This window comes from Acidovorax sp. ACV02 (genome assembly GCF_014851475.1).
Lineage (GTDB): Bacteria > Pseudomonadota > Gammaproteobacteria > Burkholderiales > Burkholderiaceae_C > Acidovorax > Acidovorax delafieldii.
In genome coordinates, this window is sequence record NZ_JACUZU010000008.1 from 57167 (window position 1) to 112753 (window position 55587).

Genomic DNA, 55587 nt, shown 5'->3' on the forward strand with positions numbered 1-55587 from the left:
TACCAGCTCGCATCACACCATGTGCACAGCACCACCAGTGTGGGCGCCGTGCTGTTCAGCGGCCAGGCGCAGACGGTGGAAGATGTGGTCAAACACGCCGACCTGGCCATGTATGCCGCCAAGACAGCCGGGCGCAATGGCATCCGCTTTTTTGACCCGCGCATGCAGGCCGCCGTCACTGCCCGCGCGGCGCTGGAGAATGACCTGCGCACGGCCCTGGAACAGGGCCAGTTCACACTGCACTACCAGGTGCAGGTGGGCTGCGGCAAGCATGTGGTGGGGGCCGAGGTGCTGATCCGCTGGAACCACCCGGCGCGCGGCATGGTGCCGCCGTTCGAGTTCATCCCGCTGGCCGAAGAGACCGGGCTGATCCTGCCCATCGGCCTGTGGGTGCTGCAGACCGCCTGCAGCCAGCTGCGCCGCTGGCAGGACGACCCTGCCACGGCCGACCTGCAACTGGCGGTGAACGTGAGCGCGCGCCAGTTCCGCCAGGCCGACTTCATGGAGCAGGTGGTGGCCGTGCTGCGGCAGACTGGCGCGCGACCCGACCGCCTGAAGCTGGAGCTGACCGAGAGTCTGGCGCTGGACAACGTGGACGACACCATCGCCAAGATGAATGCACTGCGCGCGCTGGGCCTGCGCTTTTCGATGGATGACTTTGGCACCGGCCAGTCGTCGCTGTCGTACCTCACGCGGCTGCCGCTGGACCAACTCAAGATCGACCAGAGCTTTGTGCGCAACATTGGCATCCAGCACACCGACGCGCTCATCGTGCAGACCATCATCGGCATGGCGCAGAGCCTGGGCATCGACGTGATTGCCGAGGGGGTGGAGACCGAGGCGCAGCGCGCGTTTCTGGAGCGCCACGGCTGCACGCTGTGGCAGGGCTACCTGTTCAGCCGCCCGGTGCCCATCGAGGTGCTGGAGCACCGGCTGCACAGTGGGCTGGGCTGGCAGGTGTCCACGTAGAAGGTGTGTCTCTGCAGGGCGCTCAACCGCCCTTGGCCGGGGCCTACACCGCCATGTAGCGGCCCGGCCGGTGGTTCATGGCCAGCACAAGGTTGAGCGCCACGGCGCCCGCAATCGACCAGGCCACGCGCACGGGCTCCACCGTCCACAGGGCCAGCAGCACGATGCAGCAGTCCACCGCCATCTGCACCTTGCCTGCGCGCCAGCCGTAGCGGTCCTGCAGGTACAGCGCCGCAATGCCCACGCCGCCCAGGCTGCAGCGGTGGCGGAACAGCACCAGAAACCCCGTGCCCGTGATCAGCCCGCCCGCAATGGCGGCATACAGCGGCTGCAACTGCGCGAACTGCAGCAGTTGCGACTGCAGCTCGGTCAGCAGCGACAACAGCAGCACCGCGATGAAAGTCTTGACGGTGAAGGCCCGGCCCAGCTTGCGCAGCGCCAGCCAGTAAAACGGCAGGTTGAGCACAAAGAAGATCTTGCCAAAGCCGATGCCCGTGGCGTAGTGCAACAAGAACGCCAGCCCCGCCGTGCCACCCGTGAGCAACCCCGCGCTGGTGAAAAACGCCACCCCCACCGAGATGAGCAGCACCCCGGTGAAGATGGCCACGGCGTCTTCCGTCAGGCTGTGGGGCACGACCAGCGGGGCGGGGGCTGTGGGGGCGGCAGGGGAGCGGGATGGCATGGGCAAAGGGCAAAAGGATGAAGGCTGTGCTTGCGGCCCCCGGGGCAGAGGGCGGCGCACAGGCATGGGATTGGACCATGCAAGCCCCATGCCGGGCTTGTCGTGCGTCAACTTCCGGGTGCCGGCTTGCCATCGCACCAGTCAGTCGGATACTCCTGATTTGATAGCTGCCAGCGCATATGATTCAATCGCTAGCATCGGTTTTTGGCTGAAATTGGGTGGCCGATAGGCTGGCAGCCGCCAAAGCACCGTCGATCAGCCGCGTGATGTGCGGCTGCGGCGCCATAGGCGCCAGCGCACTGACCTGCGCCCGGCCCGTGTTGCCGATGGGCAGCCGCGCCAGCGCGTGGCCCAGGGGCACCAGTGCCAGCCGCAGTACCTGTCCGCCGGCCTCGCGCAGGTCGCGCAACTGCAGGGCGTAGCGCAGCATGGCGCTGTGTGACCGCCAATGCAGGGACAGCGTGGTCTGCCCCAGCACGTGCGCGGCCTCCAGCCAATGCCAGCGGGCGGCAGGCGGTGCGTCGGCATCGCGCGCAAACGCTGCCAGCAGGTGGTCGAATGCGCGCTCCCTCTGCAAGGGGTCAGCCATGGGTGCTGCAGCGTGGCGCGCCGCCAGCTGGCGCCAGCGTCGTTGTCGGTGCCGGTAGAACACCTGGGCAAACGTCGCGCTCAGGGGCGTCATCAGCCAGGGCAGGTGGCGCGCGACCACGTCGATGTCGTCGGTATAGAGCGTGCGGCCGTCTGGCAGCGGCTGCAGCGTGATGCGGTGGTCCCAGCGCCGCATCAGCGTGCCCTCGCCGTTGTCGCGCAGCGTGGGCCAGGCACCGGCCTGGGCAGATGGCTCGATGGAGATGCGCACGGTTTGGGAGCCCATGGGCAGCAGCCCCAGCAGCCACATCTGCAACGGCAGATCACCGGGAGACCAGTGGGTGGGCCAGGGCGCGCCGCCAGGGCGCTTGAACCGCACCAGAGGCGCCGTGACGTGGCGGAACACTGATGTGCTTTGCAGTTGCGCAGCCACCCATTCGGGCGGTGCGTTGAGCGGAGTGGACAGGCGTACGCGCATGGATCAGTGCCCGTGTGCTGCGGGGGCGCCGGCGGTGCTGGCCAGCTCCTGCCGCGCGTGGCGGATCACGCTCCAGCCGCCGCTGATGGCCAGGCCCGCCATGACGGCCGCGACCACCAGGTCGGGCCAGGCCGTGCCCGTGCCCAGCACCCCCAGCGCGGCCGCCATCACGGCCAGGTTGCCCAGCGCGTCGTTGCGGGTGCACAGCCACACGCCGCGCATGTTGGCGTCACCCTCGCGCCAGGCGTAGAGCAGGGCGGCCACACCCAGGTTGGCTGCCAGCGCCAGCAGGCCCACGCCGCCCATGGTGAAGGGCTCGGGCGGAACCCCTTGCCACACCCCCCAGGCCACTCGGCCGATCACGAACACGCCAAACGCCAGCATGCTGGCGCCTTTGAGCAGCGCGGCGCGTGCGCGCCAGGTCAGCGCCATGGCCAGCACCCACAGCGACAGGCCATAGTTGGCCGCATCGCCCAGAAAGTCGATGGCGTCGGCCAGCAGCGACGCCGAGCCCGAGTGGGTGCCCGCGCCCAGTTCCACCACAAACATGGCGGTGTTGACGACGAGCGCAATCCACAGGATGCGGCGGTAGCGCGGGTCTGCGCTGGCGGGGACATCGTGGCTGTGGCCGGGGGCGCTGTGGTCGTGATGGCAATGGGCGGACATGGTGTTTTCTCCTGGCGGTTCTGGAAAGCGATGGCATCATTGGAAACCTTAAAGTCACTTGAAGGTCAAGCCCATGGATCCCCACGCTGCACAGTTCCGGATTGGCGAGGCCGCCCAGCAGTCCGGCGTGTCGGCCGCCAACATCCGGTACTACGAAAAAGAGGGGCTGCTGCCGCCCGGTGCGCGCGGCGACAACAGCTACCGCCTGTACAGCAGCGCCGACGTACACCAGCTGCGGTTTATCCGCCTGTGCCGCGCCATGGACATGTCGCTGGACGAGGTCAGGACCTTGCTGGCGCTGGACTGGGACAGCAAGACCGACTGCCATGCCGCCTGCGACACGCTGGATGCACACCTGGTGCATGTGCGCACCCGCCTGGCCGAGCTGCAGGCGCTGGAGGCCGACCTGCAGGCGCTGCGCAGCCGCTGTGATGGCGCGGACGCCACCTGCCACATCATCGAAGCGCTGCATGCGCGGGCTGACGCGCAGCCCGTGGGCGTCAACGCCCCTCCCAGCCAAGGCAAGCGCCATGTGTGAGCAGTTGTTGTACGGCGTGGCTGCGTGTGTGCTATTTGCTATCTAATTGATAGCTACTTGGGCATATGTTTGTGGCGCTACCGCCCGAAAATGGCCCAAATATCTCCAGAAGCCTGCCATGGGCTGCCCTGGCGCATGCCCCCGCTATGATCCGCCCATGATCTCGCGCCTTCCCGGCCTCTCCCTGCCCGAACGTGTGTGGAACACGGCGCGGCGCTGGGCGGTGGCCTGGTGGCGCATCCTGTATCTGGGCGCGGTGGTGCTGGTGCTGGTGTTGTCGCCGTCCAGCTACGGCAAGGGCACCCGCCGCGCGCTGGCCCGGCACCTGTACCTGGACACCGCGCCGGTGCTGCTGGGCTTCACGGTGCTGGCGGCGCTCATCAGCCTGGTGCTCACGCGCATTGTGGTGGTCACGGCGCTGAGCTACGGGCTGTCGCGCTATGCGCTGGAGATGGTGATCCGCGTGCTGGTGCTGGAGCTCATCCCGCTCACAGCCGCCTTGTTTGTGGCCATGCGCTGCACCATTCCCAACGGCTCGCAACTGGCGCACCTGCGGCTCACGGGCCGGTTCGAGGCGCTGCGCCGCCAGGGCTCCGACCCGGTGCGCATCGAACTGCTGCCCCGCGTGATTGCCGGGGTGTTTGCCTGCGTCACGCTGGCTGCGCTCAGTTGCGTGGTGGCGCTGGTGCTGGCGTACCTGGGGGTGTACGGCTTCAACATGGCGGGGCTGCCGAGCTACACGCGCATGTTCGGCCAGGTGTTTTCGCCCAGCGTGACCATGGTGTTTGTGCTCAAGACCCTGTTCTTCAGCCTGGCCGTGGCGCTGATCCCCATGGCTGCCGGGCTGTATGACAGCGGCGAACGCACCCAGCCCGACTCGGAACTGGGCGGCCTGGCCCGCATGTTTGCGGTGCTGCTGCTGATCGAGGTGGCCTCGCTCATGGGCAACTACTACTGACGGCCCGCGCCGGTCGCACCCACCCGCGTAAACCCACGACATGAACGACCATCCTCCTCCCCCATCGCATAGCCCCGCCGGGGCCGACGCGCCTCCGGTCGAGACCCTGCGCCCGGTGGCCTATCTGGAACTCAAGGCTGCGGCGCTGCTGTTGTTCACCCTGGCCCTCATCGTGGGTTCGGGCCTGTACCTGCTGTATGCGCGGGGCGCTTTTGAGCCCACGCAGACGCTGGTGCTGACGGCCGATGACTCCGAAGGCGTGGTGGTGGGCATGGACATGACCTTCTCGGGCTTTCCCATTGGCCGCGTGCGGCGCATCGAGCTGGCCGAATCGGGCAATGCCCGCATCCTGGTGGACGTGCCCCGCAAGGACGCGCACTGGCTGCGCGAGTCCAGCGTGTTCACGCTGGTACGCGGTCTGGTGGGGGGCACCAACATCCGGGCGTACTCCGGCATCCTGACCGACCCCGCACTGCCCGATGGCGCCGTGCGGCCGGTGTTGCGCGGGGATGCCACGGCGGAGATCCCGCAGCTCATGGCCACCGCGCGCGAGCTGCTGACCAACCTGAACGCCCTGACGTCGCCCGACGCCGCGCTGGGCAACACCCTGACCAACGTCAAGGCCCTCACGGAGCGCCTGAACGGGCCGGGCGGCGCCCTGGGCGTGCTGATGGGCAACGAAGCCGATGCGAAGAAGATTGTCGCCACGCTGGAGCACACCAACGCGCTGCTGGCGCGCCTGGACGGCATGGCCGCCCGCGCCGACAGACAGGTGTTTGGCAGCGAGGGCAACAAGGACGCGCTGGTGCCTGAGGTGCGCGCCACCGTGGCCCAGCTCAATGGCTTGTTGTCCGACACCCGCACCAGCCTCAAGAAGGTGGATGCCGTGCTGGTGGAGGCCCAGGCCATTGGCGCCAATGCCCGCGAAGCCACGACGGACCTGGGCGCGTTGCGCGCCGAGGTGGAAAGCAATCTGCGCAAGGTGGAAAGCCTGGTCAACGAGATCAACCGCAAATGGCCCTTTGCACGCGACACGGAGTTGAAGCTGCCATGAACCTCTCTGCTGCACCTCGTTTGCGGGCTGCATTGCGGCTCCTGTCCATCGGCTGTGCCTTCGCATTGGCTGCGTGTTCCAGCCAACCCCCGGTGCCTGACTGGCAGATGAATGCCCAGGGCGCGTCCCAGAAGGCCATCGAGGCCTACCTGTCCGGCAACGCGCGCGTGGAGAAGCTCGAATGGGACCGGGCCCGCGCCGAAGTGGCGCGCACGGGTCGCCCCGATCTGCTGGCGCGCCTGGAGCTGATGCGCTGCGCGGCCCAGGTGGCGAGTCTGGTCACCGAGCCCTGCGAACGCTTCGAGGCCTTGCGCGCCGACGCCGCTGCGCCCGAGCAGGCCTACGCCGACTATCTGGCGGGCCGCGTGCAGGCCGGCCAGGTGGCGCTGTTGCCACCGGCGCAGCGTGCGGTCGCCACGGCAGGCAACGCTGCCAGCTTGGCAGGCATTGCCGACCCCCTTTCGCGCTTGGTGGCGGCGGGCGTGTTGTTGCAGACGGGGCACGCCAGCCCCGCAGTCATCACCACAGCCACCGACACTGCGTCCGCACAGGGCTGGCGCAGGCCGCTGATGGCATGGTTGCTGCTGCAGGTGCAAAGGGCAGAGGCTACCGGGGACACTGCGGCAGCCGATGCGTTGCGCCGTCGCGTGGGGGTGGTGGAGCAGTCGGGGTCTACGTCTCGATAGCGTTGGCCGCCACGCTAGGGAGGAGGCAGGTAACGAGCCGTGGCGCGGGCAAAAAAGCTGCTCCAGTTGCTTCAGCAACCGCCACTCAAGCCATTGACCAGGCCGCCAGAAGCTGCATTGGCGCTGCGGGTGGCTTCGTCAGCGCAGGCGAGCCTGCAACTGGGTCTCGATGTCGTCTCGCTCCATGGCGAACTGCTGGGGGCTGATCTCGTTGGACTCCAGCTTGCGGGCCACAGACAGCAGCAGCACCGTGTTTTCGAGACGTGTGTCTTGTTGCAGTGAGGGGGGCAGGGCGGTCAGGCGGTCAAAGCTTTGCTTGTACAGCTCGCTCCAGCTCATGGCCCCTGCCTGGGCCTGGGCCCTGGCACCGTCGTACCAGCGCGAGAACTCGTCCAAGGCGTTGTCGCGGGGGCTGGAACAGCCCGCCACAGCGGCCAGCAACACCATCGAACCCCAGAATTTCGGGGAGTGAATCAAGGAAAAACGGTTTGCAGAGATGCGAAAACGTGTGGTCACGATCGTCCTCCATTCCAGAATGCCACCGAAAAGTCCCGGTGTGCAGCGCCGAATGGTACCCCGATGCTATGCTTTTTGCTACTGTGTTGCTGTTTGGACCCACACGCGCTGCAGCGCAGCGCCAGCCACTCCTGCACGCATCACAACTCAGTGGTCCAGAAAGCTGGTGGACAAAATCTGGTCGAGCCCGGTAAGCCCGTGCGACATCGAATCCACAGACTGCACGGCCACGTCCGGCATCAGCAATGACACCGCCGCCAGCACTGCCAGCACCACGGTTCCGATGAACGCTATCAACGCGCGCGCTCCCGGCGGTAAGGAATGGCGTTTCATGGTGAAGTCCTTTTGAAAAAGGGGTGGGGGCCGCAATGACCTCCCGGTGCAACCTCAATGGCTGCTGGCTAGGATTTCAGCAAAGTGCCGCAGTTCCGCGTGTAAGACAAGTGCCATAACAGGGCTCCATGGGCAACTGTTACGGCCTGTTGCCTTTACAAACCTGCCAGAAACGTTCCGCGCCCTGCCAGCGTCCGGAGGTCCGGTTCAGGGCCTTGAGTGGGAGGCGGATGGAGTGCCAAGCGGACGGACTGCAGAGGGCTCCTGTAGAGCCGTCCAGCGGTCATCGCGGCATGCATAGATCAGGGCGCGGGCGTCTGAATCCACGCGGTGATCTGGGCAATGGCTTCCTGCTCGATGCCAATGAAGCCGGGCCAATGTTGGCCTGCACACTCATCACCGATGGGGGTTGGCGCCGCCATGGACCACCATGAGCTTTTTGACCGGCGCCCGCGCCAGCCCTCTCAGAATGGCGGGCGTATCGCTGGCCTGGCAGTGTTCGCAGCCATCCCTGGCATGGTGGTAGACCAGCCTGGGACCTGTATGGCCTGCAGGTCCAGTGTGGGCACTGCACCCGGCGTGCTCCTGCGCACCACGCTGGAGGTCAGCCCCAGCCCCGCAATCGCTGGGTCGTTGACATGAATGGCCATGGCTGTCGCGGACACTGTCATGCGCCGAGCGGGGCGCACAGTCGTTGATGTTCAGCCCAAAGCGCCGGGGTCCTGTGCGCAAAAAGCCAGCCCCCACAACAAAAAACCCAGGTGACCGGAATCACCTGGGTTGATATGTGGCGGAGAGGGCGGGATTCGAACCCGCGGTGGGGATTAGCCCACACACGCTTTCCAGGCGTGCGACTTAAACCGCTCATCCACCTCTCCGAAGCCCTCTATTATAGCCACAGGATTGGGTGCATTCCGGTCACTGATCGGTATCGCCTGAAAATTTCAGTGGGCCGCCACTTTGTCAGCCTGCCTTGTTGGATGTCTGCACCATCTTCATCGCCGAGCCGATCAGCGCCGACACCTCGGTCATGTTGCTGGGCACGATGAGGGTGGTGGTGGCGTCTGACGCGACTTGGCTGTAGGCATCCACGGCTTTTTCAGCCACCTTGAGCTGCACGGCCTGCTCGCCGCCGGGCTGGCGGATTGCTGCGGCCACGCGTTCGATGGCCTGGGCGTTGGCTTCGGCCACGGCCTTGATGGATTCGGCTTCGCCCTGGGCCTTGTTGATGACGGCCTGTTTTTCGCCCTCGGAGCGGGCGATGAAGGCCTCGCGTTCGCCCGTGGCGATGTTGATCTGCTCCTGGCGGCGCCCCTCAGACGCAGCGATCAGTGCGCGCTTCTCCCGCTCCGCAGTGATCTGGGCCTGCATGGCGTGCAGGATTTCCTTGGGCGGGGTCAGGTCCTTGATTTCATAACGCAGCACCTTCACACCCCAGTTCAGAGCGGCTTCGTCGATGGCCTGCACCACCTGCGCGTTGATGATGTCGCGCTCTTCGAAGGTCTTGTCGAGTTCGAGCTTGCCGATGACCGAGCGCAGCGAGGTCTGCGCCAGCTGGGTCACGGCCATGATGTAGTTGCTCGACCCATAGCTGGCGCGCATCGGGTCGGTGACCTGAAAGTACAGGATGCCGTCCACCTGCAGCTGCGTGTTGTCGCGCGTGATGCAGACCTGGCTGGGCACATCGAGCGGAATTTCCTTCAGGCTGTGTTTGTAGGCGACCTTGTCCACAAAGGGGATCAGAAAGTTCAGCCCGGGGGTCAGCGTGCCCGCATATTTGCCCAGGCGTTCCTTGACCCAGGCGTTTTGCTGGGGCACGACCTTGACCGAGCGGGCGATGAAGATCACAGCAATGATCAGGATGACGATGGCAATTTCCATGGGAAGCCTTTTTTGGGTGATCGACAGGGAGTCTGCGGTGTTTACAGCGGGTCCACCAGCAAGCGGTTGCCCACCAGCTCGGCGACGCGATGCATGCCAGTAGACGGGGTGACGCCGGGGCGGTGCATAGCCGTCCATTGGGCGCCCCGGTACTTCACGGTGGTGGTGCCGTCGGGGCTCCAGCTTTCGATGAGGATGGTTTCGCCTACATCCATGTTCACGCTGCGGTCCGCACGTGCAGACGGATCGCCGGGGCGCTTTCTCCGCAGCAGGTAGCAGGCCACGACAGCCCCGCCGCCCACAATGGCGGCAGACACCATCTGCATTGCGGACGCCAGCCCCAGGTGGGCGGCCACGGCGGCGGCTACCAGCCCCAAGGCCACCATTAGCAAATAGAACGTGCCGGTGAGCAGTTCTGCGACGACCACGGCCCCTGCTGCCAGCCACCAGATGGTGGATGCCTCCATGTAGAACCTCCTTGTGTGGTTGTGTTTAGTGCACCACATTCTGGGTCAAAAGGATGGCAGTTCAAAGGCGCGTCAACGTTATTCCTTACACTTCGCGCCTATTTCGTTTTTTGGCCGGGCAGGCCACGGCTCCTTGGAGGCTGCGCATGAAGTTTCGCTTTCCCATCATCATCATCGATGAAGACTATCGTTCCGAGAACACCTCGGGGCTTGGCATTCGTGCGCTTGCACAGGCCATTGAGGCCGAGGGCTTTGAAGTGGTCGGGGTCACCAGCTATGGCGATCTCTCGCAGTTTGCGCAGCAGCAAAGCCGCGCCAGTGCCTTCATCTTGTCCATCGACGATGAAGAATTCTCCGAGGGCGAAGGGCTGGACCCCATCGTGCTGAGCCTGCGCAACTTCATTGGCGAGGTGCGCCGCAAGAACGCCGAAGTGCCCATTTATGTGCACGGTGAGACCAAGACCAGCCGCCACCTGCCCAACGACATCCTGCGCGAGCTGCACGGCTTTATCCACATGTTCGAGGACACCCCCGAATTCGTGGCGCGCCACATCATCCGCGAGGCCAAGAGCTACCTGGAGAGCGTGCAGCCACCGTTCTTCAAGGCGCTGCTGGACTACGCCGAAGACGGCTCGTACAGCTGGCACTGCCCCGGTCACTCCGGCGGCGTTGCGTTCCTGAAGAGCCCCGTGGGCCAGATGTACCACCAGTTCTACGGCGAAAACATGCTGCGCGCCGACGTTTGCAACGCGGTGGAAGAGCTGGGCCAGCTGCTGGACCACAACGGCGCCATTGGCGAGAGCGAGCGCAACGCCGCGCGCATCTTCAATGCCGACCACTGCTTCTTTGTGACCAACGGCACGTCCACATCCAACAAGATGGTGTGGCACCACACTGTGGCGCCCGGGGATGTGGTGGTGGTGGACCGCAACTGCCACAAGTCCATCCTGCACAGCATCATCATGACCGGGGCCGTCCCGGTGTTCATGAAGCCCACGCGCAACCACTTCGGCATCATCGGCCCCATCCCGCAAAGCGAGTTCGAGCCCAAGGCCATCGAGGCCAAAATCAAGGCAAACCCGCTGCTCAAAGGCGTGGATGCCAAGAAGGTCAAGCCCCGCGTGCTGACGCTCACGCAGTCCACCTACGACGGCGTGCTGTACAACACTGAGACCATCAAGGGCATGCTCGATGGCTATGTGGACAACCTGCACTTTGACGAGGCCTGGCTGCCGCACGCAGCGTTCCACCCGTTCTATGGCAGCTACCACGCCATGGGCAAAAAGCGCACGCGCCCCAAACATTCGGTGACGTACGCCACACAGTCCATCCACAAGCTGCTCGCCGGTATCAGCCAGGCATCGCATGTGCTGGTGCAGGACTCGCAGACCACCAAGCTCGACCGCCACCTGTTCAACGAGGCGTACCTGATGCACACCAGCACCAGCCCTCAGTACAGCATCATCGCCAGCTGCGATGTGGCCGCCGCGATGATGGAGCCGCCCGGCGGTACCGCGCTGGTGGAAGAAAGCATTCTGGAGGCACTGGACTTCCGCCGCGCCATGCGCCAGGTGGAAGAAGAGTTCGGCAAGAACGATTGGTGGTTCAAGGTCTGGGGCCCTGAAAAGCTCACCGACGAGGGCATTGGTCGCGCAGAAGACTGGATCATCCGCAGCGACAGCAAGAGCAAGAAGGGCAGCAAGTGGCACGGCTTCGGCCAGCTGGCTGACGGCTTCAACATGCTGGACCCGATCAAGTCCACCATCGTCACGCCGGGCCTGAGCCTGGACGGCAAGTTCGACAAGACTGGCATCCCCGCGTCCATCGTGACCAAGTACTTGGCCGAGCACGGCGTGGTGGTGGAGAAGACGGGCCTGTACAGCTTCTTCATCATGTTCACCATCGGCATCACCAAGGGCCGCTGGAACACGCTGCTGACTGCGCTGCAGCAGTTCAAGGACGACTACGAGAAGAACCAGCCCATGTGGCGCATCCTTCCCGAGTTCTGCCAGCAGCACAAGCGCTACGAACGCATGGGCCTCAAGGACCTGTGCCAGCATGTGCACGAGATGTACGCCAAGTACGACATCGCGCGCCTGACCACCGAGATGTACCTGTCGGACCTCACGCCCGCCATGAAGCCCTCGGATGCGTACGCGCACATTGCGCACCGCACCACCGAGCGCGTGGAGATCGACCACCTGGAAGGCCGCATCACTGTGGGCCTGGTCACACCGTACCCCCCAGGCATTCCGCTGCTGATCCCGGGCGAGGTGTTCAACAAGAAGATCGTGGACTACCTCAAGTTCGCGCGCGAATTCGCCAAGCTGTGTCCGGGCTTTGAGACCGATATCCACGGCCTGGTGGAAGTGGAAGACGAGAACGGCCAGGTGCGCTACTACGCGGACTGCGTGGCAGAGCAAGGCAAGACCGGCAAGAACCCCAAGCCACTGGCGACCGCCAAGAACCTGGTGCAGGTGGGCGACGACGGCCCGTACGGGCGCAACGTGTAAGAACGTCTTCGCGCTGGTGTGTGGGTGCACCAGCGTCTCGAAAATCGCTCCCCCGGCATGGCTGGCGGAGCGATTTTTTTGTGCATTTGAATCCGCTGTTGTGGTGCTGCCGTATTGACTGTCAGCCGCGTGGTTTTCATGCGGTGACGACTGTCTTCACACACCTCTCAGGAGATTCCCATGACCCTTCGATTCAACGCCCGCCTTGCCACCATCGCCCTCACCGCAGCCATGGCCGCTGCCGCAGTGCCTGCCGCGGCACAGGTCATGGTGGGCGGTGCGCCCATGCTGGCCAGCAAGGACATCATCGACAACGCCGTGAACTCCAAGGACCACACCACCCTGGTGGCTGCGGTCAAGGCGGCTGGCCTGGTGGAGACGCTGAAAGGCCCTGGTCCGTTCACCGTGTTTGCGCCCACCAATGCGGCGTTTGCCGCATTGCCCGCCGGCACGGTGGACACGCTGCTCAAGCCCGAGAGCAAGCCCACTCTGACCAAGGTGCTCACCTACCACGTGGTAGCGGGCAAGTACGACGCTGTTGCGTTGTCCAAGATGATTGCTGACGGCAAAGGCATGGCCAGTCTCAAGACGGTGGCGGGCGGTACGCTCACCGCCAAGGCCAGCGGCAATGCCGTCATGGTGACGGACGAAAAGGGCGGTACGGCGACGGTGAGGATTGCCGACGTGTACCAGTCCAACGGCGTGATCCACGTGGTGGACAAGGTCCTGTTGCCGAACTGACTGCGCAGCTGATGGGAACTGCAGCCTGCCTGCCGTGCATGGCCGGTGCATCGCCGGGCCGAGCTAAGTCAGGGGTTGCTGTGGCCCCGTCAGCGAACCGGCGGCATGTCCTCTCGCACCCGCACAAAACTCGCGAAGCGCGGCACTCCGCTGTCGTGGGCGCCCCGAAAGCGGTAGGTCACCCAGCTGCCCACGGGCGGCGGGTGATCGCGTTCGGCGTCGGTCAACCCTGCGCCCAGCCGGAACCGCTGGCCCGAAGGCATCTCCACCACCAGGGCACCCAGCCGCCCCGCGTGGCGGCCTTGGCCGGGCAGATGGGCCACCACACGGGCCTCGGTGTCTTCGTGGGTCTTGACCTTGATGAGATCGTCACTGCGACCTGCGCGGTACATCGATGCGCCACGGTGCAGCATCAGTCCTTCGCCACCCGCACGCACGGTGCGCAGTAGCAACTTCTGGAGTGCGGCGTCACTCGCCACACGCTGTTGTGGCACCGCCTGCACCCAAGCCTGGTCCAGCGCTTCGACCAGCTTGTTCAGTGCAGGAAGGCGCTGGTCAAACGTGCCGCCATGGGCGGGCAGGTCAAACACCATAAAGCGCATCTCGCGCCATGCGGCATCGTCCGGCTGCTGCTGGCGTACGGTGGACTGGGCGTGGCTGAACCGGCCGCGTCCTGCCCACAGCTCGCCGTCCATGGGAGTTTCAGGCCAGCCGGCAGTGAACCATGCCGGGGCCGCCACGGTCTCACCACCCCGCGTGCGCAGCGTGTGGCCGTCCCAAAAGCCGCGCACGCCATCGTATTTTTCGCTCACCCAGTAGTCCGCCAGCCGCATGCCGGGGCGGTACACATTGGCCAGCAACAGGGCGGGTGCATCGGCGGCCCAGGCCTGGGGTATTGCAAGTGCCGCCAGGGGTGCAAGGCCCATACAGGCCAGCCAGTGTCTGCGGAGCATAGATTGGGTGGTGCTATAAAAAAAATAGCTTCTAGCGCATGATTTATGTGCGCTAGAAGCCAATTACGTAGTGAGCGTGTAGCCCTGGTGAGGATTTACACCTGGTCGGCGCTCAGGCCCGCTGTCTGGCTGAAGCCGCCATCCACATAGGTGATCTCGGCGGTCATGCCCGAGGCCAGGTCCGACAGCAGGAAGGCCGCCACATTGCCCACGTCCTCAATCGTGACGTTGCGACGCAGGGGCGAGGCATCGGCCACGCGGCTGAGCAGCTTGCCAAAGTCCTTGATGCCGCTGGCAGCCAGCGTCTTGATGGGGCCTGCGCTGATGCCGTTGGCGCGGATGCTGCGGCCGTCTTCGGTGCGGCCCACGGCCTCTGCCAGGTAGCGCACGCTGGCTTCCAGGCTGGCTTTGGCCAGACCCATGGTGTTGTAGTTGGGGATGGAGCGCAGCGCGCCCAGGTAGCTCAGTGTCAGCAGCGACGACTTGTCGTTCAGATAGGGCAGGGCCGCCTTGGCCATGGCCGGGAAGCTGTAGGCGCTGATGTCGTGTGCAATGCGGAAGCCTTCGCGGCTCAGGCCGTCCAGAAAGTTGCCCGCAATCGCTTCGCGCGGTGCAAAGCCGATGCTGTGCACAAAGCCGTCAAACTTCGGCCAGGTCTGCGACAGATCCGCGAACATCCGCGCGATCTGCTCGTCGCTGGCCACGTCGCAGTCAAACACCAGCTGGGAGTTGAACTCGGCCGCAAAGTCGGTGATGCGGTCCTTGAAGCGCTCGCCCACGTAGCTGAACGCCAGTTCGGCGCCTTGCTCGTGGCAGGCCTTGGCAATGCCGTAGGCGATGGAGCGGTTGGACAGCACGCCCGTGATGAGCAGCTTCTTGCCGGTCAGAAAACCCATGTGAAATCTCCTTGTGGAATAGCGGAATGCAGGCTTGGCGCCCGGTGCATGTGGATATGCGGCTTTGGCTGCAAGCCCCTGCGAACGTAGTGCAGAATTGTCGCATGCGCCTTGTAGCAGTCTGTTCTCGCTGGGCCCGCACGGTGCTGTGTGCTGTGTGTGGCATTGTTGTTGGCCCAACCTCTTGGGCCGCACATGCTTATTCACAGTTTGGCGACGTGAAGTACCCGCCTGACTTTACCCATTTTGACTATGTCAATCCCGACGCTCCGAAGGGAGGCGAGATACGCTTGGTCCCGCCCATCGCGGTCACCAACTTCGACAAATTCAATCCGTTCACTTTGAAAGGAACCCCGCCTGCAGGGATGTTGGATTTGGTTTTCGAGTCCTTATTGACCGGTAATTCGGAGGAGCCATCTACAGGGTATGGCTTGCTCGCAGAAGATGTGGAGGTGCCGTCGGATGGCCTGTCAGCAACCTTCCGCATTCGCAAGGAAGCGCGATTCAGCGATGGGTCCGCAGTGATGGCCGCCGATGTGGTCCATTCTTTCAACACCCTGATGAGCAAGCAGGCATCGCCGCAGTTCAAGACGATCTTTGGGGATATCAAGATGGTCCGAGCGTTGGATGAGCGCTTGGTCAAATTTGAATTCGCAAGTTCCAATCGAGAACTCCCGCTGCTGGCGGGAAGTGTGCCGGTCTTCAGTCGGAAGTGGGGGGCTGGAAAACCTTTTGATGCTGTCATCACAGAATTACCGATTGCATCGGGACCTTATCGGCCATCCAGTGCTCAATTGGGGCGCGATATTACTTATGTTCGTGACAAAAGTTATTGGGGTGCTGCTTTGCCGGTGCGTAAAGGGCAATATAACTTCGACCGAATTACCTACAAGCTTTACCTCGATGAAACCAGCCGCTTTGAAGGGCTCAAAGCGGGCGAATATGACTTGAAGCGGGAATTCATTTCTAAAAACTGGGCGCGTCAATACAAAGGCAAAGCGTTCGACTCTGGAGCAGTCAAGAAGCAGGTTTTCGAGCACCGCAACCCTGGTGACTTTCAGGGCTACACATTCAACCTGCGAGATCCCAAGTTCAAGGACATTCGAGTTCGCAAGGCCATTGCTTTAACGATGGATTTCGAATGGCTCAATCGACAGATGTTTTATGGCTTGTACAAGCGGGTGGAGGGGTATTTTCCGAACAGTGACTTCCACGCGTCTGGGTTGCCGGGGCCTGCGGAAATGGCTTTGCTAGAGCCGTTGCGCGACAAGTTAACCCCCGATGTTTTTGGCCCAGCTTTGCGATCACCCAGCACTCTGCCTCCATCTAGCTTGCGGGACAACCTGCGCCAAGCCAAACAGTTGCTTGCGGAGGCCGGGTGGGTCTACCGTGATGGAGCCTTGAGAAACGCGCAAGGTGAGGCGTTCGAGATGGAGTACCTGAACGCACAGCCATCCTCGGTGCGGCTGGTCAGTCCCATGCAGATTGCATTGAAAAAGCTGGGTATCAATCTAAAGATACGCAATGTCGATGGGGCTCTCTATCAGCAGCGAATGGATGAGTTTGAATTCGAGCTGGGCAGCCTTCGCATTCCTGGGCGAAATTCTCCAGGCAGCGATCTTTTTGAGTACTTTGGCTCCAAAGCCGCCGTGACGCCTGGCTCAGCCAATATGTGGGGGATTGCAGATCCTGCGGTGGACAGCCTGATTCGCTCAGTGCTCTCAGCCAAGACCAAAGCTGACGTGTCTGCCGCGATGCGCGCGCTTGATCGCGTTTTGTCGCACGGCTACTACTCGATCCCGCAGTGGTATAGCGATGAGTTTTTTGTAGGCTATCGGCCCGCAGGTTTTGTACTGCCCCCGACAATTCCCCCCTATTACCAGCCGGACTCTTGGGCTGCCGCCACGTGGTGGGCTTCGCCAACCAACCGCTAGGGTCTCACAGCATGTTCAGCTACATACTCAAACGCATCTTGTTGATGGTGCCCACGTTGCTGGGGGTGCTGCTGCTGACGTTTGTGGTCATCCAGTTTGTGCCAGGCGGGCCGGTGGAGCAACTGGTGTCGCAGTTGCAGGGGCGCTCTTCTGGTGGGGAGGGCGCTTCGCCGAGTTCAGGGGCGGGAGGGGATTACCGTGGCCGCCAAGGGTTGAGCCCTAAGCAACTTGAGGAAATTAAGGCGCTGTACGGGTTCGACAAGCCCGCGCATGAGCGCTTCGCGCAAATGCTGTGGTCGTTTGCACGGTTTGACCTGGGGCAGAGTTTCTATCAACGAAAAGCCGTCTGGGACCTTGTCCGTGAAAAGCTCCCCGTCTCCATCAGCCTGGGCCTCTGGACCTTCTTCATCAGCTACCTCGTCGCCGTGCCGTTGGGCGTGGCCAAGGCGGTGCGGGCCGGGTCGCGGTTTGACCTGGTGACCACGCTGCTCATCCTGCTGGGCTACGCCATTCCGGGCTTTGTGCTGGGTGTGGCGTTGCTGGTCATCTTTGGCGGGCAGCTGCAGTGGTTTCCGCTGCGGGGGCTCACTTCGGCCAACTGGGACGAGCTGTCCTGGGGTGCGCGCATCGTGGACTATCTGTGGCACATCACGCTGCCGGTCATCGCCATGGTGCTGGGCAGCTTTGCCGTGACGGCCATGCTGACCAAGAACGCGTTCCTCGAAGAGATCCGCAAGCAGTACGTGCTGACGGCCCGTGCCAAGGGCCTGAGCGAGCGGCAGGTGCTGTGGAAGCATGTGTTCCGCAACGCGCTCATCCCCATCATCACCGGGTTTCCCGCTGCCTTCATCGGAGCCTTCTTTGCGGGCTCGCTGCTCATCGAAACCCTGTTCTCGCTCGATGGCCTGGGCCTGCTCAGCTACGAGAGCGTGATCCGCCGCGACTACCCCGTGGTGCTGGGAACGCTGTATTTGTTCACGCTGATCGGGCTGGTCACCAAGCTTGTCAGCGACCTTTGTTATGTGTGGGTGGACCCGCGCGTGAAGTTTGACTAGCCCGAACGGACCCATGGCCCTGATGAGTTCTGCTCCCGCATCGCCTTCGCTCTCACCCTCCCGCCGCGCGTGGCTGCGCTTCAAGCGCAATCGCCTGGGGTACTGGAGCCTGCTGATCTTCTGCGCCCTGGTGCTGGTGAGCCTGTGTGCCGAGCTGGTCAGCAACGACAAGCCTCTTGTCGTGCGCTACGAGGGGCAAACCTACTTCCCCATGCTCAAGGACTACCCCGAAAAGACCTTCGGCGGAGACTTCGAGACACCAACTGATTACCTGGACCCCTTCATCAAGGAGCGCCTCTCTGCTGGCAGCAACTGGGCGCTTTACACCTTGAACCCCTACGGCCCCAACACGCTCAATTACTTCGCCAAGGCACCCAACCCCTCGGCGCCCACGTCAGACAACTGGCTGGGTACGGACGACCGCGGACGTGACCTGCTGGCGCAGCTGCTGTACGGATTCCGTGTGAGTGTGCTGTTTGGTCTGGCGCTCACCATCACAGGCGTGTTGCTGGGCATGCTCACCGGCGCCATCCAGGGATTTTTTGGCGGCAAGACCGACCTGGCGTTTCAGCGCTTCATCGAAATCTGGGGCTCCATGCCCGAGCTGTATCTGCTCATCATCTTCAGCGCGGTATTCGCGCCCAGCATCGCGCTGCTGCTCATCTTGCTGAGCCTGTTTGGCTGGATGGGGCTGTCGGACTATGTGCGGGCCGAGTTCTTGCGCAACCGCCAGCTCGACTATGTGAAGGCGGCGCGCGCCCTGGGGGTGAGCAATGCCCAGATCATCTGGCGCCACATCCTGCCCAACAGCTTGACGCCCGTGGTCACGTTCTTGCCCTTCCGCATGAGCGGGGCCATCCTGGCGCTCACATCGCTGGATTTTCTGGGCCTGGGCGTGCCGCCCGGCACGCCCTCGCTGGGCGAGTTGCTCAGCCAGGGCAAGAACAGCATTGATGCGTGGTGGATATCGTTGTCCACCTTCGGCGTGCTGGTGGTCACCTTGTTGTTGCTGACCTTCATGGGAGACGCGCTGCGCGATGCGCTGGACCCCAGAAAGGCGGATCTGTAACCATGACGGCATCCAGCATGAAACCCGCGCTGCTCGAAGTCCACGACCTGCATGTGCGCTTTGGATCCAAAGAGGTGGTGCGCGGCGTCAACTTCACGTTGGCTGCGGGCGAAAAGCTGGCACTGGTGGGCGAGTCCGGCTCGGGCAAGACCATCACGGCGTTGAGCCTGCTGCGGTTGGCGGGCAATGCCGCCATCACCGGCCAGGCCCTGCTGCAAGGGCGGGGCGACCTTCTGGCGATGACCGAGCGCGAGATGCGCGGCGTGCGCGGCGGCGACATCGCCATGGTGTTCCAGGAGCCCATGACCGCGCTCAACCCGCTGATGACGATAGGCCAGCAGATCGCCGAAATCCTGTTGCTCAAGAAGGGGCTCACCGGCGCCCAGTGCGCGCAAGCCGCCATCGAGCTGCTGGCGCAAACCGGCATCCCCGAGCCCGCGCGCCGCGCCAACAGCTTTCCACACCAGCTCTCGGGCGGCCAGCGCCAGCGCGCCATGATCGCCATGGCCCTGGCCAGCGCGCCGAAGCTCTTGCTGGCCGACGAGCCCACCACCGCACTGGACGTGACCTTGCGGGGCCAGATCCTGGACCTGCTGAGCGACTTGCAGCGCCAGACCGGCATGGCGGTGCTGCTGATCACGCACGACCTGAACCTGGTGCGCCGCTTTGCCGACCGTGTGGCCGTGATGGAGCAGGGGGTGCTGGTAGAGCAGGGCCCTGTGGCCGACGTGTTCGGCGCGCCCCAGCATGCCTACACCCGCCGTCTGATCGCCAGCCAGCCGCGCCGCGATGTGGTCGAGGCCGACCCACCCGCAGGCACTGCGCTGGTGGTGCAGACGCAGGATCTGCGCGTGGTTTACCCCACGCCATTGCCCGGCATCAGGGGCTGGTTCAAAAAAGGTGAGTTTGTGGCCGTGCAAGGCGCCACGCTGCAACTGCTGCCCGGCCAGACGCTGGGCGTAGTGGGCGAATCCGGCTCGGGCAAGTCCACGCTGGCACAGGCCATCCTGGGGCTGCTGCCATACGCAGGTGAGTTGCAGGTGGGAGGGAAGGCGTGGCAACAGCCCGCCACGCGCAACACCCCTGCCAACCAGCAGCTGCGCTGCCGGGTGCAGGTGGTGTTCCAGGACCCGTTCTCATCGCTGTCACCGCGTCTCACAGTCGAAGAGATCGTGGGCGAGGGCCTGAAGGTGCACGAGCCCACACTGACCGTGGCCCAGCGCCGCGTGCGCGTCGAGGCCGCGCTGGACGAGGTGGGCCTGGCCGAGACTCAGTACCCGCGTTTGCTCGAGCGTTACCCGCACGAATTCTCCGGCGGCCAGCGCCAGCGGCTGGCCATTGCGCGTGCCCTGATCGTGCAGCCCCAGGTGCTGGTGCTGGACGAGCCCACCAGCGCGCTCGATGTGACCATCCAGCAGCAGGTGCTGGGCCTGCTGCAGCGCCTGCAAAAAGAAAAGGGCCTGAGCTACCTGCTCATCACCCACGACGTGGACGTGATCCGCGCCATGGCGCACGATGTGGTGGTGATGAAGGACGGCGCGGTGCTAGAAAGTGGCAGCGTGGCCGATGTGCTGGATGCCCCCCAGCACCCGTACACCCAGCGGCTGGTAGCTGCCGCCACAGTGCCTGGTGGGTGAGTTTCAGGCCAAATCTGCCGCAGGCGCTAGTGCAACATGCGCCGGTTGCTATCAATTTTGATTATCTGGTGTCGTCGGCGCCGAGCTGTTCACTGGGCGCCGCAAGCCTTCAGGCCCCGCTGCGCTGTCATCAGGTCCTGACCGCCACCCGGCGCGCATGTTGCTCTGCACCGGGTTGCGCCCAGACGATCTTGCTCACGTCCACTCCCAGGGCCTTCGCGCGCTCCATGAGGTGTTCGCGCACATGCCAGGGCAGGGTGGGTGTGCGTGACAGTACCCACAGGTAGTCGGTGCTGGAGCCCACTACCATCGCCCACTGGTAGTTTTCGTCCAGCGCCACCACGTTGTAGCCGCCATAGAACGGTCCGAAGAACGACACCTTGAGTGCGGCCCGGTCTGGGCTGTCCACAAACTCTGCCCGGCCTTCAGCCTCTCTCCACTGCTTGCGCACCGGGTCGTACCCTCGGTTCACCACCTTGATGGTGTTGTCCGCGTTGCGGCTGTACGTGGCGCTGGCCTGGGTCAGCCCCCGCTCAAACGAGTTTTCAATGCGCGCCAGCTCGTGCCAGTGCCCTGCATACCGGTCCACGTCAAAGCCCGTGACGGGTTGCACGCCATCCGGTGTGCGTGGCGTCGAGCACGCTGACAGCACCAGCACGCCCATCAACGCAGCCGCGCCCATGATGAGCGGCCAGGGGGAGCGGCGAGGTGCGGTGCGGATGGCTTGCATGGCGGGTTCTCCTGTGGGTGGGTTCTGGTGGTGGGGCCAGCGCGCTGGCTGTGCCCTTCTCCTCGCAACCGACTGTAGGGACCGTGGAATGCGCCCGGTGTAGGAAGGCGCTGGCGCCCGGTGTCGGCGGTGTGGCGGGTCTGGTGTCCCTGTCCGGTCGTTGTCGCCGTAGCGTGGGCATTGAGCAGCCCGCGTGTGGCATGTCCTGTGCGTTGTCATCGATGTATGCATGCAGCCTGCCCCGTGCGGGGTTAGAGTGCTGCAGGGCAACGGCAGTGGGGCCTCTCCACCCCTCCCGCGTTCGGCCGTTATGTTGTCAAGGAGGTCCCGTGAACCATCCCAGCTCTCCATCCCTTTCTGCGCTCCCTGCCGCCTCGGCACAGGCGCAGCAACACAGTCTTGCTGCCGACGACCCGGCCACACGCAGCTACCAGCAGGCGCGGCGCAACGGCCTGCCGGGTGCATGGAGCTGTGGCTTGCACCTGGGGCCTCACCAGGTGCTCTGGGCTGCGGGGGCAGATACCCCCATGCCGTCCGTGCGGCTGAGTCTGCCGCTGGGTGACGAGCGTACGGCGCGCCAGTTTTTCCGCCATGCCGTGCCCACACCTCTGGAACTGGAGAACGCCATTGCCGCAGTGGAGGATGAGGTCCATGTGGGCCACCAGCAACTGCAAGGCCTGTTGCCCGGCGGGCAGGTGTGGGCCCCGTGGTCTGCAGATGCGGCGTTGCATGACCTAGCCACCTTGGCGGGCGTGCCGCCGGGGGCCCAGCGCGTGCTGACGCTGGAGACCATGGAGCGTCTCTTCAACCGCCTGGCCGCTGTGGCCGAAGGGCGGCCCGCCGCACACGAAGGCCTGCCGGAGGATCCTGTCTTTGCGGGCACGCTGCTGGTGTTGCGCGAGCTGATGCACCACCTGCCGTTTGCCACGCTGACCCTGGTGAACAGGCCCTAGCCGTTATTCAAAACTGCGTGAGACTGCACGCTCCGCAGCATGTCCTCGCGCAGTGCCAGAGCACTAAGCAAAGGTATCGACCGACTCTCCCAACCCCGGCAGGCTCTGCGGCTTGTTCACCGGGGTGGATCGTGGCTGCTGGCTGGCCTTGGCCTGTTGCTGTGCCTGGGCTCGGTCCATCTGCTCTTGCTGCATCTGGCGCTGGATGGCTGCTATCTGTTGCTGCACCATCTGGATCTGGGCCTGCAGCAGTTTGACCTTCTCCTGCTTGGCCTTGGGCTCTATGTCCTGTCCGGCGACGTTGCGCAGTTCGTCGGTCAGTTCGCGCATCCGTTTTTGCAGCTTGTTGATGTTGCTGGCTGCACTGGCGCTGGACGCTGTGCCCGTCGAAGGGGTTGCACTTGAGATCTGCATGCTGTGTTATCGGCACATCCGCAGAAATCTCAAGCCGTGGCCCGTGCGATGACTTCAGCCTGCGGGCCTTCATGCGTGCGGCGGTGCCGAGAACCACTCCCGCAGGAAGTCCGTCAGCGCGCGCATCTTGGCCGACAGATCGCTGCGTGTGGGGTAGACCAGCGTCACATCGGCCGCCGGCAGCGACCATGTTGGCAGCACGCGCAGCAAGCGGCCTGCAGAAAGGTGGACCGCCACGTCCCATTCGGATCGCATCAGCACGCCGTGGCCCTCCAGCGCCCAGGTGGTGGCAGCTGCGCCATCGTTGGTGCTCAGCATGCCGCGCACCTTCACCGTCTCCTGGCGCTCGCCCTGGCGCAGATGCCAGGTGCCGTAGGTCTCGTCGCTTTCGCGGATCACGATGCACTGGTGGGCCAGCAGGTCTGCTGGTTGCACGGGCTCGCCTGCCTGGGCAAGGTAGGTGGGCGATGCGCACAGCACACGCCGGTTGGCGAGCAGTTTGCGAGCCGTGAGGCGTGAGTCCGGCAGGTCACCAAATCGCACGGCGGCGTCAAAGCCTTGTTCCACCAGATTCACGGGCCGGTCGGTCAGGTGCAGCTGCACCTCCACCTCGGGGTAGGCGCGTGCAAACGCCGACAGGGCGGGGGCAATGTGCATTCGGCCAAAACCCAGCGTGGCTGCCAGCTTGATGAGCCCGCGTGGCGAACTGCGCGCGCCAGCCACGGTGCGCTCCAGCGCATCCAGGTCGCCGAGGATGCGCGCGCCGTCGAGCAGGTAGGTCTCACCCTCGGGCGTCAGGCTCATGCGTCGTGTGGTGCGGCGCAGCAGCCGCACGCCCAGCCGCCGTTCCAGCTGCGCAAGGCGCCTGCTGGCGGCCGGCGGAGTGATGCCCATCTGCTGGGCGGCAGCCGCGAGGCTCCCTTCCTTCATCAGCAGTGCAAAGAACCGCAAGTCTGAAAAAGCGTCCATGGGCTTGTGGTTGATTAGTGTGCTTGATTTACGAATGAAGTAATTTTGAATGACTTTATGTGAATCCTGCTCACTCATAAGATGCCACTGCAACACAACACAAGAACCTTGCAGGAGACAAACCCATGAACACATCCCATCCCCGGCGGTTACGAACATGGCGCGTCGTGGCCACGGCCGCACTGGCCTTGTCCGCCGCCGCTGGCGCATGGGCCCAGGCATACCCCGCCAAGGCCATCAAGCTCGTGGTGCCCTATGCACCCGGCGGTAGCGCGGACATTGCGGCCCGCCTGATCACCGACGAATGGGGCAAGGCCCTGGGCGGCTCGCTGTTCATCGAGAACAAGGGCGGCGCGGGCGGCAACATCGGCGTGGACATGGTGGCCAAGTCCGCACCGGACGGTTACACCATCGGCCTGCAGACCGTGTCCCTGGCCATCAACCCCAGCCTGACGGCCAAGATGCCCTACGACACTCTGAAGGACCTGGCGCCCATCGGCATGGTGGCCAGTTCGCAGCATGTGCTGGTGGTCAACAACGCGTTGCCAGCCAAGAACGTCAAGGAACTGGTGGCCCTGCTCAAGGCCAAGCCGGGGCAATACTCCTATGGTTCAGCGGGGGCGGGCAGCACCTTCCACATGTCAGCCGAGCTGTTCAAGGCCGTGGCAGGCACGCCCATCGTGCACATCCCCTACCGTGGCGGCGGCCCGGCCATGATCGACACCATGTCCGGCCAGGTGGCCATGAGCTTCCCGGTGCTGTCTGCAGCGCAGCCGCATGTGCAGGCGGGCAAGCTGCGCGCATTGGGCGTCACGGGCACGAAGCGTTCACCACTGATGCCCGATGTGCCCACCATTGCCGAGGCTGGCCTGCCGGGCTACACGTTTGAAACCTGGTTCATCGTGTTTGCGCCGGCCGGCACACCCAAGCCAGTCATCGATAAGCTCAACACCAGCCTGAACCAGGCACTCAACGCCCCCGCCCTGAGAGAACGCATGGCCAGGGATGGCTTCGACCCGACGCCTTCGACGCCAGAGCAGGCCCGCGCCCGGCTGGAGCAGGAAATGCCGCAATGGGCCAAGCTCATCAAGGAGCGGGGCATCACGGCAGAGTGAACACGCCTGCGCTGCACTACCCACCGACACCCATGACCACGACCACGACGACCCCGCTTTTCCCCGGCTTCACCGCCCGCCGCGTGCCCACGCCCGACGGCCAGCACATCCACACGCTGGTGGGCGGCACAGGCCCTGCCTTGCTGCTGCTGCACGGGCACCCGCAGACCTCGGCCATCTGGCACAAGGTGGCGCCAAAGCTGGCGCAGCATTTCACGCTGGTACTGGCGGACCTGCGCGGGTATGGCGATTCGGCGAAGCCCGAGGGCGACGCGGAGCACCTGCTCTACAGCAAACGCACCATGGCCGCCGACATGCTGGCTGTGATGCACCACCTGGGCCACCCGCGCTTCACCGTGCTGGCCCACGACAGGGGCGCCCGCGTGGCGCACCGCCTGGCGGCCGACCACCCGGCGGCCGTGCAGCGCATGGTGCTGCTGGACATAGCGCCCACCTTGGCCATGTACGAGCAAACCAGCAATGCCTTCGCCCGCGCCTACTGGCACTGGTTCTTCCTGATCCAGCCCGCGCCGCTGCCCGAACGCCTGATCGAGGCCGACCCCGCAGCCTATGTGCGCGACGTGATGGGTCGGCGCAGTGCGGGTCTGGCCCCGTTCGATGCGCGGGCATTGGCCGAGTACGTGCGCTGCCTGGCATTGCCCGGCACGGCCCATGGCATCTGCGAGGACTACCGCGCCTCTGCGGGCATCGACCTGGTGCACGACCGTGCCGACCGCGATGCGGGCCGCCAGTTGCCCATGCCCTTGCTGGCGCTGTGGGGCGAGCAGGGCGTGGTGCACCAGTGCTTCCAGCCCCTGGCCGAGTGGCAGCGCGTGGCGGCCGACGTGCGCGGCCATGCACTGCCTTGCGGCCACTACATCGCCGAGGAGGCCCCTGATGCGCTGCTCGACGCGGCGCTGCCCTTCCTGCTGGCCGACCGGTAAGGCCGCACCCAACGACAACCCCCGACGCTGACCATGACCACTCCCTCAACGCTCTACCAGAAGCTGGTGGCATCGCACACCGTGGCCGTTCTGGACGAACAGAACGTTCTGCTGTTCTGCGACCTGCACCTGATGAACGAATACACCAGCCCCCAGGCCTTCGCTGGCCTGCACGAGGCCGGGCGCGGCGTGCCCGTGCCGGGGCAGAACGTGGCGGTGGTGAGCCACATCATCCCCACGCACCCGGTGCGCTGGCGCACCATCCAGGACCCGCCCTCGGCCCTGCAGGCCACCAACCTCAAGGCCAACTGCGACCGCCACGGCATCCCACTGTTCGACACCAACGACCCGTTGCAGGGCATCGAGCACGTGATCGCGCCCGAACACGGCATGGTGCGCCCGGGCATGGTCATCATCTGCGGCGACAGCCACACCACCACCTACGGGGCACTGGGTGCCTTGGGTTTTGGCATCGGAACCTCGGAGGTCGAGCATGTGCTGGCCACCCAGACGCTGGTCTACCGCCTGGCCAAAGACATGCGCATCCGCGTGGACGGCGTGCTGCCCACTGGCACCACGGCCAAGGACCTGATCCTCATGGTCATCAGCCGCATCGGTGCGCAGGGCGCACGCGGCTATGTGGTGGAGTTCTGCGGCAGCGCCATTGGCGCGCTGTCGGTGGAGGCGCGCTTCACGCTGTGCAACATGGCCGTGGAGGCGGGAGCGCGCGGCGCACTGATCGCACCCGACGCCACCGCCATTGACTACGTGCTGGCCAAGGCCCCCGACATTGCGCGCGACGTGCGCGCGCAGGCACTGGCGCACTGGGCCACCCTGCACAGTGATGAGGGCGCTGCATTCGATGCGGAACATGTGTTTGACGCGGCTGACGTCGCCCCGTTCGTCACCTGGGGCACCAGCCCCGACCAGGCCATGGCCATCAACGCCACGGTTCCCCGTCCCGAAGAACTGGCCGATGCCGTGCAGCGCAGCAGCGCCGAGCAAGCGCTGCGCTACACCGGGCTCGTCGCCGGACAGTCCTTGCAGGGTGTGCCCGTGCAGCATGTTTTCATCGGCTCCTGCACCAATGCGCGCATCGAAGACCTGCGCGAGGTGGACCGCATTGTGGGCAGCCGCCACGTGGCCCACGGCGTGCGCGCCATGGTGGTGCCCGGCTCCGGCGCAGTGAAGGCCCAGGCCGAGGCGGAGGGCATTGCCGAGCGCCTGGTGGCTGCAGGCTTTGAGTGGCGCCAGCCCGGCTGCTCCATGTGCCTGGCCATGAACGACGACGTGCTCGCCCCCGGCCAGCGCTGCGCATCCACCACCAACCGCAATTTCGAAGGCCGCCAGGGCCGGGGCGCCATCACCCACCTGGTGAGCCCGGCCATGGCTGCAGCAGCCGCCGTCACCGGTTGCATCACCGACGTCCGTACCCTGGAGGTGCCAGCATGAGCGCCGATCACCACACTATCGTGCACGGCCAGGCGGCCCTGCTCGACATTGCCAACCTCGACACCGACCAGATCATGCCCAAGCAGTTCTTGCGCGGCATCGACAAGTCGGGCCTGGCTCCCGGTCTGTTTTACGACCTGCGGTTTGACGGGGAAGGATTGCCACGCCCGGATTTCGTCCTCAACCAGGCGGCTTTCCAGGGTGTGGATGTGCTCATCGCGGGCTCCAACTATGGCTGCGGCTCCAGCCGCGAGCACGCGGTGTGGGGCATGCAGCAGTACGGCTTCAGGGCCGTGGTGGCGTCGAGCTTTGGCGAAATCTTCTACTCCAATGCGCTCAACAACCGCCTGCTGCTGGCCATGGTTTCCGAGGCGGATGTGCAGGCCTTCAAGGCGCAGGCTGCGCAGGTGCAGGGCCCCCTGGCAATTACCATCGATGTGCAGCAGCGCATGGTGCGCAGCGCGGGGCACAGCGCGCAGTTTGTGCTGTCCGACCGGCACCAGAGCATGTTCCTGCAGGGACAAGATGTGATCGGCGCATCGCTGGCGTATGCCGATCAGATACAGGCCTTTGCCCAGCGCCACTGGGCTGCCCAACCCTGGGTGAAGGACGTGGCGCTGCGCACGCGGGCGCGCCTACAGGCCCAGCGCACACAGGGCTGAGCGCGCCCGGTGCGCCGTACCTGCGGGCGGCGTGGGCGGCTTGGGTGGTGTGGGCGGTTGACATCCTGTCCAGTGCACAGGGTGTGGGGGGTGGACAACGTCGCGAGGGACAGGTCCTGATCGGGCGGTAACAATTCGTGCACTTTCACACGGACCCACCCCATCCCCAGAGCCATGTCGCAAAACACCCATACCCTGCACCTCTTCTTCGAAGATCCGATCAAGCTCAAGATGGGCCAGTTGGTCTACCAGTACCTTGCCACGGGCAACACCGAGCAGGCACGGCGCTGGGCCGACAAGCTCGGCGGCGCCGATCTCGATGCGCTGTGGGATGCCCAATGGTTCAACCAGGAGGCGGTCGCCGAACCCGGTCACCTCACGCTGCGGTTCGACACCGGCACGCACGACGACCTGCCGCTGCGCGCGTTGGAGACCCTGTTTGCCCACGGCCTGCGGGCTTCGGTGCTGGAGGTGTTCTACGACCAGGTCGGTGAAACCGAACGCATGCACTTTGACCGGGGCCAGTGGGTGTCCCGCCGGGTGTTCATGGACGCCAACCCGCAGTGGCGCGCTGTGGTGGAGCCCGCGCAGCAGGACGGCGAAGGGCAGGACGGGGAGGCCGAAGACCGCTACGCCTGTTCCAAAGACCCGGCCAAGCCGCTGGCCGTGGCCAAGCTGCGCCAGCAGGAAGAAAAGCGCAAGCTCGAGGCCCAGGAGGCGGCCGAAGCGTTTGTCGAGATGGCGAAGGCGATGGGCAAAGGCGGCAAGTCGCCCGTGCAGGGCCTGATGGCCGTGCTGCTGTTGCGCGCCGGGCTCAAGGGGCTGGTGCACGCAGTGGTCTTCACGGTGGTCACCGTGCTGCTGTTCAAGGGCTTCTGGCTGTGGATGTGCCTGGGGCTGGTGCTGGCCGTGGCGCTGCCGCTGTACTACATGGCCACCGAACACAAGGCGCTGCGCGGGGACGACGGAGACGATGACGCCGCCCCGCCTGGCGACGATGGCCCCGCCACGGTGGTGGCAGCGCAGTAAAAGCATCTCAGGAGAACAACAACATGCTGACGCAAATTGAATGGTGGGGTGGGGTGATCTTTGTGCTGGGGGCGCTGACCTACCGCATGGTCATGGGGGCGCTGGAAAGGCCGACGGACGGCATTCCCTGGTATCGGCTCATGATGCACGTGTTCTTTCTGGCCCCGGCCGCTCTGCTGGCGGGCTACTTCTACCCGCTCACGCAGCCCGCGCTGCAATACGGCTACCTGGCGCTGCTGGCCGTCTCGCTGCTGGTGGTGGCCGTGATGCTGGTGCAGGAGATGACCGGCGATTCGGGCGAGGGCCAAGAAGAGGGGCGCAGCAAGGAGCCCTTGAAGGAGGGCGCGACAGCCGAGGCTGAAGAGTACGAGGAGCCCGGCTGGCTGATGTCGGTGGTCGGCGCCATTGTGCTGTACAGCCCGGTACTCACGGCCTGTGGCCTCGCCAGCTACAAGGCCTGGCCCATGGTGCAGCGCCTGGCGTAGTGCATCCGCAGTGCGCAGTGGGATGGCGGTGGTCTGGCAAGGCTGACAATGCCTGCCCACCATCCCCATGTTTTTCGCAGCCCTTGGTTTTGGCTCGGTGTACCCGCCTTCGTTAGTCCACAACTCCATGTCCCCCGATTCCTTTGCCGATCTTCTGTCGGTCTACATGCGCCGCATCCGCGCCAGCGCCTCCGGCGTGGCCACCGAAATTGGCCTGAGCCGTGAGGCCGTCAACAACTGGCGCAACGGCATCTCGGTGCCCAACCCGCGCTCGCGCGACAAGCTGGTGGCCTGCACCCGGTACCTGCGCCTGACGGAGAGTGAGGCCAACCGCCTGCTCAGCGCCGCAGGGTTTGCGCCAGAATTTCCCCTGCAGGCCGAATCCACCGGTGCGCAGCCGTTTGCCGCGTTCCAGGACAAGGTGTTTGCGCAACTGGCCCAGGCGGTGCCATACCCCATCTCGCTGCTGTTGTCGCCCGCGCACTGGGGGCAGCCGCCGTTCCGGCACGAGCTGCTGCAGCGCGCCCGCGCGCAATACGGCGAAGGCTCGGTGCTGCACATCCAGCCGCCCTACAGCGTGAGCACGGTGCCTGCCGAATACTTCGCGGCCATCGGCCGCCAATGCGGGCTGGGCGATGTGGCGTCGGACTACGAGTTTGAATCCGCGCTGGAGCGCCGCCTGCTGGCGGGCGAGCGCATCTTCTGCCTGGTCAGCCGATTCGAGCAGGGCACGCCCGCGCTGCGCGAAACCCTGGCGGGCATTTTGCGCAGCCTGAGCGAAATGCACAGCGGCCGCCTGCACCTGCTGCTGTGCGGAGGGCAGGCGCTGGCCGACCTCAAGTACCGCAGTGGCGACCTGTCGCTGCTCAACATCGCCCAGGTCCACCACTGGCCCGACCCGTCGCTTGCCGACCTGCTGCAACTGGCCCGCCACCGCTGGCCCGAGCAGCCCTGGTCCGAGCCGGTGGTGGCTGCACTGCAGGCCCTGAGCGGCGGCCATCCCGCGTTGTTTGAAGAAGGCCTGCAATGGCTGGTGGACCACCCCGGCGCGGGTGCCAGCCTGCACGAAGGCCAGCCCGCCTTCAGCGCCTTGCGCACCCACCTGGCCAGCAGCCCGCGCCTGTGGCAAACGTTTCTGCCGCTGGCGCAGGTGCCAGCCAGCCGGGCGCGCCTGCAGCAGTTGCTGGGCGCGGACGACCTCGGCCGCGCACGGCCCTACCTGCAGGACGACGACCTGCGCAGCCTGTTCTGGGGCAACCTCATACTTGCGCGCGGCGTGGGGGACGCAGCGCGGCTGCACTGGCGCAGCCCCACGGTGCGCGAGGCCGGCTGGATGGTGCTGGATTCATGCTCGGCCGACTGACGCCCTGGCTGTCCCGGCCCGTGGTGCGCGCCGTGGTCATTGCGCTGGTCACGCTGTTTGTGGCCAGCGCCGTGTTCACGCCCCAGCACAACCCGGCCACGCGGGGCAGGTTCATGGCGGCGATGAATGTGGGGCCGCTGTGGGGCGAGCTTGTGCAGTGGCGTGTGGCGATGGTCAACGCCCGCTACGAGCTGGATGCCTGGCCCACGGACATTCAGAAGTACGCGCCGCCCATTGCCAACCCGCAGCTGCGCGTTACTTCCCCGCGCCCCAATGTGCTGCAGGCCGACATTGCCCACAACCCCGAATTTGGCAAGCTGGCGGGCACGCAGGTGGTGGTGGAGCTGCAGCCCGGCACCCACACCTGGACCTGCCGCCCCGGCAACCCGCCCATCCCGCAGGGCTACCTGCCCATCAACTGCCAGCAAGGCAGCACCGACGATTTCGAGCCCGCCAAGCCGGTGCCGGACGCCGACCCCTTCGGCTGGATGCGCTCGCTGATTGCATGGTGCGCAGTGATCTTTGGGGTGGGGGCCGTGCTGTGGGTGGTGCGCCACCCGCTCATCGGTGCGGGCCAGCTGCGCCCTGCGCGCCTGCGCCGCACGCCGCTGGCGCGACTGCCGCACATCGACCGGCTGCTGCGCTGGCTGCGGCGGCTGGAACCCACGCTGCAGGCCGCCGACATTCGCCTGGTGGACTGGCGCCGCGCGGTGGCCTGCGCCCAGGCCACGGGCAGCGAGCGCCCCCCGGCCCTGGCCCGCGCGCTGGCCGAACGCGTGTCCGCCCGCTGCCAGCCCAGCACCGACTGGGCGCTGCCCGGTGCGGTGTTTGAGTGGTCGTTCCCGCCCGACCTGCCCGTGTCGCTGGACCGTTGCCTGGTCTTTGTGCCCACGCACGGCATCGACGAAGCCACCGTGCTGCGCCAGCTGCGCGCCGTGCAGACCGGCAGCGATGTGCTGTTGATCCTGAGCGAGCACAGCGTGGACACCCCCTGGCCGCTGCTGCACGCCCACGCACAAGACCGCGCCAACCTGCATGTGATGGCCGACAGCGCCAGCCAGACCGAATGGCTGATTGGTGGCGACGCCCTGCAAGTGCTGCTGCGCCTGCTGGCCGCGCAGCTGCGCATCACCCGCATCTCGCCCTACCAGACGCGCGGCGGTGTCACGCGCGAAGGCGCCTTCTTCGGCCGTGCGCAACTGCTGGCCCGCGTCATCAACCGCGAGCCCGCCAACTACCTGGTGGTGGGTGGGCGCCAGCTGGGCAAAAGCAGCCTGCTCAAGGCCGTGCAGCGCCGCATGGCGGGCCACCCGCACACTGTGTGTCACTACGTCTCGCTGCGCGACCACCGCCTGGCGCCACGCATGGCGTTGCAGTTTGGCCTGCCCGCCGACACACCGCTCGAAGCCATCGTGGACCACCTGCAGGCGCAGTACCAGGGCAAGCGCCTGGTGCTGCTCATCGACGAGGCCGACCTGTTCTTCCGTGACGAATCGGCCAACGGCTACGTGCAACTGTCCACCCTGCGCGCGCTCAGCGAAGAGGGCCGCTGCTGGTTCATGCTCGCGGGCTTCTGGGACCTGTACGCCACCGCCGTGCTGGACTACCAGAGCCCGCTGCGCAACTTTGGCGAGGTGCTGACCATCGGCGGCCTGGAGCGCGATGCCTGCCGCGAACTGGCCACCGAGCCACTGCGCAAGCTGCGGCTGGGTTTTGACAACGAGCACCTGGTGAACCGCCTGGTAGACGCCAGCGGCCAGCGCGCCAACCTGGTCGCCATCCTGTGCCAGGAATGCCTGGAGGCGCTGTTGCCCGGCGAACGCGTGATCGAAAAGCGCCATCTCGACCAGGCCCTGGCCTCGCAGGCCGTGCAGGACGCACTGGCCGGCTGGGGCCGCCTGAGCCACGACGAAGCCGCCTGCCGCCTGGACCGCATCGTGGTCTACCACACGGCCCAGGCGGGCCAGTCCAGCCTGGTCACCCTGGCCCAGCTGCTGCAAAGCCACGGCATCGCAGGCGACGCGCAGGCCCTGCGCCAGTCACTGGCACGCCTGCAGCTGGCCTATGTGCTGCGCAAACACGAGGGCGGCGAATACCGCTTTGCTATCCCGCTGCTGCAGGACCAGTTTGAACCGGCGGAGGTGGAACTGCTGCTGCACCAGGAGCTGGCGGTGCTGGCGCGCGACCGTGATCCGGATTGAGCAGCGCATGGAGTGCTGCGGCGCCATCGCTGCAAAAATTTGAGCCGGATGACCGATAAGCGCTTATTCAATATGCCCTGGCAGCTATTGAATAGATAGCAGATGGCAGGCCGCCTCAAGGCCGCTGCGCCATCACCAGCGCATACAGCGCCTGCGCCGCCACCGACAGGCTCTCGTCCCGTCGCCGCACCAGGTAGATCTGCCGCGTCAGCCCCGGCAGCGACAGCGGCCGCGTGACCAGCCCCGGCTGGTCAAAGTGGAACAGCGTGAGCGCCGGCACCACGCTGATGCCCAGCCCCGCGCGCACCATGCCCATCACGGTGGCGAGCTGCTCCACCTCCATCAGCGTGTGCATGGCCTGCGGGTGCAGGGCGGCCTCCAGGTACTGGCGCACGCTGCTGGTGCGCGCCAGGTGGATGAAGGGCCAGGCGGCCAGGTCCTGCGCGGTGATGGCCTTGCGCCTGCGCGCCAGCGGGTGGTCGGCTGGGCACACCAGATAGAAGTTGTCGCTGCAAAACGGCTCGGCTTGCAGCGCGGGCGTGTCGGCGCGGATGGCGGCCAGTGCAAAGTCGGCATGGCCGCTGGCCACGCGGTCGATGCAGGGCTCGGACAGCACATCGGCAATGTCGATCTCGATGCCTGGGTGAGCGGTGCGGTACTGCGCCAGCACGCCCGGCAGCCAGCCTGCGGCCAGTGACGGCAGCAGCGCCACGGCCACACGCCCGCGCTGCAGTGTGGCGGCACTGCGCACGGCGGCCAGGGCGCTGGTGATTTCGGTGCGGATGCGGCGGGCCGACTCCAGAAAGTTCTGCCCCTCGGGCGTGAGGTCCACATGCCGCGTGCTGCGGTCGAACAGGCGCAGGCCCAGGTCGTCCTCCAGCGCGCGGATGAGGGCGCTGAACGCGGGCTGCGACAAATGGCACAACGTGGCGGCGCGCGTGAAGCTGCGCTGCTCGGCCAGCGCGAGGAAGGCATCGAGCTGGCGGCTGGAGAGGTGGGGGGCGCTCATGCGGGGTGGGTGTGATTCATCTGGTTTTCAGATGGATTCATCGTAACAATCGATTTCACAGAATACAGCCATGTTCCTACATTCACGGTCAGGAGACAACGGATTCATGCCGAACGACCAAAAAACCAACCTGCTGGTGGGCTGCGCCGCCGGCTTCTCGGGCGACCGCACCGACGCGGCCCTGCCCGTGGTGCAGGCGCTCATCGCCAGCGGCCAGCCTGCGGTGCTCATCTTCGAGACGCTGGCCGAGCGCACGCTGGCGCTGGCCCAGCTCGCGCGCCGCACTGACCCCGATGCAGGTTATGAACCCCTGCTGGTGGACCTGCTGCGCCCCGTGCTGGCGCAGTGCCTGGCGCACGGCGTGCGCATCGTCAGCAACTTTGGCGCGGCCAACCCGCACGGTGCCGCGCGTCGCATCCACGCGCTGGCGGCCGAGCTGGGCCTGGCCCGCCCGCGCATTGCCGTGCTGCAGGGCGACGACCTGAGCGGCCCCGAACACCGCGCGCTGCTGCAGGGGGCGCTGGGCAGCGCGATGCCCACCGAGCCCATCGTCAGCGCCAACGCCTACATCGGCGCGCAGGCCATTGCCGATGCGCTGCGCGCAGGCGCCGACATCGTGGTCTGCGGCCGTGTGGCCGACCCGTCGCTGGTGCTGGGCCCCGCGCTGGCGCACTACGGATGGGCATTGGACGACTGGGACCGGCTGGCGCGTGCCACCATGGCCGGGCATCTGCTGGAATGCGGCGCGCAGGTTACAGGCGGCTACTTTGCCGACCCTGGCTATAAGGAGGTGGCGGGCCTGGCGCACCTGGGCTACCCCATTGCCGAGATCGACGCCGACGGCCACTGCACCATCACCAAGCCCCCGGGCACGGGCGGCTGCATCACCGACCGCACGGTGAAGGAACAGCTGCTGTACGAGCTGCACGACCCGGCGGCGTACCTCACGCCCGATGTGGTGGCCGACATCACCACCGCCCGCGTGACCACGGTGGGCGCTGACGCGGTGCGGCTGGAGGGCGTGCAGGGCCACGCGCGGCCCGCCACGCTCAAGGTCAACGTGTGTTTTGAATCGGGCTGGTTTGCTGAGGGCGAAATCTCCTACGCCGGCCCGCGCGCAGAGGCCCGTGCCCGCCTGGCGGGCGAGGTGCTGCGCGAGCGCCTGCATGGCCTGGGCCCGCTGCGCATCGACCTGATTGGCGTGACCAGCATCTTTGGCGACGACACCAGCCGCTGGCTGGATGCACCCGCCTGCAGCAACGATGAAGCCCGCGATGTGCGCCTGCGCGTGGCCCTGCAGCACCGCGACCACGCCATCGCCCAGCGCCTGGTGCGCGAAGTGACCGCGCTCTACACCTGCGGCCCCGCAGGCGGTGGCGGCGTGCGCACGGCGATGCGGCCGCGCCTGGGTACCGTCTCGTGCCTGGTGCCGCGTGAGGCCGTGTCCGTTTATTTCGAGATGGTGGATTGAGGACTCAAGCCATGCCCACTACAAACCTTACCGTCACTGTTCCCTTGTATCGCCTAGCCCACAGCCGCACCGGCGACAAAGGCAACCGCTCCAACATCAGCGTCATCGCCTGGCATCCCACGCTGTGGGATGTGCTGGTCGATAAGGTCACCGAGGCCGCCGTGGCACAGCAGTTTGCGCAGCGCCGCCCGCGCCAGGTCACGCGCTACCTGCTGCCCCAGCTGCAGGCCATGAACCTCGTGCTGGACGACGTGCTCGACGGCGGCGTGAACGACTCGCTCAACCTCGACAGCCACGGCAAGGCACTGAGCTACCTGCTGCTCGATATGCCCGTCACCGTGCCCGCGCACCTGGCAACGCACTTTGGCGGCCCTTCCGTGTAGCACCGTTTTTCTTTTCTATCCATACCAACACCAGGAGACAACATGACCCATTCATCCCCCCGCCGCGCTCTGCTCGCCACTGCCGCCTTGCTGGCGCTCGGTGCATTGCACGCCCCCGCTGCGCTCGCCCAGGCGGCCGGTGCCTACCCGGCCAAGGCCATCACCTTTGTCGTGCCCTTTGCCGCAGGCAGCGCCACCGACCAGCTGGCGCGCGCGCTGGGCCAGTCCATCACCAACGACACCAAGCAGCCCGTGGTCATCGACAACAAGGCGGGCGCCAGCGGCATGATCGCCGCGTCGGCCGTGGCCAAGTCGGCGGCCGATGGCTACAGCGTGCTCATCACCACCAACACCACACACGCCGCCAACGAGCACCTGTACAAAAAGCTCTCCTACGACCCGGTGAAGGACTTCGCCCCCGTCACCGGCCTGGGCAAGGGCGGGCAGGTGCTGGTGGTCAACGCCAGCGCACCGTACAAAAACGTGGGCGAGCTGCTGGCCTTTGCCAAGAAGAACCCCGGCAAGCTCAGCTTTGGCAGCGGCAGCTCATCGAGCCGCATGGCGGGCGAAATGCTCAAGCAGCTGGCGGCCGTGGACATCCTGCACGTGCCCTACAAGAGCAACCCGCTGGCCATCACCGACCTGCTGGGCGGGCAGATCGATCTGATGATCACCGACACCTCCACCGGCGTGCCACAGGTCAAGGCGGGCAAGCTGCGTGCGCTGGGCTACTCCACGCAAAAGCGCAGCACCCAGCTGCCCGACGTGCCCACCATCGACGAAGCCGGTGTGAAGGGCTACGACATGGGCTACTGGTTTGCGGCCTACGTGCCAGCGGGCACGCCCGCGCCGGTGGTGGCGCGCCTGAACGAGCTGCTCACGGCCGCCACCAAGAGCGCAGCGGCCAAGAGCTTCTTCGAGAACGCGGGCTCCGAAGCCTGGACCACCACCCCCGATGAACTCGCCAAGTTCCAGGCCGCCGAAACCCAGAAGTGGGGCAAGGTGATCAAGGCCGCAGGTATCGAGGCCGAATAAGCCACCGGCCCATCCACCGGCTCACCAGCCAGGCCCATCCACCGGGCCGTTTCATTCCCGTTTTTGCTTCTCTCAGCCTGCCTTTGCTGGCAGGTCTGGGCGAAGCCTTGCCCGCGCGCGGCGCAACAGACGCTGCCGTTTTTGTTCCAGAGCCGCCCAAGCGGCCCGCACCACCATCCATCCAAGGAGACAGACACCATGAAACCTCTTCGTGCATTCGGAAAACTCGCGCTCACGGCCGCCGCTGCAGCCGCCATCACGGCCTGCGGGGGCTCCAGCAACGATGCGCCCAAGGGCCCCGCGCTCAAGCTGGCCATCACCGCCACCGAAGCCTTCCCCGGCACCTATGGCGACGTGGGTGAGTACGAGCGCGTGACCGGCACCATCAGCGGCGAGGTGGACCCCAAGGACCCCAAGAACGCCGTCATCCAGGACCTGGCCCTGGCGCCCACCAACGCCAACGGCATGGTCGAGTACCAGGCCGACTTCGTCATGCTCAAGCCCAAGAACATGGCCAAGGCCAGCGGCGTGCTGCGCTACGACGCGCCCAATCGCGGCAACATCCTCACCATGCTCAACCCCACGGCCACGCCCAGCGATGCGGTGTACCTGGAGCGCGGCTATGTGATGCTGTATTCGGCCTGGCAGGGCGATGTGCCCAAGAGCACCGCCGCGCGCCTGACGGTGACGGTGCCCGTGGCCAAAAACAAGGACGGCAGCAGCATCACCGGCCCCTACCGCGCCGAGTTGGTGCCCACGGCCGCCAGCCCCGCAATGACGCTGCCCGGCGGCGTGTTCAACGGCACCATGATTCCGTACGAACCCGCCAGCCTGGACAACACCCAGTCCGGCTACTCGCTCACCCGCCGTGCCAACGAGACGGATGCGCGCGTGCCTGTGCCCGCCAGCGACTGGAAGTTCGCCACCTGTGACACGGGCACCAACGCCTTCCCCGGCACGCCCAGCCCCACCAGCGTGTGCCTCAAGGGCGGGTTTGACCCGGCCTATCTGTACGAGCTGGTCTATGTCGCCAAAGACCCCAAGGTGATGGGCGTGGGCTTGGCTGCGCTGCGCGACACGGTGAGCTTCTTCCGCAGCAAGGCGGCCGATTCCACCGGCACCCCCAACCCGCTCGCAGGCCGCATCACACACACGCTGGGGCAGGGCACCTCGCAGTCGGGCAACGCCATGAAGACCTTTCTGCACCTGGGCTTCAACCAGGCGCTGGATGGTGGCAAGGTTTTCGACGGCATGTACGCCCACGTGGCGGCGCGCCAGACCAACATCAACACCCGCTTTGCCGTGCCCGGCGGCGGCGGCGGCTTGCGCACCGACCACACCGCCTTCGGCCAGACCGCACCGCGCGGGCTGGACAAGGACTACCAGGACGACATCAGCGGCCGCCAGGGCGGCGTGATGAAGCGCTGCGCCGCCACCAACACCTGCCCCAAGTTCTTCCTGGGCCTGTCGGGCACGGAGTTCTGGCAGCTGCAGGGCTCTCCCGTGCTGACCGACGCCAACGGCACCAAGGACCTGGCGCAGCCCGACAACGCCCGCATCTACTACTACTCCAGCACCCAGCACGGCGGGGCAGGGGGCACCGCCAGCATTGCCTATGCACCCACGCGCGCCACGTACCCCACGGGCACGGTGGTGCAGTTCAACGACACCTTCCGCGCGCTGTTCCTGAACCTCGAAGACTGGGTGGTGCGCGGCACGTTGCCACCCGCCAGCCAGGTGCCCAAGCTGGCCGACGGCACGCTGGTGCGGCCCGACGCGCTGGCCTTCCCGGCCATGAAGGGGCTGACCTGGGCGGTGGGCGGCGTGCAGACACCCATCCCGGACTTCATCTACCGGGGCCTGTACAACAACTTCCCGCTGTTCGACTTTGGCCCGCAGTACATCCCGCAGGACGAGGCTGGCATTGCCACCGTGCTGCCACCGCGCAACCTGGGCCGCGACTACGCGATCCTGGTGCCGCAGGTCGATGCCTCCACGGGCCTCACGCGTGCGGGCATTCGCAGCGTGGAGGCGCGTGCGCCGCTGGGCACCAGCATCGAGTTCAACTACGTGGCCACGCCCGGCATCACCGACGTGGCCAACCTCACGGGCAGCTTCATCCCCTTCCACAAGACGCGCGCCGCGCGGCTGGCGGCGGGCGATGCACGGCCGTCGCTGGAGGAGCTGTATGGCACGCAGGAGGGCTACGTTGCTGCGGTGACGCAGGCCGCCAACGACCTGGTGGCACAGCGCCTGCTGCTGCCGCGCGATGCGGACCTGCAGATTGCGCGCGCCAAGGCCGCTGCCGTGCTGCCCTGAGGTGACGTGACGACCCGCACGGCCCCGTGCCGTGCTGTCCCCTGCAGGCCCCCAAACCCTCTCGCACGAGGGTTGGGGGCGTTTTTTTAGCCAAAGTGACCGGATGCGCTAGAGGAATATGCCTGAGCAGCTATCAAAAGCGTAGCGTTTTCTGGCCGTTCTGCCGCCCTCACCACGGTACCCCCGCAAACCGGGCCACCAAAAAATCCAGCAACGCGCGCACCGCAGGCGACAAGTGACGGCGCGACGGGTACAGCGCATAGATCGTCATCACCGGCAAGTCCCAGCCCGGCAACACGGCCTGCAGCTCGCCGCTGTGCAGATACGGGTTGACCAGATACGTCGGCTGCATCGCAATGCCGCCGCCCGCCAGCGCGGCGCGCATCAGCGTGGTGGCCTCGTTGGCGCTGAAATGGCCGCTCACGCCTACACGCTCCACCACCTCGCCGCGCGTCAGCTGCCACACGCTTTTGCCAAAGTTGGCGTAGCTCAGGCACCGGTGCTGCCCCAGGTCGGCAGGTTGCTGCGGCACACCGTGCGCGGCCAGGTAGGCGGGCGATGCCACCAGGGCTGAATCGCAGCGGGCCAGTGGCCGGCCGATGAGCAACGGGTCGGGCTCGGCGCTGATGCGGATGGCCAGGTCGATGCGCTTTTCCACCAGGTTGAGCGAGCCTTCGCTCGCGTCCAGGTCGATCTTGAGCTGCGGGTGTTGTGCCAGAAAGTCCGCAATCGCCGCGCCCATCTGCGCAAACGCAAACGACACGCTGCAGGTCAGCCGCAGCTGTCCGCGCAATGCGCCCTCGGTGGTGGTGGCGGTTTCTTCTTCCAGGTCTTGCGACAGCGCCAGCATCTGCTGGCAGCGGCGCAGCGCGTGTTCGCCCGCATCGGTCAGCGTCACGCTGCGGGTGGTGCGCTGCAGCAGGCGGGCCTGCAGCCACTGCTCCATCTCGCCCACATAGCGCGTGACCATGGCCCGCGACATCTCCAGTTTGTCGGCCGTGGCGCTGAAGCTGCCGCTGGTGGCGACTTCGGCAAACACATGCATGGCGGTCAGGCGGTCCATAAGGGGTTATTTGATCGATTGGTGAAACAAATATGCGCGAATTATCGGGTTTATTGGATCGATTGGTGCAAATAAACTTCATTCCGTCATCTGCACCACCGCTCAACACACCGGAGAAACCACCATGTTCCGCACCACCCTCATCGCCGCCACCCTCGCCGTTGCCTTCACCGGCGCCCACGCCGCCCAGCCGCTGCAGGTCAAGGTCTACAACGCCGACGGCAACAGCTTCAACGTCAACTCCACGCTGGTCTATGGCGAGAAGGAAGCCATGGTCATCGACGCCGGCTTTACCCGTGCCGACGCGCTGCGCATTGCCGCCAACGTGCTCGACACGGGCAAAGAGCTGAAGACCATCTACGTGAGCCAGGCCGACCCCGACTATTACTTTGGCGTCGAGACGCTGAAAGAAATCTTCCCCAAGGCCGACGTGGTGACCACGCCCGCCGTGCTGGAGAAGATCAACGCCAAGCTGGCTGGCAAGCTCGCCTTCTGGGGCCCCAAGATGGGCGCCAACGCACCGCGCACGCCCGTGCTGCCCAAGGCGATTGCTGGCAACACGCTGAGCGTGGACGGCCAGACCGTGGAGATCCGCGGCACCACCGGCCTGCTGGCGCACCGCCCTTATGCGTGGATTCCGTCCATCAAGACCGTGGTGGGCACCATCGGTGTGTTTGGCACCAACACCCATGTGTGGACGGCCGACACGCAAACGGTGGCCGAGCGCAGCGCCTGGGTGGCCCAGCTCGACGAAATGGCCGCCCTGCAGCCCACCGTGGTGGTGCCCGGCCACATGCCCGCCGGTGGCGCGCTGGATGCCGCCAACATCAGCTACACCAAGGGCTACCTGCAAGCGTTTGAGAAGAACGCCGCCGCCACCAAGACCAGCGCCGAACTCATCGACGCGATGAAGAAGGCCTACCCCGCAGCGCCCATGGGCCTGTCGCTGGACATCGGCGCCAAGGTGAACAAGGGCGAGATGAAGTGGTGAGATGACGTGCTGAAAGCTGTCAAAGCAAGTTGTTGAAAGGAACCAGACCGTGACCACGCACCCGCTCCAACAAGTCCTGCAGCACCTGCACGCCGGGCGCTGGAACGCAGCGCACGATCTGGTGCAGCACGACGGCTCCATGCTCGGCGCGTGGCTTCACGGCATCCTGCACCTGCAAGAGGGCGACCTGGAAGACGCCGAAAACTGGTACGACCGCGCCGCCCGCCATTTCCGCAGCCGGGGCACGCTGGCCGAAGAAATCGCAGCGTTTGAGGCCGCACTGGCCGCACACCTTACCCAGCTTGCCCAGGCTGCACCCGCAGCGGCACCGGCCGCCGCCACACCGCCTGATCCTGAAGATTCTGAAGAGAGACCCTGATCCATGCCCTCCACGCCCACCGTCACTGTGACGTACCTGTTCGACCCCCTGTGCGGCTGGTGCTACGCCGCCGCACCCGTGCTGGCCCGCTTGCAAGCCACGCCCGGCGTGCAGGTGGTGCTGGCGCCCACGGGCTTGTTTGCAGGCGCAGGCGCCCGGCCCATGGACGCGCAATTTGCCGCCTACGCCTGGTCCAACGACCAGCGCATCGCGCAGCTCACCGGCCAGCCGTTCAGCCAGGCCTATCGCGAGCAAGTGCTGGGCCAGCCGGCCGGGCGTTTTGACTCGGGCCCTGCCACGCTGGCCCTCACCGCCGTGGCGCAGACCGAGCCCGCGCGCGAGCTGGAGGCACTGCACGCCTTCCAACGCGCACGGTATGTGGACGGCCGCGACACCACGGCGCCCACCGTGCTGGCCGACGTGCTGAGCACCCTGGGCCTGTATGCAGCCGCAGAGTTGGTGCGCGAGCCCACCGATGCCCTGCGCGCCGCCATGCTGCAGCGCGTGGCCGCCGCCCGGGCCGACATGCAAGCCCTGGGTGCGCAAGGCGTGCCGCAACTGGCGGTGGGCGACGCCGCCACCGGCCGCCGCCGTGTGCTGGGCAGCCAGGCCCTGCACGGCAACTTCGACACATTGCTGCAGCAGGTGGCCCAGGCCTGAGCGGCGCGGCTGGGACGGTGCGGCCCGGGCTGCACCGTTGCCCGCACTGCAAATTGCAGCCAGGCCTGCGCCATGTCCTCAAGCCCCGTGGTCCGCCACGGGCACCCACACCACGGTGTGGTTCGCGCACTCCACTTCGTCCGGTGGCTGCCACAGGTCACTGGCCAGCTCAAAGATGTGCGGCGGCACCACCATCGAAAACGTTGCGCCCTGTTCAGCGTTGCGCCGCAACACACGCGCGCGCCGCACCTCGCGCGGGGCGTCCAGGACATACACCACCATGGCATCGGCCCATGGCCCCATGCGGGCGTAAAACGCATCGCGCTGGTGCTGCTGGATCAGGCCCACCTCCAGTACCACATCACCACCCGCGTGCAGCACGGCCTCGGCCGTCTTCCAGATCTGCGCCAAGCAACGCAGCGTGCGGGGCACATACCAGGCCATGGCGTCCGCCGCATGGGGCCGGTCGGCCGAAAACAGTGTGGCCATCCAGTCGTCCAGGTTCAGCGGCACGGCGCTTTGCTGCTGCACCAGCTGGCGCACAAAGGTGGACTTGCCCGCACCCACGGGCCCGATGACCAGGTGGATGCGGGGGGCGGTGCCTGCAACGGTTGCGTGGGTGGTGTGGGTTGAAGCGGTGTGCATGAGATAAAGGCTCCAGAAATGCAAAAAGCCCTCTCTGCAAGCAGGGAGAGCCTTCAATGCGATGGACCAAAAAGAAAAGCCCTCAACGGCGGTGGAGGGCTGTGCGGCTCGCTTCCGATCCAAAGATCAAGAAGCAAGTGGGGCAGTGTAGGCGGCTGACGGAGGTTGGGTCAACCCAGGGGCGTTGGGGCCCCGAAGAATGCCGAGCCGCGCTCAGGGCGCTTTGGCTACAGCGATGTGCCGCTGAAAGAACGCCACCACCTGCGCATTGAACCCTTGGTGAAATGCAGCCCGGTCAAACCCCGGCGCATCGCGGCAGATATCGGGCGCCACTTCTGCCAGCGCGGGCGAGCAGGGCGCCAGGAAGGCATAGTGCCTTGCGTGGGCGCCCACCTGCCATTCGGGTGCGCGGGGCAAGCCATTGCGCACCACCTCTACGCTCTGGGGCGTGACGCCATCACCACCCAGCGCTGAGGCCCACAGCTGCACTGGCGTGCTGACCTGCCCCAGCCCCTTGGCATCAAACACGCTCAACGGGTCCACGATGACCGCCGCCCGGATGCGTGGGTCCGGTGCGGGCGTGGCGGGGATCTCATTGCGCCGAATCTCGCCGCACAAGGGGCGCATGGACAGCGGCGGGCACAGGTCCGGGCGCAGCGTCCAGTCTGGCTTGGCACCGATGGCTACCAGCCCCGTGTAGCCGCCGCGCGAATAGCCGAAAAAGCCCACTTTGTCCGCGTCCAGCTGCGCGCGCTGGGGCCATGTGCCCAGCATGTAGTCCGCCAGCCGCCGCATGTCCACCGGCCGCGTGGCAAAGGCCGACAGGTGGCCCTGGCGGCTCATGTCCTGAAAGTTGTCGCCCGGGTGGTTGATGGCGGCGACCACATAGCCCGCATCGGCCAACGCAGCCGCCGTATCGTGGTGCCCCAGGGCCGATCCGCCCGCGCCATGCGACACCACCACCAGCGGCAGGCCTTGCCCGGCAACGGGGCAGTCGCGCGTGCCTTGCAGCACCAGCGGCGCCAGGTCAATGCGACCCGGTGGCATGCTGCAGGGCGACCACACCGCACCGCGTAGCGCGGGGCCGTCCTTGTCCGCAGGCACCTCGATGAAGGCAAAGCCTGCAGCCTGGGCCACGGTGGCAGCGCAGCCAAGCGCTGCGGCCAATAGCCAGCGCATGCCGAGGCCGATGCGTGAAGGAGAGCTGGAACGAAGGCGAAGCAGCGATGAAAAGGTCATGGTGATGTGCTGGCGCGGTGGGAAATCACAGGGGCTTTGCCCACCGAGTTTGCCGCAGCTTGCGCGCAGGACTTCACCCATCTTGCATCGAGCGCTGGCCGTCGGAGTAATGGCCGCCACATGCTGCCGCGCAGCGGGGCAGCCAACGCCCGTGCCAGCCGTTTGCGTCAACCCTCAACGCACAGGCGCCAGCGCCCACCGGTCCTTCGACGCCTTCACCAGAAAATCAATCACCGCCTTCACCCTGGCCGCGTTGCGCCGGCCCGGTGACGACACCGCGTACAGCGTGTGCACGGTGCGGGACGCAAAAGGCGCCAGCACCTCCACCAACCGGCCTTGCGCCACATCCGCCGCCGCAAGCGGGGCGGACAGCATGCCGATGCCCGCGCCGCCCACCAGCGCGTGGTGCACCAGGGCCGAGCTGCTGGCGGCCAGGCGCGAGCGCACGGTCACCTCCAGCGGCTTGCCTTGTGCGTTGCCTTTTGGATTGTGAAAAGCCCATGTCACCGCCGGCCCCTGCGCGGTGTGCGTCACGGTGTGGTGCTGCTGTAGCTCGCTAGGCTCGGCGGGCGTGCCGTGCTGTTTCAGATATCCAGGGGCCGCGTACAGGCGCCGCTCGAACCGGCCCAGCGCGCGCGCCACCACCAGATCGCTGTGGCCCACGGTGGTGCGCAGCGCCACGTCGATGCCCTCCGTCACCAGGTCGGCCACGCGGTCATCGGCCAGCAGCTCCACCCGCAGCGCGGGGTAGCGCGCCTGCAGGTCCGCCAGGTGGGGCAACACCAGCGCCTCGCAAATCTCCTGGCTGGAGGCCAGGCGCAAGGTGCCCGCCACGCGGCTGCGCTGGTCCGACAGCGATGCACCGATGTCCTCCAGCTGCGCCAGCAAGGCACGCGCTTCCTGCGCCAGCTCTGCGCCCTCGGGCGTGGCCGAAAGGCCATGCGTGGACCGGCGCAGCAAGCGCACGCCGTAGCCGGCCTCCAGCCGGTCCACACCGCGCGCGACGACCGACACCGCCACATCCATCTCGCGCGCCGCCGCAGAAAACGAGCGCAGATCGAGCGACCGCACCAGCCACCGCAGGTCGGTCGGATCGGGGAGGAAGGAGCGGGGTTCTTTTTTCATCGAGCGCGCCTTTGCGTGCGGAGCAAAAGCCATTATCGCCACGGGCGGTTTCCGTGGCGGGGCGCAATTTCTACAGTGAAGGCTCGTTCAACCCAATGCATTCAACAGGAGCCCTCCATGCCCATCCTCAATGTCAAAGTGTCTGCCCAACGCACGCCCGAGCTGTCGGCCCGCATTGCAGAAACCCTGCTGGACCTGACCACCCGCGTGCTCGGCAAGCGGCGCGACCTCACCGCCGTGGCCATCACCTTTGTGGACCCGGCCGACTGGTACGTCGCTGGCCGGTCGCTGGCCGACCTGAAACAGTCGAGCTTCTACTTCGACGTCAAGGTGGTGGACGAGACCAACACCAAGGCGGAGAAGGCGCGCTACATCGCCGAGGCGTTCGCAGCCTTCGAGGGCCTGCTGGGCGCGCTGCACCCCGAGAGCTATGTCTACGTGCAGGACGTGCGCGCCGCCGCGTACGGCTTTGGCGGCCGCACGCAGGAATACCGCCACCAGCACCCCGAGCAATAAGCGGTCAAGCAATCAAGCCATCACCAGTAGCTACACAGGAGCACCGACATGACGATGACCACAACGAACAACCACCTTGCCGATGTGATCGTGGCCCAGACGCTGGAGCGCGCGGGCCTGGCGGACTGGATACCTGAAGGCGAAGGCAAGTGGTCCCTGCCCATCCAGTTCCTTCCCGACGATGCCGGTTGGGTGGAGCTGATGCGCCTGTCGCCCGGTACGCGGCTGGGCCTGCACCGGCACACGGGCGAAGTGCACGCCCTGACGCTGGCGGGCGAGCGCCGCCTGAACGACGGCCGCGTGGTGCGGCTGGGCGACTACATCCACGAGCCCGCTGGCAATGTGGACTGGTGGGAGGCGACGGGTACCGAAGAGCTGCTGGTGCATGTGGTGGTGAAGGGCAGCGTGGAGTACCTGGGGCCGCATCACGCGGTGTTGCAGCGGATTACTACGGCGGATCGGCGGGCTGACTACCGCCGATGGTGCGAAGCGGTGGGTGTGTTGCCGCGTGATCTTGGCTAGGGCGTGCCGGAGCCCCGACGGGCGACGCAGTTGCCGCTTGCTGATGGCTGTGTGGGCAAGCAGGTTTTGCTCGCGCAGGGTTTAGATCGAATTGGGGCCCCGGCGCTTGCTGGAAAAGCGATGATCCCCATGTCGTTTGGGAATGATTTTTGAAATCTCTTACAGAGTCATTTCCCCGTTCGTCTCGAGAGCACGGAGGATTATGGTAGCTACTGTTGTCATTGGAAATTATGAACATGTAGTGAGATTAATGCACATGCATCTACATGTTGTTAGCGTTGGCCGCGAGGCGGTCTACTTCGTCAAGATAAGTAACCCACCAGCGATAGGCCTCCCAAGCTACGTCCTTTTCATGTCTTCCGGAGTATGGGCCATTTGCTATGTAAGAATGTAATGGAGTTCCCGGGTTTGTCTCTCCGCCCCGGGCATTCCCGCAATCCACCGTTATTACAGGCGTTTTTCCATTGGGTTCGGAAGGTCCGGCAATGGTTAGTGTTCTATTAATTCCGTGTTCGTAATTTTTTAATATTCTATTCCTCTCGGATTCGATGAATCCCCAGAAAATTACTGGCTCTGGTTTGGTGCTTTGCAATTGTTTCCAGCTTTCTCGAATTGCGTAAGCCATTGCTGGGCTGATCTGTGAATCAACTTTGTCCAAGACGTGGCCAATCGACCTTAATAAACCTACTATTCCAAACCAACTAATCCTAAACCATTCCGATTGAAGGGTGTCTGTGTGTTTGGAAAGGGCGAATTTCACGTCTTGTAATACTATGCGAGCAGTTTTGGTCATATCTTAGAGGGAATAAAGGCGTTAAGGCAGTATTTGGCTTTTGTCTCACTGGCCAAATTTCCCATGGGTTTTTAAAACGCTGACGATAGTTTATTAGAGAGGCCGGGACGCTCTACATGCGGAGATATCAGTATGCCGGGATTTTGGATTTATGAGAGGTGCTGCGACGGGGAAACACGGTGACTTCCCCTCAAGAGGGGGACACCCATCTCCCATCTCTCGTTGTTAGACCTAATTTTGGTCAAAGTTAAGTCTTGCCCGGCCAAAGTAGACCTCATAGCATCCCTGTCAAGCACCCACCCCCATGAGGTGCTGCACAAAACCATGACAGGAGACAAGCCTTGCCATCCACCCGCTGGAGTCACTGCGGCACTGAAGACCTGAGCGTCTTGCAGACCATCTTCTGGTCCGCAGGCGCGTCGCGCAATGCGCTGGCACAGCGCCTGGCCTATTCCAAGAGCAAGGCCAATGCCATGGTGGCGGCGCTGCTGGACGAAGGCCTGCTCGACGAGGTGGGCCTGCAGGAATCCTCTGGCGGCCGGCGTGCCGAAACCCTTCGATTGAGCGAAACCCTGGGCGTGGTGATTGGCGCCGACCTGGGCGCGACCAGCATGCAGGTGGCAGTGATGCGGCCCGACATGACGGTGCTGGCGCGGCACCGCGAGCCCATTGACGTGCGCCAGGGGCCGGGCGTGATCCTGGCGCGGGTGCGGGGGCTGATGCGGGAGCTGTTGGCGCGCTGCGGGTTGGCCGTGAATCAGGTGATTGCCATTGGCATGGGCGTGCCGGGGCCGGTGGATTTTGAAAGCGGGCAGCTCGTCAACCCGCCGCTGATGCCCGACTGGGACGGCTTTTCCATCCGCGACTACCTGCGCGAGGCGTTTGCCGCGCCAGTGTTTGTGGACAACGACGTGAACCTGATGGCGCTGGGCGAGATGTACCGGCTGCAGCGCAATCTGCCCAACTTTTTGGTCATCAAGGTGGGCACGGGCATTGGCTGCGGCATCGTGTGCCACGGGCAGGTGTACCGGGGCGCCAATGGCTCGGCGGGCGATGTGGGCCACATTTGCGTGGACCAGCACGGCCCCCGCTGCCACTGCGGCAACCAGGGCTGTGTGGAGGCGATGGCCGCCGCACCCGCCATGGCACGCATGGCCACCGAGGCCGCGCAGCGCGGCGAAAGCGCGCTGCTGGCCGAGCGGCTGCAAAGCACGGGCACGCTGACCATTGAAGACGTGGCCCAGGCCAGCCGCACGGGCGATGTGGCGGCCAACGCCATCATCCAGCGCGCGGGCAGCCTGGTGGGGCAGATGCTGGCGTCCATCGTCAACTTCTTCAACCCGTCGCATGTGTTCATTGCGGGGCGGGTGACGGACATGGGGCCGCTGTTCCTCGCGTCGGTGCGGCAGAGCGTGTACCACCGGTCGCTGGCGCTGTCCACGCGGCACCTGGAGATTCAATATGCGCCGCTGGCCGACGATGCCGGTGTGGTGGGCGCGGGCGTGCTGGCTATGCAGGAGAGCCTGTCGCGCGCGGGCTCGGTGACGAGCGCTGGCGTTGGTGCAGGGGTAGCGCGATGAGCGTGGCCGTCGAGTTCCGCAACGTGACCAAGGAGTTTGGCCCAGTGCGCGTGCTGCACGGCGTGGGCTTTGCGCTGCAGCCGGGCCGGGTCTATGGCCTGCTGGGCGAGAACGGCGCGGGCAAGTCCACGCTGATGAAGATTCTGGCGGGGTACGAGAGCCCGACCACCGGCGAGGTGGTGGTGGACGGCGCGGTGCGCGCCCCGGGCGGCGGATCGCGCGCGGCCGAGGCGCAGGGCATTGTGCTGATCCACCAGGAGTTCAACCTGGCGGACGACCTGACGATTGCGCAGAACATCTTTCTGGGTCACGAGATCAAGAAGGGCCCCTTCCTGGATGACAAGGCGATGCGCGAGAAAACGCGCGCTGCTTTGGAACAGGTGGGCCTGCCGCTGGACCCGGACACGCGGGTGCGCAAGCTCATCGTGGCCGAAAAGCAGCTGGTGGAGATTGCCCGCGCGCTGGCCCGCAATGCGCGCCTGCTCATCATGGACGAGCCCACCGCCACGCTGACCCCGGGCGAGACGGAGCGCCTGTTTGCGCTGATGGCCGGGCTGAAGGCCGCGGGCGTGACCATCATCTACATATCGCACAAGCTCGATGAGGTGGAGCGCACCACCGACGAGGTGGTGGTGATGCGCGACGGCCTGCTGGTGGCGCGCGAGCCAACGGCCAGCGTGACGCGGCGGCAGATGGCCAACCTGATGGTGGGGCGCGAGCTGGCGGATTTGTTCCCGCCCAAGCTGCCTGCGCCTGCGGGTGGAGAGCCCGCCATTAAGGTGCGCGGCCTCTCGGTGCCGGGCTGGGCCGAGGACGTGAGCTTTGACGTGCGGCGCGGCGAGATTCTGGGCTTTGCCGGGCTGGTGGGCGCGGGCCGCACCGAGCTGTTCGAGGGCCTGCTGGGCCTGCGGCCGCGCTCGGCCGGCACGGTGGAGATTGCTGGCAAACCCGTGCATTTGAGAAGCCCGCGGGATGCGGCGCGCCACGGCCTGACGTATCTGAGCGAAGACCGCAAGGGCAAGGGCCTGCATGTGCACTTTGGCCTGCGGCCCAACCTGACGCTGATGGCGCTGGAGCGCTATGCCAAGCCCTGGCTCGACCCGGCGGCCGAGCAGGGTGCGCTGCGCGATGCGGTGCAGGAGTTCGGTATCCGCACCGGGTCGCTGGAGGTGCGTGCGTCGTCGCTGTCGGGCGGCAACCAGCAAAAGCTGGCGCTGGCCAAGGTGCTGCACCCCGGCCCCAGCGTGGTGGTGCTGGACGAGCCCACGCGCGGCGTGGATGTGGGCGCCAAGCGCGAGATTTATCACCTGGTGCAGCGCCTGGCAGAGCAGGGACTGGCGGTGGTGGTGATTTCTTCCGAACTGATGGAGCTGATCGGCCTGTGCCACCGCGTGGCGGTGATGCGCGCCGGGCGGCTGCAGACCACGCTCCAAGAGCCCTATTTGACCGAAGAGGAGTTGATCGCACATGCCACAGGTACCCGCTGAAAACGCCACCACCGCAGCGGGTCGCCACGGCGGCGCCACGGCTTGGTGGAGCAAGCTGCATGGGCTGGGCCCGGTCATCGGCCTCGTGTTGCTGTGCATTGCCGGCACGCTGCTCAACAGCAACTTTGCTACTTACGACAACGTGATGAACGTGCTCACACGCACGGCCTTCATCGGCATCATCGCGGTGGGCATGTGCTTTGTGATCATCTCGGGCGGCATCGACCTGTCGGTGGGGTCGATGGCGGCGCTGATCGCGGGCTCGGTCATCTTGTTCATGAACGCGATGGCGCCCGTGCTGGGCTCGCCCATGGCGGCCGTGTTGGTGGGCATGCTGCTGGCGGTGGTTCTGGGCGCGGTGTTCGGGCTGGTGCATGGCCTGCTCATCACCAAGGGCCGCATCGAGCCCTTCATCGTCACGCTGGGCACGCTGGGCATCTTCCGCGCGTACCTCACGTATTTCTCCAACGGCGGGGCGATCACGCTGGAGAACGATCTGTCGGACATCTACAGCCCGGTGTACTACGCCAACCTGCTGGGCGTGCCCATCCCCGTGTGGATCTTTCTGCTGGTGGCTGTCATCGGCGGCGTGATCCTGAACCGCACGGCCTATGGCCGCTATGTGCAGGCCATCGGCTCCAACGAGCAGGTGGCGCAGTACGCGGCGGTGGATGTGCACAAGCTCAAGATCCTCACGTACATGCTGCTTGGCGTGTGCGTGGGCATTGCCACGCTGCTGTATGTGCCGCGCCTGGGCTCTGCATCGCCCACCACAGGGCTGCTGTGGGAGCTGGAGGCGATTGCCGCCGTCATCGTGGGCGGCACGGTGTTGAAGGGCGGGGCGGGCAGCATCACCGGCACGGTGGTGGGGGCGATCCTGCTCTCGGTCATCAGCAACATCCTCAACCTCACCAGCATCATCAGCGTGTACCTGAATGCGGCGGTGCAGGGGTTCGTGATTATTGCGGTGGCGTTCATGCAGCGCGGCAAGAGGTGATGGAGTGGTTGGAACAACTCTCCTGGCGTTGTTGCTGTGTCTTGCCGTGCTACTCGCACTGTCTGCGACACAGCGCCTAGCCAGGACCGCTTCGCTGAGTTTTCCAGCCCCTCTTTGCGTGCATTTGTTTTTCGAGGTGTTCCCCAGCCGGCCAGCTTCCATGGCCATATTCCAAAGCAACAGGAGACAACGCATGAACAGCCAACTTTCTTTCACCCGCCGCCTCGCCCTCTCGGCCGTGGGCGCCGCCGCCTTCGCATTGGCCGCCCCTGCCATGGCGCAGGCCAACAAGACGGTGGTGGGTGTGGCCATTCCGTCGGCCACGCACGGCTTCACGGGCGGCATCGTGTACTGGGCCAACCAGGCCAAGAAGGACCTGGAGAAGGCCCACCCCGGCCTGCAGGTCATCGTCAAGACGGCAGGCGGCGCGCCCGAGCAGGCCAACCAGCTGCAAGACCTGGTCACGGTGAACAAGATCAACGCATTGGTCATCTTCCCGTTCGAATCGGCCGCGTTGACCAAGCCCGTGGCGCAGGTGAAAGCCAAGGGCGTGTACGTGACGGTGGTGGACCGGGGCCTGACCGACACCAGCGCGCAGGACGCATATGTGGCCGGTGACAACACGGCGTTCGGCAAGATTCCGGCCGAGTACATCGCCAAGGCGCTGGGCGGCAAGGGCAATGTGGTGGCCATGCGCGGCATTGCGACCACGCTGGACAACGAGCGCATGGACGCGTTCAACAGCGTGCTGAAGAACCACCCCGGCATCAAGCTGCTGGACGCCAAGTACGCCAACTGGAACCGCGACGACGCCTTCAAGGTGATGCAGGACTACCTGACCCGCTTCCCGCAGATCGACGCCGTGTGGGCGGCCGACGACGACATGGCCGTGGGCGTGCTCAAGGCCATCGAGCAGGCCAAGCGCAAGGACATCAAGCTGGTGTTTGGCGGCGCGGGCGCCAAGGGCATGATCAAGACGCTGATGGACGGCAGCAACCCGCTGATCCAGGCCAACGTGTCGTACAGCCCCAAGTTCATCTACGACTCGATCAAGCTCACGGCCGAGGCGCGGATCAAGGGCGAGAAGCTGCCCGCCAACACCATCATTCCGTCGGTGCTGATCACCAAGGAAACGGCGAAGGACTTCTACTTCCCAGACTCTCCATTCTGATGGTTTTTTTGGACCAAATAGGCAGCTAGCGCCTATTCATAGAGCGCAAGCAGCTATCGAAATAATAGCTGCTTGCCGCCATGCAACTGCAACCCCCGCCCCTTGGAGCCGCCATGCCAAGACCCGTCACCCTCTTCACCGGCCAGTGGGCCGACCTGCCTTTGGCAGAACTTGCGCCCCTGGCCAAAAGCATGGGCTACGACGGCCTGGAGCTGGCCTGCTGGGGCGACCATTTCAACGTGCAGGAGGCGCTGTCGTCGCCCCAGTACGTCAAAGACAAACATGCGCTGCTGGCCCAGCACGGCCTGCAGTGTTTTGCCATCGGCAACCACCTGGTGGGCCAGGCCGTGTGCGATCTGATCGACGAGCGCCACCAGTCCATCCTGCCGCCCCATGTGTGGGGCGATGGCGAGCCCGAGGGCGTGCGCCAGCGCGCTGCGGCCGAGCTGGCCGACACCGCGCGTGCAGCGGCCAAGTTCGGTGTGAAGACGGTCACCGGTTTTACGGGTTCGTCGGTGTGGCATTCGATCTATGCGTTCCCTCCCACCACGCAGGCGTATTGGGACAAGGGCTTTGCAGATTTCGCCAAGCGCTTCGGCCCCATCCTCGATGTGTTCGAGCAGCACGACATCAACTTTGCGCTCGAAGTGCACCCCACCGAGATCGCGTTTGACATCGCATCGGCCGAGCGCGCGATTGCAGCCGTGGGCGGTAACAAGCGCTTCGGCTTCAACTACGACCCCAGCCACCTGGCCTACCAGGGCGTGGACTACGTGAAGTTCATCCGCCAGTTTGGCAATCGCATCTACAACGCCCACATGAAGGACGTGTGGTGGGGCAAGGGCGACGGCACGGTGGGTGTGTTTGGCGGGCACACCAGCTTTGGCGATGCGCGCCGCAACTGGGACTTTCGCAGCGTGGGGCGCGGGATGATCGATTTCGAATCCATCATCGTCGCGCTCAACGACATCGGCTACCAGGGCCCGCTCTCGGTGGAGTGGGAGGACAGCCGCATGGACCGCGTGCACGGCGCCACCGAGAGCGCGGCGTTCTGCAAGCGGCTCGACTTCAAGCCCGCCGCCGGTGCATTCGACGCCGTGTTTGCGCGCGACAAGCAGGCCTAGCCGCGCTCCGTCCATAAAACCGATAACAACAACACACAGCGAGCAAAGGCGTTTCGTATGTCCAGTCCCCAAAAGCTCCGCTACGCCATGGTGGGCGGCGGCCATGGCGCCTTCATCGGCGCGGTGCACCGCAAGGCGATGGCGCTCGACGGCCAGTTTGAGCTGGTGGCGGGTGCGCTCTCGTCATCGCCCGAGCGGGCGCGCGCATCCGGCGCCGAACTGGGCCTGGCGGACGAGCGCAACCACGGCAGCTGGCAGGACCTGCTGGCAGACGAACTGCGCCGCCCTGCGCATGAGCGCATCGACCTGGTGAGCATCGTCACCCCCAACCATGTGCACCACCCTGTGGCGTTGGCGTTTGTGCAGGCGGGCTTCCATGTGGTGTGCGACAAGCCGCTGGTGCACACCCGCGCGCAGGCCGACGAGCTGGTGGCCGCCGTGAAGAAGGCGGGCACCGTGTTTGGCGTCACCTACAACTACACCGGCTACCCCATGGTGCGCGAGGCGCGCCACCTGGTGCACAGCGGCGCGCTGGGCCAGCTCCGCAAGATCACCGTCGAATACAACCAGGGCTGGCTGGCCACCGCCGTGGAAGAGGGCGGCGCCAACAAGCAGGCCGACTGGCGGCTGGACCCGGCGCGCAGCGGCAGCGCAGGCACCCTGGGCGACATCGGATCACACGCCGAAAACCTGGCCGCCACCGTCACCGGCCAGCACCCCGCCTGGGTGTGTGCCGACCTCACCACCTTTGGCGCCGGGCGGCAGCTGGACGACGACGCCCAGCTGCTGCTGCGCTACGACAGCGGCGCACGCGGCTTCATCGTGGCGTCGCAAGTGGCAGCGGGGCTGGAGAACGACCTGCGCCTGCAGGTGTCCGGCACGCTGGGCACCATCACCTGGCGGCAGGAGGAGCCCAACCAGCTCATCCACTCCCCGGTGGACGGCCCGCGCCGCATCCTCACGCGCGGCTCGCCCTGGCTCAGCCCTGCAGCGCTGCGCGCAGGGCGCATTCCTGCGGGCCACCCCGAGGCCTTCATCGAAGCCTTTGCCAACGTCTACCTGGGCGTAGCCGCCGACATCCGTGCGCCGCAGGCAGGCACGGCGGCCGACCCGCTGCACGCCGACTACCCGCGCGTGGAAGACGGGGCGCGTGGCGTGCACTTTATCGAGCGGGTGTTGGCCTCTGCTGCCAGTGAGCAGAAGTGGACGGCGGTGGGGTGACCTGGCTCCAGGTCGGCTGAGAACCTGAACAGGCTCTGAAATCAGGGGTAGCCGTCCGCCAGCTGAAACCGCTGGTCAAAGTTCATCTTGCCCAGCACGCGCAGCGCCGCGTTGCGAGTGGCGTTGTCCACCTTGCTGATGTCCAGGCTGTAGCGCTTGGCGGTGGACACTACGTCCACACATTTGTGGCCCCATTGCACCGCGACCAGCAGGGCGGGGCGCTGGCCTGCCTCGGCACCCACCGACACGCCGCGTTGCTCGGGCCGCAGCATGAATTCGAGGTGGGGGGTGCGCACCAGGGTGAGGCGGTCGGCCCCTCGGGGGCCCAGGGCGAACGAGATAACCCAGTCGTCTTCGTCTTCCACCGTCACAAACGGAACATGCTGGGGTGCGGCCATGGTGCGGGGCGTTGGGGTTGGAGGGCGGGGCGGGTGGTCCGCCGTGGTGCACTGCCCGGGGTATGGGCGGGCGTCAGTATGCCGCTGCAAGCGCCGTGCCTGCTGCGGGAGAACCCGAGGTTGGGCTTTTCCAACGCGGTGCGTGGGATGTCAGCCTGGTGCAAGGCAGGCGCAGCGTGTGTTGGGTTGTGCGATGCAGTGTGGTCGGGCGAGGGGGCTGCACGCCGGGTTTGGGGCCAGGGTTTTGATAAAAATCGGCCTGTGCGCTGGTTCGGTATGTCTTTGTAGCTATTGTTTTGATAGCTTTTTTGGCCGCGCCGGCCTCCCTGCCACGGCGGTCGCCAAGCCCGTGGCCAGTTGGCCCACGGTGCGCAGTGCTGGTTCCTGCCGCCCGTGCGCTGGATGCCCGTAGTTGATGCGTACGCAGTGCGCAAACCGCTGGTCGGCCGAGAAGATCTGCCCAGGCGCGAGGCTGATGCCCTGCTGCAGTGCCAGTCGATGCAGTTCCAGCGCGTTCACTTCAGGCGG

The 55587-nt window shown here is 65.6% G+C and carries 55 protein-coding genes and 1 tRNA gene (2 of these 56 only partly in view); 35 read left to right on the plus strand and 21 right to left on the minus strand.

Going from position 1 to position 55587, the window contains the following annotated elements:
* On the plus strand, positions 1 to 969 hold the final stretch of the coding sequence (locus IB236_RS19240) for an EAL domain-containing protein (protein WP_225581267.1). It extends 2589 nt beyond the left edge of the window; 969 of the gene's 3558 nt are visible here — the last part of the coding sequence; the start codon falls outside the window, past its left edge; it ends in the stop codon at positions 967 to 969.
* Between the two features lie 43 nt (positions 970 to 1012).
* Here IB236_RS19240 and IB236_RS19245 read toward each other — a convergent pair whose 3' ends face one another.
* From IB236_RS19245 to IB236_RS19255, 3 genes are all read right to left on the minus strand, one after another.
* Positions 1013 to 1651, minus strand: a complete 639-nt coding sequence (locus IB236_RS19245; RefSeq protein WP_056746596.1) for a YitT family protein — start codon at positions 1649 to 1651, stop codon at positions 1013 to 1015.
* A 184-nt stretch (positions 1652 to 1835) separates the two neighbouring features.
* Complete coding sequence (locus IB236_RS19250; RefSeq protein WP_192421848.1) at positions 1836 to 2717, minus strand: DUF3703 domain-containing protein; 882 nt, start codon at positions 2715 to 2717, stop codon at positions 1836 to 1838.
* A gap of 3 nt (positions 2718 to 2720) precedes the next feature.
* Positions 2721 to 3383, minus strand: a complete 663-nt coding sequence (locus IB236_RS19255; protein ID WP_192421849.1) for a cation transporter — start codon at positions 3381 to 3383, stop codon at positions 2721 to 2723.
* Between the two features lie 73 nt (positions 3384 to 3456).
* On the opposite strand from IB236_RS19255, the gene IB236_RS19260 reads away from it, so the two are divergent.
* From IB236_RS19260 to IB236_RS19275, 4 genes are all read left to right on the plus strand, one after another.
* Complete coding sequence (locus tag IB236_RS19260; RefSeq protein WP_056646005.1) at positions 3457 to 3921, plus strand: Cd(II)/Pb(II)-responsive transcriptional regulator; 465 nt, start codon at positions 3457 to 3459, stop codon at positions 3919 to 3921.
* 157 nt (positions 3922 to 4078) lie between these two features.
* Positions 4079 to 4879 carry an ABC transporter permease gene (locus tag IB236_RS19265; protein WP_015014693.1) on the plus strand — a complete coding sequence of 267 codons (801 nt, stop codon included), beginning with the start codon at positions 4079 to 4081 and terminating at the stop codon, positions 4877 to 4879.
* Positions 4880 to 4919: 40 nt separating this feature from the next.
* Positions 4920 to 5933: an MlaD family protein gene (locus tag IB236_RS19270; protein WP_192421850.1), complete on the plus strand. Its 1014-nt coding sequence runs from the start codon at positions 4920 to 4922 to the stop codon at positions 5931 to 5933.
* Positions 5930 to 6619, plus strand: coding sequence for a hypothetical protein (locus tag IB236_RS19275; RefSeq protein ID WP_225581268.1), 690 nt, complete (start codon positions 5930 to 5932; stop codon positions 6617 to 6619). Before IB236_RS19270 ends, IB236_RS19275 begins: the two co-directional genes overlap by 4 nt.
* A 138-nt stretch (positions 6620 to 6757) precedes the next feature.
* On the opposite strand, the gene IB236_RS19280 is transcribed toward IB236_RS19275, so the two are convergent.
* The 5 genes from IB236_RS19280 to IB236_RS19300 form a co-directional block, all read right to left on the minus strand.
* Positions 6758 to 7096, minus strand: coding sequence for a hypothetical protein (locus IB236_RS19280; RefSeq protein ID WP_225581269.1), 339 nt, complete (start codon positions 7094 to 7096; stop codon positions 6758 to 6760).
* 186 nt (positions 7097 to 7282) lie between these two features.
* Positions 7283 to 7468 (minus strand): hypothetical protein, encoded by a 186-nt coding sequence (locus tag IB236_RS19285; protein ID WP_056064060.1) that lies wholly within the window; start codon positions 7466 to 7468, stop codon positions 7283 to 7285.
* Positions 7469 to 8256: 788 nt separating this feature from the next.
* A tRNA-Ser gene (locus IB236_RS19290) sits at positions 8257 to 8346 on the minus strand.
* An 85-nt stretch (positions 8347 to 8431) separates the two neighbouring features.
* Positions 8432 to 9349 (minus strand): SPFH domain-containing protein, encoded by a 918-nt coding sequence (locus IB236_RS19295; protein WP_056746586.1) that lies wholly within the window; start codon positions 9347 to 9349, stop codon positions 8432 to 8434.
* Positions 9350 to 9390: 41 nt separating this feature from the next.
* Positions 9391 to 9816: an NfeD family protein gene (locus IB236_RS19300; protein WP_056746584.1), complete on the minus strand. Its 426-nt coding sequence runs from the start codon at positions 9814 to 9816 to the stop codon at positions 9391 to 9393.
* Between the two features lie 146 nt (positions 9817 to 9962).
* Here IB236_RS19300 and IB236_RS19305 point away from each other — a divergent pair, with 146 nt between their 5' ends.
* Both IB236_RS19305 and IB236_RS19310 read left to right on the plus strand, forming a co-directional pair.
* Positions 9963 to 12329 (plus strand): arginine/lysine/ornithine decarboxylase, encoded by a 2367-nt coding sequence (locus IB236_RS19305; RefSeq protein WP_056064046.1) that lies wholly within the window; start codon positions 9963 to 9965, stop codon positions 12327 to 12329.
* 180 nt (positions 12330 to 12509) lie between these two features.
* The gene (locus tag IB236_RS19310) at positions 12510 to 13070 is read left to right on the plus strand and encodes a fasciclin domain-containing protein (RefSeq protein ID WP_056746581.1); all 561 of its coding nucleotides are present in this window, start codon (positions 12510 to 12512) and stop codon (positions 13068 to 13070) included.
* Between the two features lie 89 nt (positions 13071 to 13159).
* On the opposite strand, the gene IB236_RS19315 is transcribed toward IB236_RS19310, so the two are convergent.
* A complete protein-coding gene (locus IB236_RS19315) occupies positions 13160 to 14023 on the minus strand; it encodes a DNA ligase (protein WP_056746579.1) in 864 nt (287 codons plus the stop codon).
* A 95-nt stretch (positions 14024 to 14118) separates the two neighbouring features.
* Positions 14119 to 14919 carry an enoyl-ACP reductase FabI gene (fabI, locus tag IB236_RS19320; protein WP_056064037.1) on the minus strand — a complete coding sequence of 267 codons (801 nt, stop codon included), beginning with the start codon at positions 14917 to 14919 and terminating at the stop codon, positions 14119 to 14121.
* 104 nt (positions 14920 to 15023) lie between these two features.
* Here fabI and IB236_RS19325 point away from each other — a divergent pair, with 104 nt between their 5' ends.
* The 4 genes from IB236_RS19325 to IB236_RS19340 are packed head-to-tail and all read left to right on the plus strand — an operon-like array spanning position 15024 to position 20614.
* Positions 15024 to 16853, plus strand: a complete 1830-nt coding sequence (locus IB236_RS19325) for an extracellular solute-binding protein (protein WP_192421851.1) — start codon at positions 15024 to 15026, stop codon at positions 16851 to 16853.
* A gap of 11 nt (positions 16854 to 16864) precedes the next feature.
* Positions 16865 to 17908 (plus strand): microcin C ABC transporter permease YejB, encoded by a 1044-nt coding sequence (locus IB236_RS19330; RefSeq protein WP_056746577.1) that lies wholly within the window; start codon positions 16865 to 16867, stop codon positions 17906 to 17908.
* Positions 17909 to 17930: 22 nt separating this feature from the next.
* A complete protein-coding gene (locus IB236_RS19335; RefSeq protein ID WP_192421852.1) occupies positions 17931 to 18977 on the plus strand; it encodes an ABC transporter permease in 1047 nt (348 codons plus the stop codon).
* Positions 18978 to 18979: 2 nt separating this feature from the next.
* Positions 18980 to 20614 (plus strand): ABC transporter ATP-binding protein, encoded by a 1635-nt coding sequence (locus IB236_RS19340; protein ID WP_192421853.1) that lies wholly within the window; start codon positions 18980 to 18982, stop codon positions 20612 to 20614.
* Between the two features lie 130 nt (positions 20615 to 20744).
* On the opposite strand, the gene IB236_RS19345 is transcribed toward IB236_RS19340, so the two are convergent.
* Entirely contained in the window at positions 20745 to 21344 is a 600-nt protein-coding gene (locus IB236_RS19345) for a lipocalin family protein (RefSeq protein WP_121942649.1), read from the minus strand.
* 329 nt (positions 21345 to 21673) lie between these two features.
* On the opposite strand from IB236_RS19345, the gene IB236_RS19350 reads away from it, so the two are divergent.
* Complete coding sequence (locus IB236_RS19350) at positions 21674 to 22297, plus strand: hypothetical protein (protein ID WP_192421854.1); 624 nt, start codon at positions 21674 to 21676, stop codon at positions 22295 to 22297.
* Between the two features lie 63 nt (positions 22298 to 22360).
* On the opposite strand, the gene IB236_RS19355 is transcribed toward IB236_RS19350, so the two are convergent.
* Positions 22361 to 22711: a FlxA-like family protein gene (locus IB236_RS19355; protein WP_192421855.1), complete on the minus strand. Its 351-nt coding sequence runs from the start codon at positions 22709 to 22711 to the stop codon at positions 22361 to 22363.
* A 69-nt stretch (positions 22712 to 22780) separates the two neighbouring features.
* Positions 22781 to 23680 carry a LysR substrate-binding domain-containing protein gene (locus tag IB236_RS19360; protein WP_192421856.1) on the minus strand — a complete coding sequence of 300 codons (900 nt, stop codon included), beginning with the start codon at positions 23678 to 23680 and terminating at the stop codon, positions 22781 to 22783.
* A gap of 125 nt (positions 23681 to 23805) precedes the next feature.
* On the opposite strand from IB236_RS19360, the gene IB236_RS19365 reads away from it, so the two are divergent.
* From IB236_RS19365 to IB236_RS19400, 8 genes are all read left to right on the plus strand, one after another.
* The gene (locus IB236_RS19365; RefSeq protein ID WP_121942652.1) at positions 23806 to 24795 is read left to right on the plus strand and encodes a tripartite tricarboxylate transporter substrate binding protein; all 990 of its coding nucleotides are present in this window, start codon (positions 23806 to 23808) and stop codon (positions 24793 to 24795) included.
* A 32-nt stretch (positions 24796 to 24827) separates the two neighbouring features.
* Positions 24828 to 25739 (plus strand): alpha/beta fold hydrolase, encoded by a 912-nt coding sequence (locus IB236_RS19370; RefSeq protein ID WP_192421857.1) that lies wholly within the window; start codon positions 24828 to 24830, stop codon positions 25737 to 25739.
* Between the two features lie 33 nt (positions 25740 to 25772).
* Entirely contained in the window at positions 25773 to 27191 is a 1419-nt protein-coding gene (leuC, locus tag IB236_RS19375) for a 3-isopropylmalate dehydratase large subunit (protein WP_192421858.1), read from the plus strand.
* Positions 27188 to 27853, plus strand: a complete 666-nt coding sequence (gene leuD, locus IB236_RS19380; protein WP_056746563.1) for a 3-isopropylmalate dehydratase small subunit — start codon at positions 27188 to 27190, stop codon at positions 27851 to 27853. The genes leuC and leuD overlap by 4 nt, the downstream gene beginning before the upstream one ends.
* A gap of 174 nt (positions 27854 to 28027) precedes the next feature.
* Positions 28028 to 28882, plus strand: a complete 855-nt coding sequence (locus tag IB236_RS19385; RefSeq protein WP_056746561.1) for a hypothetical protein — start codon at positions 28028 to 28030, stop codon at positions 28880 to 28882.
* A 23-nt stretch (positions 28883 to 28905) separates the two neighbouring features.
* Entirely contained in the window at positions 28906 to 29367 is a 462-nt protein-coding gene (locus tag IB236_RS19390) for a hypothetical protein (protein ID WP_056746559.1), read from the plus strand.
* A 127-nt stretch (positions 29368 to 29494) separates the two neighbouring features.
* Complete coding sequence (locus tag IB236_RS19395) at positions 29495 to 30730, plus strand: hypothetical protein (protein WP_192421859.1); 1236 nt, start codon at positions 29495 to 29497, stop codon at positions 30728 to 30730.
* Complete coding sequence (locus IB236_RS19400) at positions 30715 to 32931, plus strand: ATP-binding protein (protein WP_192421860.1); 2217 nt, start codon at positions 30715 to 30717, stop codon at positions 32929 to 32931. Before IB236_RS19395 ends, IB236_RS19400 begins: the two co-directional genes overlap by 16 nt.
* 115 nt (positions 32932 to 33046) lie before the next feature.
* Here IB236_RS19400 and IB236_RS19405 read toward each other — a convergent pair whose 3' ends face one another.
* On the minus strand, positions 33047 to 33940 hold the full coding sequence (locus IB236_RS19405) for a LysR family transcriptional regulator (RefSeq protein ID WP_056746553.1): 894 nt from the start codon (positions 33938 to 33940) through the stop codon (positions 33047 to 33049).
* A 106-nt stretch (positions 33941 to 34046) separates the two neighbouring features.
* Here IB236_RS19405 and IB236_RS19410 point away from each other — a divergent pair, with 106 nt between their 5' ends.
* The 4 genes from IB236_RS19410 to IB236_RS19425 all read left to right on the plus strand — a co-directional run bounded on the left by IB236_RS19410 (position 34047) and on the right by IB236_RS19425 (position 39148).
* Complete coding sequence (locus IB236_RS19410) at positions 34047 to 35411, plus strand: acyclic terpene utilization AtuA family protein (RefSeq protein WP_192421861.1); 1365 nt, start codon at positions 34047 to 34049, stop codon at positions 35409 to 35411.
* 11 nt (positions 35412 to 35422) lie between these two features.
* Positions 35423 to 35794, plus strand: a complete 372-nt coding sequence (locus IB236_RS19415; protein ID WP_192421862.1) for a hypothetical protein — start codon at positions 35423 to 35425, stop codon at positions 35792 to 35794.
* A 42-nt stretch (positions 35795 to 35836) separates the two neighbouring features.
* A complete protein-coding gene (locus IB236_RS19420) occupies positions 35837 to 36829 on the plus strand; it encodes a tripartite tricarboxylate transporter substrate binding protein (protein ID WP_056746547.1) in 993 nt (330 codons plus the stop codon).
* A gap of 198 nt (positions 36830 to 37027) precedes the next feature.
* Positions 37028 to 39148: an alpha/beta hydrolase domain-containing protein gene (locus tag IB236_RS19425; RefSeq protein WP_192421863.1), complete on the plus strand. Its 2121-nt coding sequence runs from the start codon at positions 37028 to 37030 to the stop codon at positions 39146 to 39148.
* Between the two features lie 169 nt (positions 39149 to 39317).
* Here IB236_RS19425 and IB236_RS19430 read toward each other — a convergent pair whose 3' ends face one another.
* A complete protein-coding gene (locus IB236_RS19430; RefSeq protein ID WP_056746543.1) occupies positions 39318 to 40211 on the minus strand; it encodes a LysR family transcriptional regulator in 894 nt (297 codons plus the stop codon).
* A gap of 124 nt (positions 40212 to 40335) precedes the next feature.
* Here IB236_RS19430 and IB236_RS19435 point away from each other — a divergent pair, with 124 nt between their 5' ends.
* From IB236_RS19435 to IB236_RS19445, 3 genes are read left to right on the plus strand one after another with little or no spacing between them, the layout of a single operon-like run.
* On the plus strand, positions 40336 to 41202 hold the full coding sequence (locus IB236_RS19435; RefSeq protein WP_056746539.1) for an MBL fold metallo-hydrolase: 867 nt from the start codon (positions 40336 to 40338) through the stop codon (positions 41200 to 41202).
* A gap of 49 nt (positions 41203 to 41251) precedes the next feature.
* Positions 41252 to 41581 carry a hypothetical protein gene (locus IB236_RS19440; protein WP_238990862.1) on the plus strand — a complete coding sequence of 110 codons (330 nt, stop codon included), beginning with the start codon at positions 41252 to 41254 and terminating at the stop codon, positions 41579 to 41581.
* Positions 41582 to 41584: 3 nt separating this feature from the next.
* Positions 41585 to 42241 carry a DsbA family protein gene (locus IB236_RS19445; RefSeq protein ID WP_192421864.1) on the plus strand — a complete coding sequence of 219 codons (657 nt, stop codon included), beginning with the start codon at positions 41585 to 41587 and terminating at the stop codon, positions 42239 to 42241.
* 78 nt (positions 42242 to 42319) lie between these two features.
* Here IB236_RS19445 and IB236_RS19450 read toward each other — a convergent pair whose 3' ends face one another.
* The 3 genes from IB236_RS19450 to IB236_RS19460 all read right to left on the minus strand — a co-directional run bounded on the left by IB236_RS19450 (position 42320) and on the right by IB236_RS19460 (position 45250).
* Positions 42320 to 42886 carry an ATP-binding protein gene (locus tag IB236_RS19450; RefSeq protein WP_192421865.1) on the minus strand — a complete coding sequence of 189 codons (567 nt, stop codon included), beginning with the start codon at positions 42884 to 42886 and terminating at the stop codon, positions 42320 to 42322.
* 213 nt (positions 42887 to 43099) lie between these two features.
* Entirely contained in the window at positions 43100 to 44065 is a 966-nt protein-coding gene (locus IB236_RS19455; protein ID WP_192421929.1) for a serine aminopeptidase domain-containing protein, read from the minus strand.
* A 234-nt stretch (positions 44066 to 44299) separates the two neighbouring features.
* Entirely contained in the window at positions 44300 to 45250 is a 951-nt protein-coding gene (locus IB236_RS19460) for a LysR family transcriptional regulator (RefSeq protein WP_192421866.1), read from the minus strand.
* A 117-nt stretch (positions 45251 to 45367) separates the two neighbouring features.
* Here IB236_RS19460 and IB236_RS19465 point away from each other — a divergent pair, with 117 nt between their 5' ends.
* On the plus strand, positions 45368 to 45766 hold the full coding sequence (locus IB236_RS19465; protein WP_192421867.1) for a 4-oxalocrotonate tautomerase family protein: 399 nt from the start codon (positions 45368 to 45370) through the stop codon (positions 45764 to 45766).
* Positions 45767 to 45814: 48 nt separating this feature from the next.
* A complete protein-coding gene (locus tag IB236_RS19470) occupies positions 45815 to 46288 on the plus strand; it encodes an anti-sigma factor (protein WP_192421868.1) in 474 nt (157 codons plus the stop codon).
* A 262-nt stretch (positions 46289 to 46550) separates the two neighbouring features.
* Here IB236_RS19470 and IB236_RS19475 read toward each other — a convergent pair whose 3' ends face one another.
* Complete coding sequence (locus tag IB236_RS19475) at positions 46551 to 47081, minus strand: hypothetical protein (RefSeq protein ID WP_192421869.1); 531 nt, start codon at positions 47079 to 47081, stop codon at positions 46551 to 46553.
* Positions 47082 to 47422: 341 nt separating this feature from the next.
* Between IB236_RS19475 and IB236_RS19480 the strand changes: the two genes are divergently transcribed.
* The 6 genes from IB236_RS19480 to IB236_RS19505 all read left to right on the plus strand — a co-directional run bounded on the left by IB236_RS19480 (position 47423) and on the right by IB236_RS19505 (position 54661).
* Positions 47423 to 48661, plus strand: coding sequence for an ROK family transcriptional regulator (locus IB236_RS19480; protein ID WP_370539934.1), 1239 nt, complete (start codon positions 47423 to 47425; stop codon positions 48659 to 48661).
* Positions 48658 to 50148, plus strand: coding sequence for a sugar ABC transporter ATP-binding protein (locus IB236_RS19485; RefSeq protein ID WP_192421870.1), 1491 nt, complete (start codon positions 48658 to 48660; stop codon positions 50146 to 50148). The genes IB236_RS19480 and IB236_RS19485 overlap by 4 nt, the downstream gene beginning before the upstream one ends.
* A complete protein-coding gene (locus tag IB236_RS19490; protein WP_192421871.1) occupies positions 50129 to 51145 on the plus strand; it encodes an ABC transporter permease in 1017 nt (338 codons plus the stop codon). The genes IB236_RS19485 and IB236_RS19490 overlap by 20 nt, the downstream gene beginning before the upstream one ends.
* Before the next feature lie 193 nt (positions 51146 to 51338).
* A complete protein-coding gene (locus tag IB236_RS19495) occupies positions 51339 to 52316 on the plus strand; it encodes a substrate-binding domain-containing protein (RefSeq protein WP_121506725.1) in 978 nt (325 codons plus the stop codon).
* A 113-nt stretch (positions 52317 to 52429) separates the two neighbouring features.
* Entirely contained in the window at positions 52430 to 53440 is a 1011-nt protein-coding gene (locus IB236_RS19500) for a sugar phosphate isomerase/epimerase (protein WP_192421872.1), read from the plus strand.
* Positions 53441 to 53497: 57 nt separating this feature from the next.
* The gene (locus IB236_RS19505) at positions 53498 to 54661 is read left to right on the plus strand and encodes a Gfo/Idh/MocA family protein (RefSeq protein WP_192421873.1); all 1164 of its coding nucleotides are present in this window, start codon (positions 53498 to 53500) and stop codon (positions 54659 to 54661) included.
* A 41-nt stretch (positions 54662 to 54702) separates the two neighbouring features.
* Here IB236_RS19505 and IB236_RS19510 read toward each other — a convergent pair whose 3' ends face one another.
* Positions 54703 to 55059 carry a hypothetical protein gene (locus IB236_RS19510; RefSeq protein ID WP_056746509.1) on the minus strand — a complete coding sequence of 119 codons (357 nt, stop codon included), beginning with the start codon at positions 55057 to 55059 and terminating at the stop codon, positions 54703 to 54705.
* Between the two features lie 288 nt (positions 55060 to 55347).
* A protein-coding gene (locus IB236_RS19515) for a PLP-dependent aminotransferase family protein (RefSeq protein ID WP_192421874.1) crosses the window boundary here: on the minus strand, positions 55348 to 55587 show its end. It continues 1245 nt past the right edge of the window; 240 of the gene's 1485 nt are visible here — the last part of the coding sequence; its start codon lies off the right edge, out of view; its stop codon occupies positions 55348 to 55350.

Excerpts from the sequence above, each read along its gene's own strand:
- IB236_RS19245 (WP_056746596.1), bottom strand. The coding sequence starts at position 1,651 with ATGCCATCCCGCTCCCCTGCCGCCCCCACAGCCCCCGCCCCGCTGGTC.
- IB236_RS19410 (WP_192421861.1), top strand. The coding sequence starts at position 34,047 with ATGCCGAACGACCAAAAAACCAACCTGCTGGTGGGCTGCGCCGCCGGC.
- IB236_RS19330 (WP_056746577.1), top strand. The coding sequence starts at position 16,865 with ATGTTCAGCTACATACTCAAACGCATCTTGTTGATGGTGCCCACGTTG.
- IB236_RS19340 (WP_192421853.1), top strand. The coding sequence starts at position 18,980 with ATGACGGCATCCAGCATGAAACCCGCGCTGCTCGAAGTCCACGACCTG.
- IB236_RS19265 (WP_015014693.1), top strand. The coding sequence starts at position 4,079 with ATGATCTCGCGCCTTCCCGGCCTCTCCCTGCCCGAACGTGTGTGGAAC.
- IB236_RS19255 (WP_192421849.1), bottom strand. The coding sequence starts at position 3,383 with ATGTCCGCCCATTGCCATCACGACCACAGCGCCCCCGGCCACAGCCAC.
- IB236_RS19305 (WP_056064046.1), top strand. The coding sequence starts at position 9,963 with ATGAAGTTTCGCTTTCCCATCATCATCATCGATGAAGACTATCGTTCC.
- IB236_RS19295 (WP_056746586.1), bottom strand. The coding sequence starts at position 9,349 with ATGGAAATTGCCATCGTCATCCTGATCATTGCTGTGATCTTCATCGCC.
- IB236_RS19455 (WP_192421929.1), bottom strand. The coding sequence starts at position 44,065 with ATGCGCTGGCTATTGGCCGCAGCGCTTGGCTGCGCTGCCACCGTGGCC.
- IB236_RS19485 (WP_192421870.1), top strand. The coding sequence starts at position 48,658 with ATGAGCGTGGCCGTCGAGTTCCGCAACGTGACCAAGGAGTTTGGCCCA.
- IB236_RS19275 (WP_225581268.1), top strand. The coding sequence starts at position 5,930 with ATGAACCTCTCTGCTGCACCTCGTTTGCGGGCTGCATTGCGGCTCCTG.
- IB236_RS19360 (WP_192421856.1), bottom strand. The coding sequence starts at position 23,680 with ATGGACGCTTTTTCAGACTTGCGGTTCTTTGCACTGCTGATGAAGGAA.
- IB236_RS19270 (WP_192421850.1), top strand. The coding sequence starts at position 4,920 with ATGAACGACCATCCTCCTCCCCCATCGCATAGCCCCGCCGGGGCCGAC.
- IB236_RS19465 (WP_192421867.1), top strand. The coding sequence starts at position 45,368 with ATGCCCATCCTCAATGTCAAAGTGTCTGCCCAACGCACGCCCGAGCTG.
- IB236_RS19505 (WP_192421873.1), top strand. The coding sequence starts at position 53,498 with ATGTCCAGTCCCCAAAAGCTCCGCTACGCCATGGTGGGCGGCGGCCAT.
- IB236_RS19310 (WP_056746581.1), top strand. The coding sequence starts at position 12,510 with ATGACCCTTCGATTCAACGCCCGCCTTGCCACCATCGCCCTCACCGCA.
- IB236_RS19355 (WP_192421855.1), bottom strand. The coding sequence starts at position 22,711 with ATGCAGATCTCAAGTGCAACCCCTTCGACGGGCACAGCGTCCAGCGCC.
- IB236_RS19490 (WP_192421871.1), top strand. The coding sequence starts at position 50,129 with ATGCCACAGGTACCCGCTGAAAACGCCACCACCGCAGCGGGTCGCCAC.
- fabI (WP_056064037.1), bottom strand. The coding sequence starts at position 14,919 with ATGGGTTTTCTGACCGGCAAGAAGCTGCTCATCACGGGCGTGCTGTCC.
- leuD (WP_056746563.1), top strand. The coding sequence starts at position 27,188 with ATGAGCGCCGATCACCACACTATCGTGCACGGCCAGGCGGCCCTGCTC.
- IB236_RS19460 (WP_192421866.1), bottom strand. The coding sequence starts at position 45,250 with ATGAAAAAAGAACCCCGCTCCTTCCTCCCCGATCCGACCGACCTGCGG.
- IB236_RS19335 (WP_192421852.1), top strand. The coding sequence starts at position 17,931 with ATGAGTTCTGCTCCCGCATCGCCTTCGCTCTCACCCTCCCGCCGCGCG.
- IB236_RS19420 (WP_056746547.1), top strand. The coding sequence starts at position 35,837 with ATGACCCATTCATCCCCCCGCCGCGCTCTGCTCGCCACTGCCGCCTTG.
- IB236_RS19425 (WP_192421863.1), top strand. The coding sequence starts at position 37,028 with ATGAAACCTCTTCGTGCATTCGGAAAACTCGCGCTCACGGCCGCCGCT.
- IB236_RS19365 (WP_121942652.1), top strand. The coding sequence starts at position 23,806 with ATGAACACATCCCATCCCCGGCGGTTACGAACATGGCGCGTCGTGGCC.
- IB236_RS19430 (WP_056746543.1), bottom strand. The coding sequence starts at position 40,211 with ATGGACCGCCTGACCGCCATGCATGTGTTTGCCGAAGTCGCCACCAGC.
- IB236_RS19345 (WP_121942649.1), bottom strand. The coding sequence starts at position 21,344 with ATGCAAGCCATCCGCACCGCACCTCGCCGCTCCCCCTGGCCGCTCATC.
- IB236_RS19435 (WP_056746539.1), top strand. The coding sequence starts at position 40,336 with ATGTTCCGCACCACCCTCATCGCCGCCACCCTCGCCGTTGCCTTCACC.
- IB236_RS19250 (WP_192421848.1), bottom strand. The coding sequence starts at position 2,717 with ATGCGCGTACGCCTGTCCACTCCGCTCAACGCACCGCCCGAATGGGTG.
- IB236_RS19315 (WP_056746579.1), bottom strand. The coding sequence starts at position 14,023 with ATGCTCCGCAGACACTGGCTGGCCTGTATGGGCCTTGCACCCCTGGCG.
- IB236_RS19405 (WP_056746553.1), bottom strand. The coding sequence starts at position 33,940 with ATGAGCGCCCCCCACCTCTCCAGCCGCCAGCTCGATGCCTTCCTCGCG.
- IB236_RS19415 (WP_192421862.1), top strand. The coding sequence starts at position 35,423 with ATGCCCACTACAAACCTTACCGTCACTGTTCCCTTGTATCGCCTAGCC.
- IB236_RS19300 (WP_056746584.1), bottom strand. The coding sequence starts at position 9,816 with ATGGAGGCATCCACCATCTGGTGGCTGGCAGCAGGGGCCGTGGTCGTC.
- IB236_RS19510 (WP_056746509.1), bottom strand. The coding sequence starts at position 55,059 with ATGGCCGCACCCCAGCATGTTCCGTTTGTGACGGTGGAAGACGAAGAC.
- IB236_RS19400 (WP_192421860.1), top strand. The coding sequence starts at position 30,715 with ATGCTCGGCCGACTGACGCCCTGGCTGTCCCGGCCCGTGGTGCGCGCC.
- IB236_RS19370 (WP_192421857.1), top strand. The coding sequence starts at position 24,828 with ATGACCACGACCACGACGACCCCGCTTTTCCCCGGCTTCACCGCCCGC.
- IB236_RS19475 (WP_192421869.1), bottom strand. The coding sequence starts at position 47,081 with ATGACCAAAACTGCTCGCATAGTATTACAAGACGTGAAATTCGCCCTT.
- IB236_RS19500 (WP_192421872.1), top strand. The coding sequence starts at position 52,430 with ATGCCAAGACCCGTCACCCTCTTCACCGGCCAGTGGGCCGACCTGCCT.
- IB236_RS19385 (WP_056746561.1), top strand. The coding sequence starts at position 28,028 with ATGTCGCAAAACACCCATACCCTGCACCTCTTCTTCGAAGATCCGATC.
- IB236_RS19450 (WP_192421865.1), bottom strand. The coding sequence starts at position 42,886 with ATGCACACCGCTTCAACCCACACCACCCACGCAACCGTTGCAGGCACC.
- IB236_RS19495 (WP_121506725.1), top strand. The coding sequence starts at position 51,339 with ATGAACAGCCAACTTTCTTTCACCCGCCGCCTCGCCCTCTCGGCCGTG.
- IB236_RS19325 (WP_192421851.1), top strand. The coding sequence starts at position 15,024 with ATGCGCCTTGTAGCAGTCTGTTCTCGCTGGGCCCGCACGGTGCTGTGT.
- IB236_RS19470 (WP_192421868.1), top strand. The coding sequence starts at position 45,815 with ATGACGATGACCACAACGAACAACCACCTTGCCGATGTGATCGTGGCC.
- leuC (WP_192421858.1), top strand. The coding sequence starts at position 25,773 with ATGACCACTCCCTCAACGCTCTACCAGAAGCTGGTGGCATCGCACACC.
- IB236_RS19390 (WP_056746559.1), top strand. The coding sequence starts at position 28,906 with ATGCTGACGCAAATTGAATGGTGGGGTGGGGTGATCTTTGTGCTGGGG.
- IB236_RS19395 (WP_192421859.1), top strand. The coding sequence starts at position 29,495 with ATGTCCCCCGATTCCTTTGCCGATCTTCTGTCGGTCTACATGCGCCGC.
- IB236_RS19285 (WP_056064060.1), bottom strand. The coding sequence starts at position 7,468 with ATGAAACGCCATTCCTTACCGCCGGGAGCGCGCGCGTTGATAGCGTTC.
- IB236_RS19445 (WP_192421864.1), top strand. The coding sequence starts at position 41,585 with ATGCCCTCCACGCCCACCGTCACTGTGACGTACCTGTTCGACCCCCTG.
- IB236_RS19260 (WP_056646005.1), top strand. The coding sequence starts at position 3,457 with ATGGATCCCCACGCTGCACAGTTCCGGATTGGCGAGGCCGCCCAGCAG.